33 protein-coding genes and 4 pseudogenes are annotated in these 43964 nt (G+C 63.0%); 17 read left to right on the top strand and 20 right to left on the bottom strand.

Features of this window, described 5'->3' with window-relative positions; genetic code table 11:
* Positions 1 to 312: 312 nt before the first annotated feature.
* The 4 genes from L5014_RS32825 to L5014_RS32810 form a co-directional block, all read right to left on the bottom strand.
* A complete protein-coding gene (locus L5014_RS32825; protein WP_238467954.1) occupies positions 313 to 1713 on the bottom strand; it encodes an MFS transporter in 1401 nt (466 codons plus the stop codon).
* A gap of 124 nt (positions 1714 to 1837) precedes the next feature.
* Positions 1838 to 3016: a CaiB/BaiF CoA transferase family protein gene (locus L5014_RS32820; protein WP_238467953.1), complete on the bottom strand. Its 1179-nt coding sequence runs from the start codon at positions 3014 to 3016 to the stop codon at positions 1838 to 1840.
* Between the two features lie 29 nt (positions 3017 to 3045).
* Positions 3046 to 4206: an acyl-CoA dehydrogenase family protein gene (locus L5014_RS32815; RefSeq protein ID WP_238467952.1), complete on the bottom strand. Its 1161-nt coding sequence runs from the start codon at positions 4204 to 4206 to the stop codon at positions 3046 to 3048.
* Between the two features lie 57 nt (positions 4207 to 4263).
* Positions 4264 to 5115, bottom strand: coding sequence for an HTD2 family dehydratase (locus L5014_RS32810; RefSeq protein WP_238467951.1), 852 nt, complete (start codon positions 5113 to 5115; stop codon positions 4264 to 4266).
* Positions 5116 to 5275: 160 nt separating this feature from the next.
* On the opposite strand from L5014_RS32810, the gene L5014_RS32805 reads away from it, so the two are divergent.
* Complete coding sequence (locus tag L5014_RS32805) at positions 5276 to 6223, top strand: LysR substrate-binding domain-containing protein (RefSeq protein WP_238467950.1); 948 nt, start codon at positions 5276 to 5278, stop codon at positions 6221 to 6223.
* A 141-nt stretch (positions 6224 to 6364) separates the two neighbouring features.
* Here the strand turns inward: L5014_RS32805 and L5014_RS32800 are convergent, their stop codons facing one another.
* The 4 genes from L5014_RS32800 to L5014_RS32780 all read right to left on the bottom strand — a co-directional run bounded on the left by L5014_RS32800 (position 6365) and on the right by L5014_RS32780 (position 10291).
* Positions 6365 to 6823: a PRC-barrel domain-containing protein gene (locus L5014_RS32800; protein WP_238467949.1), complete on the bottom strand. Its 459-nt coding sequence runs from the start codon at positions 6821 to 6823 to the stop codon at positions 6365 to 6367.
* A 515-nt stretch (positions 6824 to 7338) separates the two neighbouring features.
* Positions 7339 to 7857 carry a DUF2778 domain-containing protein gene (locus tag L5014_RS32790; RefSeq protein ID WP_238467947.1) on the bottom strand — a complete coding sequence of 173 codons (519 nt, stop codon included), beginning with the start codon at positions 7855 to 7857 and terminating at the stop codon, positions 7339 to 7341.
* 19 nt (positions 7858 to 7876) lie between these two features.
* Positions 7877 to 8359, bottom strand: a complete 483-nt coding sequence (locus L5014_RS32785; protein WP_238467946.1) for an Hcp family type VI secretion system effector — start codon at positions 8357 to 8359, stop codon at positions 7877 to 7879.
* A gap of 867 nt (positions 8360 to 9226) precedes the next feature.
* Complete coding sequence (locus L5014_RS32780; RefSeq protein ID WP_238467945.1) at positions 9227 to 10291, bottom strand: glycosyltransferase family 2 protein; 1065 nt, start codon at positions 10289 to 10291, stop codon at positions 9227 to 9229.
* 346 nt (positions 10292 to 10637) lie between these two features.
* Between L5014_RS32780 and L5014_RS32775 the strand changes: the two are divergent.
* Together L5014_RS32775 and L5014_RS32770 are read left to right on the top strand one after the other, a co-directional pair.
* Positions 10638 to 11792: pseudogene (locus L5014_RS32775) on the top strand (cysteine desulfurase family protein); the annotation flags it as partial.
* A 72-nt stretch (positions 11793 to 11864) separates the two neighbouring features.
* Complete coding sequence (locus tag L5014_RS32770) at positions 11865 to 12590, top strand: copper homeostasis protein CutC (protein ID WP_238467944.1); 726 nt, start codon at positions 11865 to 11867, stop codon at positions 12588 to 12590.
* Between the two features lie 51 nt (positions 12591 to 12641).
* Here the strand turns inward: L5014_RS32770 and L5014_RS32765 are convergent, their stop codons facing one another.
* Both L5014_RS32765 and L5014_RS32760 read right to left on the bottom strand, forming a co-directional pair.
* The gene (locus L5014_RS32765) at positions 12642 to 13307 is read right to left on the bottom strand and encodes a DUF2278 family protein (RefSeq protein WP_238467943.1); all 666 of its coding nucleotides are present in this window, start codon (positions 13305 to 13307) and stop codon (positions 12642 to 12644) included.
* Positions 13308 to 13426: 119 nt separating this feature from the next.
* Positions 13427 to 13957 carry a DUF1697 domain-containing protein gene (locus tag L5014_RS32760; protein ID WP_238467942.1) on the bottom strand — a complete coding sequence of 177 codons (531 nt, stop codon included), beginning with the start codon at positions 13955 to 13957 and terminating at the stop codon, positions 13427 to 13429.
* Between the two features lie 155 nt (positions 13958 to 14112).
* Here L5014_RS32760 and L5014_RS32755 point away from each other — a divergent pair, with 155 nt between their 5' ends.
* The gene (locus L5014_RS32755; protein WP_238467941.1) at positions 14113 to 14604 is read left to right on the top strand and encodes a flavodoxin family protein; all 492 of its coding nucleotides are present in this window, start codon (positions 14113 to 14115) and stop codon (positions 14602 to 14604) included.
* Between the two features lie 117 nt (positions 14605 to 14721).
* On the top strand, positions 14722 to 15492 hold the full coding sequence (locus tag L5014_RS32750; RefSeq protein ID WP_238467940.1) for a murein hydrolase activator EnvC family protein: 771 nt from the start codon (positions 14722 to 14724) through the stop codon (positions 15490 to 15492).
* A 115-nt stretch (positions 15493 to 15607) separates the two neighbouring features.
* Here the strand turns inward: L5014_RS32750 and L5014_RS32745 are convergent, their stop codons facing one another.
* The 4 genes from L5014_RS32745 to L5014_RS32730 form a co-directional block, all read right to left on the bottom strand.
* A complete protein-coding gene (locus tag L5014_RS32745; RefSeq protein WP_238467939.1) occupies positions 15608 to 17029 on the bottom strand; it encodes a sensor domain-containing diguanylate cyclase in 1422 nt (473 codons plus the stop codon).
* Between the two features lie 226 nt (positions 17030 to 17255).
* On the bottom strand, positions 17256 to 18104 hold the full coding sequence (locus L5014_RS32740; RefSeq protein ID WP_238467938.1) for a hypothetical protein: 849 nt from the start codon (positions 18102 to 18104) through the stop codon (positions 17256 to 17258).
* A gap of 164 nt (positions 18105 to 18268) precedes the next feature.
* Positions 18269 to 20689, bottom strand: coding sequence for a DNA polymerase II (locus L5014_RS32735; RefSeq protein ID WP_238467937.1), 2421 nt, complete (start codon positions 20687 to 20689; stop codon positions 18269 to 18271).
* Positions 20690 to 20852: 163 nt separating this feature from the next.
* Positions 20853 to 22505, bottom strand: a complete 1653-nt coding sequence (locus L5014_RS32730; RefSeq protein WP_238467936.1) for an alkaline phosphatase family protein — start codon at positions 22503 to 22505, stop codon at positions 20853 to 20855.
* A gap of 311 nt (positions 22506 to 22816) precedes the next feature.
* On the opposite strand from L5014_RS32730, the pseudogene L5014_RS38895 reads away from it, so the two are divergent.
* From L5014_RS38895 to phbB, 6 genes and pseudogenes are all read left to right on the top strand, one after another.
* Positions 22817 to 23194 (top strand): annotated as a pseudogene (locus tag L5014_RS38895) (c-type cytochrome); the annotation flags it as partial.
* On the top strand, positions 23183 to 24433 hold the full coding sequence (locus L5014_RS32720) for a c-type cytochrome (protein WP_338019369.1): 1251 nt from the start codon (positions 23183 to 23185) through the stop codon (positions 24431 to 24433). The pseudogene L5014_RS38895 and the gene L5014_RS32720, both read left to right, overlap by 12 nt.
* A 241-nt stretch (positions 24434 to 24674) precedes the next feature.
* Complete coding sequence (locus L5014_RS32715; RefSeq protein ID WP_238467935.1) at positions 24675 to 25280, top strand: hypothetical protein; 606 nt, start codon at positions 24675 to 24677, stop codon at positions 25278 to 25280.
* Between the two features lie 1137 nt (positions 25281 to 26417).
* Positions 26418 to 26978: a TIGR01841 family phasin gene (gene phaP, locus L5014_RS32710; RefSeq protein ID WP_274389597.1), complete on the top strand. Its 561-nt coding sequence runs from the start codon at positions 26418 to 26420 to the stop codon at positions 26976 to 26978.
* A 256-nt stretch (positions 26979 to 27234) separates the two neighbouring features.
* Complete coding sequence (locus L5014_RS32705) at positions 27235 to 28416, top strand: acetyl-CoA C-acetyltransferase (RefSeq protein ID WP_238467933.1); 1182 nt, start codon at positions 27235 to 27237, stop codon at positions 28414 to 28416.
* 251 nt (positions 28417 to 28667) lie between these two features.
* The gene (gene phbB / locus L5014_RS32700; protein WP_238467932.1) at positions 28668 to 29411 is read left to right on the top strand and encodes an acetoacetyl-CoA reductase; all 744 of its coding nucleotides are present in this window, start codon (positions 28668 to 28670) and stop codon (positions 29409 to 29411) included.
* 141 nt (positions 29412 to 29552) lie between these two features.
* Here the strand turns inward: phbB and L5014_RS32695 are convergent, their stop codons facing one another.
* Positions 29553 to 30812, bottom strand: coding sequence for an MFS transporter (locus L5014_RS32695; RefSeq protein WP_238467931.1), 1260 nt, complete (start codon positions 30810 to 30812; stop codon positions 29553 to 29555).
* Between L5014_RS32695 and L5014_RS32690 the strand changes: the two genes are divergently transcribed.
* Both L5014_RS32690 and L5014_RS38715 read left to right on the top strand, forming a co-directional pair.
* A complete protein-coding gene (locus tag L5014_RS32690; RefSeq protein WP_238467930.1) occupies positions 30811 to 31017 on the top strand; it encodes a hypothetical protein in 207 nt (68 codons plus the stop codon). The two genes, L5014_RS32695 and L5014_RS32690, sit on opposite strands and share 2 nt — an antisense overlap.
* A gap of 348 nt (positions 31018 to 31365) precedes the next feature.
* Positions 31366 to 32106 (top strand): H-NS histone family protein, encoded by a 741-nt coding sequence (locus tag L5014_RS38715; protein ID WP_274389596.1) that lies wholly within the window; start codon positions 31366 to 31368, stop codon positions 32104 to 32106.
* Between the two features lie 401 nt (positions 32107 to 32507).
* On the opposite strand, the gene L5014_RS32680 is transcribed toward L5014_RS38715, so the two are convergent.
* Together L5014_RS32680 and ubiM are read right to left on the bottom strand one after the other, a co-directional pair.
* A complete protein-coding gene (locus L5014_RS32680; RefSeq protein WP_238467929.1) occupies positions 32508 to 33539 on the bottom strand; it encodes a ribonucleotide-diphosphate reductase subunit beta in 1032 nt (343 codons plus the stop codon).
* A gap of 3 nt (positions 33540 to 33542) precedes the next feature.
* Positions 33543 to 34769, bottom strand: coding sequence for a 5-demethoxyubiquinol-8 5-hydroxylase UbiM (ubiM, locus tag L5014_RS32675; protein WP_238467928.1), 1227 nt, complete (start codon positions 34767 to 34769; stop codon positions 33543 to 33545).
* Positions 34770 to 35067: 298 nt separating this feature from the next.
* Here ubiM and L5014_RS32670 point away from each other — a divergent pair, with 298 nt between their 5' ends.
* The 4 genes from L5014_RS32670 (at position 35068) to L5014_RS32655 (ending at position 38461) form a co-directional block, all read left to right on the top strand.
* On the top strand, positions 35068 to 36051 hold the full coding sequence (locus L5014_RS32670; RefSeq protein ID WP_238467927.1) for a MurR/RpiR family transcriptional regulator: 984 nt from the start codon (positions 35068 to 35070) through the stop codon (positions 36049 to 36051).
* Positions 36048 to 37136 carry an isoaspartyl peptidase/L-asparaginase family protein gene (locus tag L5014_RS32665; protein WP_238467926.1) on the top strand — a complete coding sequence of 363 codons (1089 nt, stop codon included), beginning with the start codon at positions 36048 to 36050 and terminating at the stop codon, positions 37134 to 37136. The genes L5014_RS32670 and L5014_RS32665 overlap by 4 nt, the downstream gene beginning before the upstream one ends.
* A 514-nt stretch (positions 37137 to 37650) precedes the next feature.
* The gene (locus tag L5014_RS32660; RefSeq protein ID WP_238467925.1) at positions 37651 to 38016 is read left to right on the top strand and encodes a hypothetical protein; all 366 of its coding nucleotides are present in this window, start codon (positions 37651 to 37653) and stop codon (positions 38014 to 38016) included.
* A gap of 322 nt (positions 38017 to 38338) precedes the next feature.
* Entirely contained in the window at positions 38339 to 38461 is a 123-nt protein-coding gene (locus tag L5014_RS32655; protein ID WP_238467955.1) for a SymE family type I addiction module toxin, read from the top strand.
* Between the two features lie 583 nt (positions 38462 to 39044).
* On the opposite strand, the gene L5014_RS32650 is transcribed toward L5014_RS32655, so the two are convergent.
* The 3 genes and pseudogenes from L5014_RS32650 to L5014_RS32640 form a co-directional block, all read right to left on the bottom strand.
* Positions 39045 to 39587: a polymorphic toxin type 22 domain-containing protein gene (locus tag L5014_RS32650; RefSeq protein ID WP_238467924.1), complete on the bottom strand. Its 543-nt coding sequence runs from the start codon at positions 39585 to 39587 to the stop codon at positions 39045 to 39047.
* Between the two features lie 1042 nt (positions 39588 to 40629).
* Positions 40630 to 41979, bottom strand: a pseudogene (locus tag L5014_RS32645) (hemagglutinin repeat-containing protein); the annotation flags it as partial.
* Between the two features lie 74 nt (positions 41980 to 42053).
* A pseudogene (locus L5014_RS32640) lies at positions 42054 to 43739 on the bottom strand (filamentous hemagglutinin N-terminal domain-containing protein); the annotation flags it as partial.
* Positions 43740 to 43964 lie beyond the last annotated feature (225 nt).

Genomic DNA, 43964 nt, shown 5'->3' with positions numbered 1-43964 from the left:
TCCTCGATGCTCAGCACGTCCTGCATGGGGTCTTCTCCGGGCAAAAGCCAGAGTAAACGCGTCATGGCGCGGGTTTACAACTTTTGTGACAGGCGTTTTTACATTTCATGCGATTGCCCTGGGTTCGTGGCGCATAGAGCGTGAGGACATTCGCTCCCCTTTGATCCTCGATAAATGCCGGTTTTCTCGCGCCCAAAACACAAAACCCCATGTTCCGAAAAACATGGGGTTCGTCAGCAACCTGAGCCGTTTCACCGAAGCGGCGCTTGACGGGCTTTCCGCGCGAACGCAAACGAAGCGCAGCGGGCGCCCTCAGCGTTCCTCAATACCACGAGCGATGGCAGCGCTATCGCCCAGTGCCTGCGCGTCGCCGGTTTCCGGTTTGATGTCTTCGAGCGCGGCGCGGCTCGTTTCCACGCGCAGCACGAGAATGGCCACGCACAGCACGGCGAGAACGACGCTCACCATGGCGATCACGCCCGACACGCCAAATCGCTCGTACAGCAGCAACGCGAGCCACGGCGTGACGATCGACGAAGCGCGTCCGACCGTTCCGGCCACGCCCGTGCCGCGCAGCCGCACCTCGGTGGGAAACAGCTCGGGAATGTAGCCAAACAGGCCCAGCGTGCAGATCGTGTAGATCGCGCTTACGAGGCAGAAGCCCACGAGCATGATGGCGACGGGGTCGCGCAGCGTTACATAAACCCATCCGAGCGCGACGCTCACGATCGACGAGATCAGGATGCCGCGTGCGCGGCCCACGCGGTCGGCGATGAAATAGCCGATCAGGCCGCCCACGGGCGAGCCCACCGACATCACGAACACGAAGCCGAGCGACTTGACGACCGAAAGCCCCTGCGCGACGAAGAACGTCGGCAGCCATGCGATGAAGCCGTACAGGCCCACATTCACGCCAACGGCGGTGAGCGACGCCACAACCGTGCGGCTGCGCATGCCCTTCGCGAACAGCGCGCCCAGCGGCACCTTGCCCTTGTTCAGATTGACGGTGCGCTGGACGGGCGGCAACTGACCCACCTGGGCGCTCACTTCGTGCTCGATTGCGGCGAGCGTCGCTTCCGCCTCGTCGAGCCGGCCGACCGATTCGAGCCAGCGCGGCGACTCCGGCATGCGGTGACGCAGGAACCAGACGACGAGCGCGCCCACGCCGGCGAGCGCGAACATATAGCGCCAGCCGAGATGCGGAATGACCCAGTAGCCCGCGGCGAGCGCCGCGAACAGGCCGCTATTGGTGATGACGGCTAGCAGCGACACCCACTTGCCGCGCGTGGCGGGCGGCACGAATTCCGCGAGCGTGCCCGCCGCGACAACGAGCTCGGCGCCGAGCCCGAGACCCATGACGAAGCGCAGCCCGATGAGCCATTCGATGTTGGGCGCGAAGCACGCGGCGATGGAGGCAAGGCCGAACACGGCAAGGTTGAGCTGATACGAGTAGCGTCGGCCGAGCCGGTCGCCGAGCCAGCCCGCGATAAACGCGCCGAGCATCATGCCGACGAACGTGGAGGAAACGAACATCGCGCCGTGATGAAGGTCGGTGAAGCCGTCCTTGACCATGGCCGCGACGGAGCCGTTGGCGAGATAGATGTCGAAGGCGTCGAGGAACGCTCCGCCGGCGATGAGGCCGAGAATCTTCCAGTGGAAGCGGGAAATGGGTAGCCTGTCCAGCCGACCGGCCGCGTTGACCGCGTGTTGCATGGTTTCGTCTCCTGTGTGATGCCACCCGCGCGCACGGGAACGTGCGCGCAGGCCTCTGTTGCTGCTTCTTTTGCTGGTTTCGCTGCGTGTACCGCTACGTTGTTATGTTTTTTTTCGCGTGGCGTCAGACCGCGCCGCTTTCCCGCAGCAGGCGAACATGCGCTTCGTCGTAGCCGAGTTCATGCAGGATGGCATCGGTATGCTCGCCGAGCGCGGGCACGGGGTCCATGCGCGGGTTATCGGCGAGCGTCGCGCCAGGCGGCAGCAGCGCGGGAATCTCACCCGCCGGCGTGCCCACGCGGGTCCAGCGCTCGCGTGCGGCGAGCTGCTCGTGCGCCCAAACCGCCTGCATGTCGTTGATATGCGCGTTCGCGATCTTCGCTTCTTCGAGCCGCTCGATCACATCGCCCGCCGTGAGCGTTCCAAACGCCTCTTCGATAAGCCGGCGCAGCTCCGCGCGATGCGTCACGCGGCGGCTGTTCGAGCAGAAGCGCTCGTCCTCGGCCAGCGCGGGCTCGCGCATGACGATTTCGCAAAAGCGCTTCCATTCGCGCTCGTTTTGCAGGCCCAGCATGACGGACTTGCCATCGCCGGCCTTGAACGGCCCATACGGATAGATCGTTGCGTGCGCCGCGCCGTTGCGTTGCGGCGGTGTCTGGCCGTCAATCGCGTAGTAGAGCGGGTAGCTCATCCACTCGACCATGCTTTCGAGCATCGAAACGTCGATGCGGCGGCCGCGCCCCGTCTTGCCGCGTTCGATGAGCGCTGCGAGGATGCTCGAATACGCGTGCATGCCCGCCGAGATATCGGCGATCGAGCAGCCCCCCTTGGCCGGTTCGTCGGGCGAGCCGGTGATGCTGAGAAAGCCGGACTCGCTCTGGATCAGCAGGTCATAGGCTTTCTTGTCGCGATACGGGCCGTCGCTGCCATAGCCGGAGATGTCGCAGACGATCAGGCGCGGGTAGCGCTCGCGCAGTGTTTCGTAATCGAGCCCGAGCCGCTGCGTGGCGCCGGGCGCGAGATTCTGCACGAACACGTCGGCGTCGGCGAGCAGGGCGTGCACGATTTCCAGCGCCTCGGCGCGCTTCACGTCGAGCGTGAGGCTTTCCTTCGAGCGGTTCGTCCAGACGAAATGCGAAGCGAGACCGTGCACGCGTTCGTCGTAGCCGCGCGCGAAGTCGCCCACGCCGGGGCGCTCGATCTTGATGACGCGCGCGCCCAGATCCGCGAGCTGGCGCGTGCAGAATGGCGCCGCGATCGCGTGCTCGAACGTGACGACCTTGATGCCTTCAAGTGGGCGCATGAGAGTCTCCCTGGTGCAATCACAAGCGATTAGAACGAACGCGGAAGGCCGAGAATGTGCTCGGCGACATACGAGAGAATCAGGTTCGTCGAGATCGGCGCGACCTGGTAGAGGCGTGTCTCGCGGAACTTGCGCTCCACGTCGTATTCGCAGGCGAAGCCGAAGCCGCCGTGGAATTGCAGGCAGGCGTTCGCGGCTTCCCACGAGGCGTCCGCCGCAAGCAGCTTGGCCATGTTCGCCTGCGCGCCGCACGGCTCGTGCGCGTCGAAGCGGCGTGCCGCCTCGAAACGCATCAGGTTCGCGGCTTCCACGTTGATGAACGCGCGTGCGATGGGGAACTGCACGCCCTGGTTCTGGCCGATCGGGCGGCCAAATACATGGCGGTCCTTAACATATTGCGAGACCTTGTCGACGAACCAGTAGCCATCGCCGATGCATTCCGCGGCAATCAGCGTGCGCTCGGCGTTCAACCCATCGAGGATGTACTTGAAGCCCTTGCCTTCCTCGCCGATCAGGTTTTCCGCCGGAATTTCGAGGTTGTCGAAGAAAAGCTCGTTGGTCTCGTGGTTGACCATGTTCAGGATCGGCTGCACGCTCAGGCCTTTGCCGATCGCTTCATGCAGATCGACCATGAAGATCGACATGCCTTCGCTTTTCTTCTTCACGTCCGAGAGCGGCGTGGTGCGCGCGAGCAGGATCATGAGGTCGGAGTGCTGCACGCGCGAGATCCACACCTTCTGGCCGTTGATCACGTAACGGTCGCCCTTGCGAACGGCCGTGGTCTTGATCTTGGTGGTGTCGGTGCCGGTCGTGGGCTCGGTCACGCCCATCGATTGCAGGCGCAGCTCGCCGCTCGCGATCTTGGGCAGATACTTGTGCTTCTGCTCGGCCGAGCCGTGGCGCAGCAGCGTGCCCATGTTGTACATCTGGCCGTGGCACGCGCCCGAGTTGCCGCCGCTGCGGTTGATCTCTTCCATGATGACCGAGGCTTCGGTCAGGCCGAGGCCCGAGCCGCCGTATTCCTGCGGAATCAGCGCGGCGAGCCAGCCCGCTTTCGTGAGTGCGTCGACGAAGGCTTCGGGGTAGCCGCGTTCTTCGTCGATCTTGCGGAAATACTCGGCCGGAAACTGGCTGCACAGATCGCGCACGGCTTCGCGGATGTCCTGGTATTGATCGGTAACGTCGTTCATTGGAGGGTTCCCTGCGTATGTTCCGGGTGGATTCGTCGAGACGGTCTGGTGGTGCATTCAGGCGAGCACGGCGCGGGCCGACATGGTGAGCCAGCCTTCGTGATCTTTCGCCCAGAGTTCGATGGTTTGACCGTCGGCGGCGCGGCGTCCGCATACGGTGAAGGCGTGGCCGAGAAAGGTCGGGCGCACCGCCTTGAAGCTGTACTCGCGCACGACGGCATCGGGCGCGAAACGCGCAACCGTGTCGAGCAGCAGCGTGGCGATCAGCGGCCCGTGCACGACGAGGTCCGGATAGCCTTCTGCGTTGCGCGCGTAGTCGCGGTCGTAATGAATGCGATGGCCGTTGAAGGTGAGCGCCGAATAGCGGAACAGCAGCGCTTCGGTGGGCGCGATCTCGCGTTGCCAGTGAGCATGGTCATCGGCGGGCGCAGGCGTGGGCTTGGGCTGCGGCTGGCCCGGCTGCGCGGCCTCGCGATAGACGATGTCCTGTTCTTCGCGGATCACGGTGATGCCGCCGGACTGGATTGCGTGCTCGACGGTGACGAACGCGAGACGCCCGCTGCGGCCTTCCTTGTGCTCGACGGAGAGCACGCGCGAGACGCGCTGGGCATTCGCGCCGACCGCGAGCGGCGCATTGAACGTGATGCGCCCGCCCGCTGCCATGCGCCTCGGCAGCCCCAGGTCGGGAAGGAAGCCGCCCTTTTGCGGATGCCCGTCGGCGCCCAGTTCCGCTTGCGGCGCGGCGGACCAGAAATAGAGCCAGTGCCAGATCGGGGGCAGCGCGTCGCCCGGACCGGGCGTGGGTTCGCTATCGAGCGTGGCGGCCAGCGCGGCGGCGGGGGCGGGGGATATGAGGTCGGTGACCGTCTGGGCCGGCCGTATGAGCGGCTCAGGCAGGGGCATGTTCATTGCCGTCTCCAGCGCTGGTTTGGCCAACGCGTTGCTTATATGAGGAAGGAATGAGACGACTGTATGCGAATGCTCCGGGACGCGGAAATACCGATTGAATGTACCGGTCATAAGGGTATCCTATGACCCTCGCGTTGACAGGACAGGGAGGGCCAGGCCCGTGGATGTTCGGCAGCTTCGTTATTTCGTGAACATCGTCGATTACGGCAGTCTCGGCAAGGCCGCGGAAAAGCTCTACGTGGCGCAGCCGTCGCTCAGCCAGCAGATCGCGAAGCTGGAGGACGATCTGGGCGTGCCGCTGCTCGTGCGCAGCCCGCAGGGCGTGAAGCCAACGGCCGCGGGCCAGGCGCTGTACCGTCACGCGCGCCTCGTGCTGCATCAGATGGAGCAATTGCGCCAGGAAGTGCGCGAGGGCGTGGGCGCGGAATCGGGCACGGTCGCCATCGGCTTTCCCACGACCATGGCCTCGGTGCTGGCGATGCCGGTGTTCGAGCGTGTGCGCGAGCGCTACCCGGGTATCCGCCTGCAATTCTTCGAGAGCATGAGCGGCTATCTGAACGAGTTGCTCGCCAACGGCCGTCTCGATCTGGCAATCCTGTTTCGCGACACGGCCACGCCGGGTATCTCCGCGTTGCCGGTGCTCGACGAAGAGCTATACGTGCTTGGCGAACCAGGGTTGCCCGGGCGCACGCGCACATGCCCGCTCGCGGCGCTCGCCGATGTGCCGCTGGTGGCGCCTGGCGTGGCCAACGGTTTGCGCCTGCTGCTCGAAAGAACCTTCGCGCGCGAGCAGGTGCCGTTGAATATCGTCGCGGATGTGGACTCGCTGCCCATGCTGCTCTCGGTCGCGCAGTCGGGCGCGGCGTGCACGATTCTGCCCGCTTCGGCGCTGGCGCTGCGCGCGCCGGCCGAGCGGCCGAAGATGCGGCGCATCGTCGACCCGGTGATCAGGCGTCCGGCGAGCATCTGCTGGCCGAATGCACTGCCGGTGAGTTCTGCTTCGCTTGCTGTGAGGCGCACGCTTTGCGAGTTGATCGAGGAGCTTTGCGCGAGCGGGGTATGGACGGGGATCGAACTGCGCGAGGCGGGGATAGCGGCGGCGGGCTGACGCGTGGCATCAAGGGCGACGCGGAGGACTGCGCGAAGGACGACTTGGGGGACTTTGGGGGACTTGGGGGGACTTGGGGGGACGGCAGGGCGCGTCGGTGTTGCGAGGCCAGTTCTCAACGAAACCGGCCTCGCGCAATGCTTAGTGCTTGATGTCGGTGCGCTTGGGCTTGGGCGGCGATGCGATCTTCGCGTACTGGAATGCCGGCGTGGCCTTGAGCGCTTCCTTGGTCGCGCCCGGCAGATACAGATTGCCGTTGCGCGTGTCGAGCGAGGCGATAGGCACGGCCACGTCGTGCGCGGCCACGCCGAGGAAGCCGCCCGCTTCGACGATGGCCGCCGACACGGTGCCGTCCGGCGCGATGATGAGGTCGCGCACCGTGCCCACCTTGGCGTTGTCGTCGTTATAGACAGCCTTGCCGAGCACGCTCTTCTTCACGCTCCAGCCTTCGAGCAGCGCCTGCGATTGCTCGACTGTCACGGAGAGCGTCTGCGCGCCGGCGACCTGGGCTTGCGCGCCGGCGACCTGGGCTTGCGCGCCGGCGCTGGCCACGCTTGCGGCCAGAACGGCGGCCGTCAACAACGTCATGCGGAAAGACATTTCCTGTGCTCCTGATTCAAGGTTTTGCTTCAAGTTAATGGGCGGTAATGACCGCGCGAAACCAGCGAATCGCAATACTAGCGGGATTGAAGAATGGGTGTGTGCAAATTGCGAGGGGCGCAGCAAGGCGCTTGCGCGGTGTCAAGTCTGGCTATCCCGAGCGGGCGCATTCGTTGCTGGAATGCCGGGCTGGCTATTGGCTATGGCGGCTCCCAAGCCAGCTTCCCGTGCCCAAGATTCTGTGTCATTCCTCCCGGCCAGGGACTATAGTGCCTCGCCGTTTCGTCCAGAAGTGCCGCCAGAGTTTAACGATCGCTGCGTACAGAAAAATCGTGACGATCACCTCAATCAGGATCATTACCGGAATATAGAGGTCATCTGGGTCACGGATACCCATTCGATTAGAGACAGATAACCATACGGATAACTGACTTTCTGGCATCGGAAGGGGGTACGTGTGAACATAGCGAACAGAAAGTACAAACAATCCGACAAACAACACCACCTTAATGAACCTACGGGCAAGTGTCGCCATCTGTTATCACCTCAATGATTCCGTATGCGCGAAGTTCTGAATTACGAGGCAGGATAGTCGTCGTATGCAAGAGTGCCTGCCTGATTTTTGCAAAATCGGTATGGCTCGGCAGGGTGATGCAGCCCAGCGAAATACCGCGACCTCCAACCGGATGCAATCTGAAGTGCCCGCGTTCCACACCCTTGACCCAGGTAGAATCGTCGATTCTCCCATCGTCCCGATAGAGTGCGAACCACTCCGCATGATCTGAAGGGAGGCCAGTAATGGTATTCCACGTATCTTTTGTCCAGGTCCGAGCCTGAGACCCGATGCCGCCTATAGGCCGGTCCACTATCCAATATCGACCGGCCGGGATCGGGCCATTGTCAGGAATGGCGGTACACCCTCCTCTGTTACGGTATATGCCGTTGCCGGAAAATGCACTAAACGTGCCGATACCAAAAATAGTCAACGGAGAAAAAGGTGCGTTATTGACAATAAATTTACCTTGCAAGGCCATCTGGCGCTTCTCCCGTTAGTCAACGCTCGGTCCACGCGTCGGTATATTTGATGTTTCCGTCCGTATAATGCCATGTAATGCGGTCATACATCATGGATACAGATTCGATGTGGTTGAGTGCTGATGCTTGCGCTAGTTTTGTATTGATCATGCCGGGGTTGATGCCGGCGATTTTTACGCCTTCTAACAGCATGATGAAATATACCTCTTCTTTTCCAGCGTGGTTTATGCGATACCACTTTATCTCGGCCGATTTTAATGTTTGTCCTTTTGAGGCAGCCTTGTAAAGATAGGGGCTCGATGCATCGAATTCTTTTTCTATGGATATCGGTGAATGCATGCGCGTGCCGGTTATTTTTCCGGCAACGCTATCTACAGGCAGGTTAACGCCATGACTGAAGCTGATAACTTCGATGCTTCCTTCGCGGCCCATTACTGTTGATGAACCCTTGACGCTTGCCCCGCCGTCGTCGTTAAGCCACATGTGAGCAGGAATTGGCATATTGATAATGTCCCTTGGTTAAATAGTGGGGAAATTAATTGCGGCGCCCATCGGTCGGTGCGCTAGCGTAAAATTGTGAGCCCTATATTTACCCGAGCTTATTTCAATATTTGGTGAGGGGGCAATGAGATTTTGATAATTAATTTGATATTTGACAGAGTTTGGCGAATTTAGTCAACCGGTGACGCTTAATGGTGTGACTCGATAATTCAGGCTAATCGCGGTTTTTTCTCACGCCCTGGTTCCTGGCGAAATACCGCGCATCTGGTGCCGCTACTTCATGGCGACCATCCGGCTTTTCGGTGTGGTTGACGGGCTAAGTCGGATTTCTTGCTCTTGGGCGGCTTCGCGGGCTGGCAATGGACCTATCTGATCGAAGCGGCGCGACAGCGCCCGCACCTGCGCTGGCGTTCGTCGCGCTGTTCTAGTTCTTCGAAGATTCCGCGCTGGCGATATGGCAGCGACGATCGCGGATGGCTCATTGCGCGCCGGGCGCAGGCATCGTGGGGCAGTGCGCACATCAGCGTGATGGCAGCGCTCGTTCGTCACCCGCATGTGCTCACCGGCCGCGATGCTGATCGATTTCGATGCTGGCGCAACCAATTTCACCTTGGGCTCGCTTCTTTTGCAGATCGTCGAGTGTTCGGACTCGCGAATCTGCGTGGGGCTTCGTGACTTCGCTGCGACGGCTGGCGGCATTGTGGCCGCCAAGGCTGGGCTTGCGATATTTCGCGGGAGCGCGCGATTGGGCGGTGACTTCCGCCGCTGCCACGCTGCCGCAGCGTCACGACTTGGCGCTCGACGCGCGGAGCGCGCCCCAGCGCCAGTTGCCGCACGAGGGCGGCAAGGTCAGTCGTTGAGTCGTTCTCAGGGCACGCGCGTGCGCGTGACGTCGACCATCGGCGCGACCTGAGCAACCTGAGCGACCTGAGCAACCGGCGTCACATCCACGCCAGCCTCGCCAGTCTCGAACGACATGACCGCCGGCTGAATTTTCGAGCGTCGTGCGCTCTTGCAGATCATCAGCAGGTGATAGTAGAGCCGCGCACTTAATCCATATCGGTACGCGTGCAGATTCGCGAGCGCGAGGTTCAATCCGGCGCGCGCCTTGTTGTTGCGCGCATAGAGCGAAACCACGATCGGCACGAATCTGCGCATGGCGAGCTTGCGCGCGGGTTCGAGCGCGGGCGGCAGCGTCAGCCCCTGAAGGAAGCTCCAGGCGGCCAGCGACGAAGCGCTGGTCGTATTGCGCGTCGATTGGGAAACCGAGACATCGGTTTTCCGGTAGTACGAGACATGCTCGTCGATGTAGCATACGCCGCGCGCAGCCAGGCACAGGCGCACGCCGAAGACGTAATCGCAGCACACGGCATGCTGCTCGTCGTAACTGATCTGCTTGACGAGCGCGGCGTCGGCGAGCCAGCCGTTATTCGGGAACATCTGCACGATGCCGGTGCGGCCGGGCAACGCCTGCAGGCCGGCCGCCGCGGGCGTGCGGTGATACGCGTGATTCATGTGCCGGCTCGACGCGTAATCGATGCTCCCGTCGTGATCGACTTCATATTGATTGCCGAACGCCGCCTGAATCTCGGGATGGCGTTGCCATTGCGCGAGCAGGCGCTCGATGCAGTGCTCGGCGAGGTAGTCGTCGTCGTGGATCAGCAGGATCTTGTCGCCGGTTGCGCGCGCAAACAGGCTCGCGACGTTGCGTGACTGACCGAGCGCCGGTGTATTGCGCCGGTACGCGATGCGCTTGTCGTTGCCATACCGCTCGGCAATCATTCGCTCGGTGCTGTCGTCCGGCGAATCGTCGCCGATTACGATTTCGATGTTCGTGTGCGTCTGGGCGAAACACGATTCGATGCAGCCGATCAATAGATCCGGGCGCTTGTACGTGGGCAGACAAATCGAGACTTTGGTTTTTATCGTCATGGGCCTACCCCTTGTTCCTTAGGGACTATGAAGAGGTTCGCATTGCGAACGCTACTTAGCTGGCATGACGGTAAGGCATCAAAACTCGAAAGAAATTGAAAATAAATCGCAAGCTGGAGTAATGCGGGAAAACGCGGATCTGGCGGGAATTACGCGCGAATCGCGATCGCCCGCAAAGCCCGAGAGCGGCCATCCCTTGGGCGTTGCCCGCGTTCGCGTCAGCGGACGGGTGCGCAGAGAAAATAATTCTGCGACCGGCGCGTAGACGCCGGAATTATGGAAGCACTTTCTACGTTCTGCCGCGTAGCATTACTGGCTAACTCAATCAGCGACAGAACAACGGACAATGGGCGACAAACTGCATTACTTCGATTACGCGGCCACGACGCCGGCCGACCCGCGCGTGATTGCCGCGATGTGCGAATGCCTCGGCATCGAGGGCGCATTCGGCAATCCCGCCTCCAGCTCGCACGCGGCGGGCACGAAGGCGCGCGGCCTCGTGGAAGCGGCGCGCGCGCAAGTGGCCGGGCTGATCGGGGCCGCGCCCGACGAAATCGTCTGGACCTCGGGCGCCACCGAATCGAACAATCTCGCGTTGAAGGGCTACGCCGACGCCGCCACGGGCGCGCGCCATCTGGTCACGAGCTGCCTCGAGCACAAGGCGATTCTCGACACCATGGCGAGCCTCGAAGCGCGCGGCATGACGGTCACCTATGTGCGTCCGTCCGCTGACGGCAGCATTGGCGTGGACGCCGTAAAAGCGGCCCTGCGCAGCGACACCGGCCTCGTCTCGCTGATGCTCGTGAACAATGAGATCGGCACGCTCACGGACATCGCCGCGATTGCGCCGCTCGTGCACGCCGCGGGCGCGCTGCTGCACGTGGACGCCGCGCAAGCGCTCGGCAAGACGCCCATCGACGTGAAGGCGATGGGTATCGATCTGCTGTCGATGTCGGCGCACAAGGTCTATGGGCCAAAGGGCATCGGTGCGCTCTACGTGCGCCGCGAGGTTGCCGCGCGCATCGCGCCGCAGATGCATGGCGGCGGTCACGAACGCGGGCTGCGCTCGGGCACCTTGGCCACGCACCAGATCGTGGGCATGGGCACGGCCTGCGCGCTGGCGGCGGCGGAGATGGACACGGACACGCAGCGCATCGCGCGCCTGGCCGAGCGTCTGCTCGATGGCGTGCGCGGCCTCGAAGGCGTGACGCAGAATGCGCGCGCGGCGCGCCGGATCGCGCACACGCTGAGCCTCACCATCGGCCTTCCGGGCTTCTTTCCGTTCATGCTGTCGGCGGATCTCGCGGTGTCGTCCACCTCGGCGTGCAACTCGGCCTCGGGCGCGCCTTCGCACGTGCTGAGCGCGCTGGGGCTCGACGCCGAGGCAGCCAGCCGCACGCTGCGCTTCAGCATCGGCCGCTATACGACAGCGGAAGACGTCGATCATGCGATCGCGTGCATCCGCGCCGTGGTGGCGCAATGCGCACCCGTTGCGGCTTCGTGAGTGTTTTCATGAGCGGTTTCGTGACCCATGCCCGTGAGCGGTGCGGGTGAGCAACAAGAAGGGGCGCGTATGTCAATCCTGCTCGAAGTGTGCGTCGACAGCATGGACGGACTCGAAGCCGCCATCGCCGGTGGTGCGGATCGCATCGAACTATGCTCCGCACTCGATCTCGGCGGCCTCACGTCCACGCCGGGGCTGATCGCGGCGGCGGCGCGCGCGCCCATTCCGGTCTACGCGATGATCCGGCCGCATGCGCGTTCGTTCGAATGGTCGCCTGCCGATACGGCGGCAATGCTTGCCGAAATCGACGCGGTGCGCGCAGCGGGCCTTGCGGGCGTGGTGCTCGGCGCGGCCCTGCCTGGCGGCAGTCTCGATGTGGCGTTGCTGCGCACGTTATGCGAGCATGCGCGCGGACTCGGCACCACGCTGCATCGCGTATTCGATCTCGTGCCGGACCCGGCGCACGCGCTCGAAGAAGCCGTCGCGCTGAACTTCGAGCGCATTCTCACCTCGGGCGGCGCCGCGCGCGCGACGGATGGCCTCGCCGTGCTCGCCGACCTCGCGCGACGCGCAGCCGGGCGCATCGTCATCATGCCGGGTAGCGGCGTGGCCGCAGACAACGTCGCGCGCATCGTCGAGGCGACTGGCGCTACGGAAGTGCACGCATCGTGCCGCGAAGCACTTGCGCCGGGCGAGAGCAAGGGCGTCGAACTCGGCTTTTTCCCGGCACGCCCGGCGTGTACCTCGCAGCACTTCGTGCAGGCGTTCAAACAGACGCTGGCTTTAATCGGCTGAACTCCAATCGGCCGAACTTCAGTCGGCTGAACTTCAGTCGGCTGACCGCCGTTACGAAATCGGCGTGGAATCTTTCGTGGGATTGCCCAGATCGTCGGTCGGCAGATATTGCTGATCGAACGCGGCCACATAGAGCGCCCATTGCGGCGCGCCCAGATCCACCAGCACGGCGCCGTCCTGCCAGATGTCGTTGTGGTCGTTGCTGTCGTCGCCGGGACGATGAATGAACTCGCCCTTCGACCCCTGGTTCATGTGCACGTCGTGGATGCCGTTGCCTTCACTATAGAAGCGGCCAAACACGTAGACGTCGAAGTTCGATTGCTGCGCGCGCACCAGCAGGCGCTGGAGCGTGGCTACGGGCTCGACGGCGTCCGAGCCGTCCATCACGTCGCTGTCGCGCCAGTTGCCGGTGTTGGCGAGGAAATCGCTGCGCTCGAAGTCGAGCGCAGGCAGCGCGTCCTGCCCGGTGAGATCGTTCGAGCCGGGCGCGGCGCTCTGGAGCGTCGCGAGCACGGGGTGGCGAAAGTCGAATGGCAGCTTGTACTTCAGCAAATCGTCGGCGTCAGTGGTGCCGACGTTTACCGCGATGTCCCATTGCGCATCCGCGACCGAGAGGCCGAAGTGCAGGTGATACTGCACTTCGTTGTGTCGCTGGGTGGGCTTGAGTTGCGGCGTCGTCACGATCTTGCCTTTTGCATAGCCGTAGGGAAGCGCCATCTCGTGCATCTCCTCGAATCGTTTGCTGCGAGCGGGGCCACCCATCATAGGACCGCTGCGTGACAGTTGTGCTGCGCGGTCCCGTGTGTGGTCCCTGGTGCGGTCCTTGGTGTGGCCGCTTATTTGGCCTCTTGCGCGGTCCCCTGTTTGGCCCATTCCGCGAGCGTGGCCACCGTGTTCATGTTGCGCGCCGTGCCGTCTTTCGCCGCCGCAATCTTGAGCTTCGAGCGCGCGATGCCGTCCTTGTAATACACATAGATTTCGCGCTTGCCGAGCGCGATCGCTTCCGTGCCCTGGCCGCTTACCGTCGCCAGCGTATCGGGGCTCGGCGCGGCGTCCAGAAAGAGCGCGAGCGTGCGCTCGGGCGGCGCGCTCGCGAAGGGATTCGCCGCGAGTACGGCGGCCATCTCGTCGGCGGTGCGCAGCAGCACGCCAACCGGTTTGCCCGCGTAGTCCTCAAGGCTGCGTTCGAGCTGCTTCTTCACGCTCGCCGCCGCGAGCCGGCTCTGGAAGACGACGTTGCCACTCGCGATATACGTGCGCACGCCAGCAAAGTCCAGCGCCTCGCACATCGCGCGCAGTTCGGTCATGGGGAGCTTGCCGGTGCCGCCGACATTCACTGCGCGCAACAGCGCGATATAGGTAGACATGCAGGTAGACATGCGCGAGGTAGACATGCGCGCATGATACTGCGGTTCGCGCGCGCCGTGAGATGCGCGGGGCGCCGTTGCGGCGTGCGGGCGGTATCATCGAAACGATGGGGCGCGCCATTCCGGCGTGCCGGCGAAGCGAAGAGCGAATACGCATGAAGACGCTGCTAATCGTCTATCACACGATGACGGGTGGAACGCGGCAAATGGCCGAGGCAGCGGCCGCCGCCGCGCGCGAGCAAGCTGGCGTCGAGGTGAAGCTGCAGCGCGCGCACGCCACGCAACCCGAAGACGTGCTTGCCGCCGACGGCTATCTGTTCGCGACGCCGGAGAATCTCGCGGCCATGTCCGGGATCATGAAGGACTTCTTCGACCGCAGCTACTACGCGGCGCTCGACCGCGTGAACGGCCGCCCCTACGCGGTCATGATCTGCGCGGGCAGCGACGGGCAGAACGCGCTGCGCCAGATCGATCGCATCGCCACGGGCTGGCGGCTGAAAGCAGTGGCGCCGGGCGTGATCGTCTGCACGCATGCGCAGACGCCCGAGCGCATTTTCGCCCCCAAGACCATCGGCGCCGACGATCTCGAACGTTGCGCGGAACTGGGCGCGGGGCTGGCTGCGGGGCTCGCGCTCGGCGTTTTTTGAGGAGCGTGCATTGCCCGTTTTCCGTCAGCATGATTGTGTGCCCGTAAAACTGAGATGAGGTGCTGCGCACGCCTTTCATAATGCTCGGCTCACCATTAAATGCAGGACGACGAATTAATGAGATCGAGCTTGAGATTGCGGCGGCATGGCGCGGCTTGGGGCGCCCTGTTCGTTTGGAGCGTTCTGATCGGTGCCGGCGGCGTGCTCTCGGGTTGCGCACTCGACACGGGCCAAGGCAGGCCGGCCTTGGCGGCGCAGTGTCGGCCGGTGAGCGCAGGGTACTACTGCGTAAGGCCGGGCGATACGCTCGATGGCGTCGCGCTGGGGTTCGGGCGCAAGGCGCAGGATGTCGCGCGCTGGAACGATGTTTTGCCCGACGCCCCGTTGCGCGTGGGGCAGATGCTGCGCGTGGCGGCGCCGGATGCTCAGCCACCGCAGGTAAATGCGGCGCAGCCAGTTATCGGCCATGCTGCCGATATGGCGGGCGCCATGGAGGCGACCGCGTCGGCGCAATTCGTCTGGCCGGTCCACGGCATGATCATCCGCGAGTTCGGCGAAGACGGCTCGCGCGGCATCGAGATCGCCGGGCGCGCCGGCGCACCGATCAAGGCCGCCGCCGCGGGGCGCGTCGTTTATGCGGGCGACGGCATCAAGACCTATGGCCTCATGGTTATCCTCAAGCACGACGATGGCTTTGTGACGGCTTATGGCAACAATCGCCGGCTTCTCGTTAAGGATGGCGAGGCGGTCCAGCGGGGAGCGGCCATCGCCGAAATGGGTGCGCAAGGCGAGGGCGGGGCGCTGCTTCAGTTCGAGATGCGCGAAGGCAGCCAGGCGGTGGATCCGCTGGCGCATCTGCCGGCGGACTCCGGCCCGATTGCGGAGTGACTCGCGGTAGTGCGCGCAACGCGTATGTCACGCATGTCGCGCATGTCGCGCCGAAGCGCGGATTCGGCGTGAACGAATGATTTGGAATCCGATTTAATTGCGCGCAGGCCTGACCTTACACCAGGCTTTCTCCGGCGCGCGCGACACGGTTGCGGCCGGCGCGCTTGGCTGCATAGAGCGCTGCGTCGGCGGCGGCGATCAGCGCATGGGGCGCGGCGCTCGTGGCCGGGTCGCCCGAGGCGCCCGGGGCGCTCGTGGCGCAGCCGGCGCTCACGGTGACCCGGCCGGCCGCCGCGGGCGTGGGAATGGCGAGCCGCGCGACCGCCGCGCGTGCGCGTTCGGCGACGGCGCAGGCTTCGTTGGCGTCGGCGCCGGGCAGCACCAGCGCGAACTCTTCGCCGCCATAGCGCGCGACGAAGTCGCCGGGCCGCAGCGTGAGCCCGAGCGCTTCGGCCACGGCGCAGAGGCACGCATCGCCGTGCAGGTGGCCGTAGGCGTCGTTGTAGTGCTTGAAATGATCGACGTCGATCATCACGAGCGAAAGGGGCTGCGCACCGAGCGCCGCGCGCTCGAACGCCCGCCGGAACTGCTCGTCGAAATAGCTGCGGTTGTACACACGCGTGAGCGCATCGTGCGTCGATGTCTGGATCAGCGAGGCATGCTCTTCCGACAACTGCCGGTAGAGCGCCGTGACCTCCCAGACCAGCACGCATACCAGCACGCCAGGCGCGAACATGCTGAAGAGGCGGGCCACGTACCAGCCTAGCGTGAAGCGCTCGATGCTCAGCGTATTGAGCGCGGCGTCGACGAGCGAGGCGAGCAGCGCCACCGCGATCCACCAGTCGAGTACGAGTTGGAGCCGCCCCTTGAGCAGGACGACGGCGATCGCCACGATGTCGAGCGCGCAAATGACGAGCCCAGTGGCGTTGGCGACCATGCCTGCTGGCGGTGTTTGCGCGGTTGCCGCCGCTGCCGTGGATGTTGCCGTGGACGCATGCCACGGCGCGACCAGATTGAAATGCACGACGAATACGCCCAGCGCCGCGGCGAGCACGGCGGGGCCGGCGATCAGGAGCCAGGCGCGCGCGTCCAGGCCCGGGCGCAGGGGCGGGTCGGCCGACGCACCGCTGCGGACCAGTTCGGCCACGATCACGAGCGCGGGGAAGCCTGCGTGCCAGACGACCCACATCCACGCCGCGCTGTGTGGGCCCGCGCCCAGCAGCCCGGTGCGCGTGAACACGCCAGGAAACATCAGTAACTGCAACGCGACGGTAATGGCGGTGAACGCGTAGGCGCCCCCGAGCGCGGCGAGCATGGGCAGGCGCGTGGCCGCGAAGCGCGCGCCGAGCAGGAACGCCGCAATGCACGAGGTGGTGAACACGGTCAGCGCGCACATCGGCATGAATGGCCCGATGGCGGGCAAGGCGTCGCGTGCGCGCGGCGCGGCGAGCGCGAGTGTCAGCAGGATGGCGAGCGCGCAGAGGCCGGCGAAGATCGCCTGCCTGCGCGTTGCCGGTCCTATCAGCAAGCCGTACATGGGGCCTCGTTGCGACGAGCGCTGTTCGCTATCTGGCTATGGGAGTCGGCCGCGCGTGGATTGCTCACGGTCTCGGGTTGGGGCGCGGAGGTCGTGAATTCGCTGCCGCAGGGAGGAAACGCTCGCGCCTCCGGTTGCGAGCTATTTTGCGCCGATTCGTCTGACAATGGGACGCGAATGAGCGGGAATGAGTACGAAATCGCTGGGGGCTTCCCTTGCCTCGTGCTCACTCCGCCGGCAGGGCGGCTGGCATGCGCATCCTGTACAACGACACCGCCTGGATGGCGAGCGCGCAAAAGATCGCGCTGCCGTAAGCGGCCACGAGGTTCGTGCGCGTCAGCGTCAGGCTCAGCACGTAGAAAAACGCCGCGAAGCCCAGCAGTCCCGCCACCAGACCGCGCATCAACTGCTGCGGGGCGGCATGGCCGGCCGAGCGGTGCGCGAACACAGCAAGAATGATCACCATGAACGGGACCGAGGCGAGCACGCCGCTCGCCTCGGGGCCGACGTAAGGCGCGATCAGCGTCACGCCGAGCACGAGCCCCGCGATGAGCGCCATGCGCGAGGGCAAGTCCCACCACGGCGGATCGAGCCGTTCGCTTCTGGTCGATTGGTTGGGGATGACGTTGAGCGCGAACGCGATGGCCAGCATGGCGAGGAGAAAGAGGCCCGTTTGCGCGAGCCCGCTCCATTGCAGGACGGCGGCCACGATGGCAAACGTTGCGCACGCGAGCGTGAGCGCCATGCGCCAGCCAAGGCTCGCCAGCCTCCAGTAGACCAGGCAAAAGGCCACTTGCGCCACCGTCGCGACGAGCGAGCCCGCCGTAGCCTGCGCTGCAAACGCTGGCCCGTGCTCGAGCGAAAGAAACACCGAGATCGGCCCCGAAGTGAGCGGCAGCCCGACAATGAATCCGCCGATCGCCTCGCCCCAGCGGCGCACGGCAAGACTTGCGGCCAACAACAACAACGGCGTGACGACGAGCTTGAATACGAGAAGATCCATGATGAGCGATACGAAGTGGCGAAGTGGCGCTTGCCAGCCTTGAGCGATGCTGTAGATAGTGAAGGCCGCCATTACGCCTGACAAACTATTTGTCGTCATATTATGCGTGAGTAAAACTCACGCATGCCTCCCTACCTTATGTTCGACCGGCTTCCTCCTTTGCAGACCCTGCGCGCCTTTGAAGCCACTGGGCGCTTGTTGAGCATGACGCTGGCGGCCGAGCGGCTTTTTCTCGGCTAGAACAGACTCGCCTGCCCCGAGATCAGCGTTTCGAATTCGTCGCGCAGGAACGGCAAAATCGCGTCCGCCACGGGTTGCAACTGGCGGCTTAAATAGAACCCGTAATCGAGCGGCGAGCAGAGCGTTTCCAGCGGCTCGGGGCCTGCCGTCGTCATCACGTAGCTGATCCAGCCGCCGTTTTGATACTGCAACGGGCGGCCCTTTGCGCGATTGAATTCGTCGGCGACACGCGCGGCACGCACATGCGGCGGCACATTGCGCTGGTAATCGCCGAGCGGGCGGCGCAGCCGCTTTCTGAAAACGAGCTGCTCGTCGAACTCGCCGCGCAAGGTGCGCTGCACATAATCGCGCACGTAGTCGGCGTAGGGTTCGCGCTTGAAGACGCGCCTGTATAGCTCGCGCTGAAATTGCTGGGCGAGCGGTGTCCAGTCGGTGCGCACGGTTTCGAGCCCCTTGAATACGACTTCCTCGCCGCCGTCCTTCGTGCGTGCGAGACCCGCGTAGCGCTTCTTGCTGCCTTCTTCCGCGCCGCGCACCGTGGGCATGAGAAAGCGCGAATAATGGCGCTCGAATTGCAGTTCGAGCGCGCTCGCGAGGCCGAAGCGTTCGCGCAATTCGGCCTTCCACCACTGGTTGACGTGCTCGACCAGCGCGCGGCCGGTGCGCGTGGCGTCTTCTTCCGAATGCGCATGCTTGAGCCATACGAAAGTGGAATCGGTGTCGCCGTAGATGACGTCGTAGCCTTGCGACTCGATCAGCTCGCGCGTCTTGCGCATGATCTCGTGGCCGCGCATGGTGATCGACGACGCGAGACGCGGATCGAAGAACCGGCAGCCCGTCGAGCCAAGCACGCCGTAGAACGCGTTCATGATGATCTTCAGCGCCTGCGAAAGCGGCGCGTTCTTTTGGCGCTTGGCGTTCTCGCGGTTTTCCCACACCTGGCGCACGATTTCCGGCAGGCAGTGCATCGTGCGCGAGAAACGCGCGCCCAGAAAGCCGGGCACGGATTCTTCTTCCTGGCGCTCATCGCGTGGTTGGCGCACGCCTTCGATCAGCCCCACGGGATCGATCAGAAACGTGCGGATGATCGAAGGGTAGAGGCTCTTGTAGTCGAGCACGAGCACCGAATCGTAGAGGCCCGGGCGCGAATCCATGACGAAGCCGCCCGGACTGTTCTCGCCCACCACGTCGCCGAGATTCGGCGCCACGTAGCCTAGCCGGTGCATGCGCGGCAGATAGAGATGCGTGAACGCCGCGACCGAGCCGCCGCTGCGATCGGCGGGCAGCCCCGTGACCGAGGCGCGTTCGAGCAGGAACGCAATCAGCTCGGTTTTCTCGAAGATGCGCGTGACGAGTTCGCAGTCCTTGAGGTTATAGCGCGCGAGCGCGGGCTTGTCTTCGTCGAAGCGGCGCTGGATTTCGTCCATGCGCTGATACGGATTGTCGATGGACTTGCCCTCGCCCAGCAGCGTTTGGGCAACGGATTCGAGGCTGAACGACGCAAAGGTCCAGGTGGCCGAGCGCAGCGCCTCGATGCCGTCGATGATGAGCCGGCCCGCCGCGCCCGCGAAGAAGTGGTTCTGGTTGACGCTGTGCTCGCGCCATTCCATCACGGCGCCGCCGCGTCCGAGGCGCAGCGGCACGCCATATTGCTGCGAATGCCCGTGCAGCACGCGCAAATCGAACTGCACGAGATTCCAGCCGATGATGGCGTCGGGATCGTGCTGCGCCATCCATTCGTTCAGGCGCACAAGCATTTGCGCGCGACTCTCGCAGTACTCGAAGTCGAAATCGAGTTCGCTTGCGTCGCTGCTTTCGTTGCCGGTGCTATTCGCGGGCCCGAGCATGAAGACGTGGCGCTGGCCGCATCCTTCGAGCGCAATCGAATAGAGCTCGCCCTGCGCACTCGTTTCGATGTCGAGCGAGACGAGCCTGAGCGCCGGGCGATAGTCGGTGGCGGGCTTCAGTTCGGCATCGAGCAGCACACCCGAAGCATCGGGCCTGCCGCGAAACAGCACGGGCGCCGTGATGAAGCGCTCCATCATATAGCGCTCGGGCGGCTGGATATCGGCTTCGTAGACGTCGACGCCCGCTTTCGCGAGGCGCTTCGCCGTGCCGGAGAGCTGGCGGTATTGCGGCGCATAGAGGCCGAGCACGGGCCGCTGCCGGAAGTCCTTGAGATCGAGGGGCCGCAGTTCGGCGCCGTTGTTGCCGCCCTTGTGGCTTTCAAGCGTGCCGAGCGCCGCCTCGCGCTGCGCGGCCGGCACGAAAGCAACCGACGTTTGGGGACGCAGGCGCAGTTGCCGTGGGCCATCGGGCGTCGCCAGCCAGAATTCGACTTCGGTATGGTGAGGCGTGTCGCGCCAATGTCGCGTCAGAATGAAGCCCGGCTCGAAGCCGGGTTGAAGCTCGGTCACTGTGCGTACCCGCAGGCCTGTGGTGTCTGCCGAAATTGTAACGCCACTCGTTGGCGCAATCTGGCTCGACCTGGCGGGGCCAGGCCGGCGCTTCGCATCGAGCGCCGGCCTGGGGTGCTGCGTTTGCTACGCGTGCTACACGTGCTACCCGTGTTGCCGGTCTTTACTGAGCCGACTTCAGGCCGAGGCCGGGCAGCGAGTGCGTGTCTTCGGTGGCAACGGCGTGCAGCAGGTGCGGATCGAGATCGAGCGCGCGCAGGATGGTGGGCGCAACCTGCTTCGTCTGCACACGGGCATCGATCACACGGCCGCCGCCATGCAGCCCCGCATACGAAACGACGAGGCCGAGGTGGCTATCGTCCGGGGCATTGCCGCCGTGCTCCTCGTCCTTCTTCGTGCTCGACGTGTAGATCACGCCCGGGTTCGGCTGCACGATGATATCGGGCGTGCGGCCGAGCGCCGGATCGCCAAAGCGCGCGGCGAGTTCAGTGCCGCTGAGAATATACGCTTGCGGGCCGTCCGCGCAGATGCCGGGCGCGTTGCACGAGAGATTGTGCTTGAGCGTGGCGACCACGGCGTCGCGCTGCGATTGATCGCGCAGCCAGATGAGGCCCACGTCGTCGGTCTGCACGAAGCCCGTGCCGACCAGACCCGTACCGTCGTTCAGGTTGCCGCTCGTCGTGTTGTTCTGGCCGAAGTTGCCGTTGGCGTCGAGATAGTTGTTCGTTTCGAGCAGCTTGCTGAGCGTGTCGCCGTTCTTCACGAGCTTCGTGTGATCGCTGGGCGACTGGCCGTGCTTGGCCGTGACGATGATGAGCGTCGACGCGTAAAGGTTCTGCTGCTTGAGCGCCGCGACGATACGGCCGAGCGAATTGTCGAGGTACGTGATGGCGCCAGCCACTTGCGGACCCGGCGTGAAGTCGGCGTCGAGATAGCCACCGCCCTTGGCCACCGTGGCCTTCTGGGCCACGCTCAGCGTCTGGAAGTTGGTGCCGAAGAGCGTGGGCACGGGTTCGTCGCGCGTGCCCGTGGAGTCCTTGCCGCCGATCTGGTTGACGAGCGCCTGCACGTGATAGTCGTCGAACTTCTCGGTGTGCGTGTACACGTCGGAGTAGTCCGTCTGCGTGGCCGGATCGATCGAATTGATCTCGGTGCGCGCGAGGTCGTCCACGCCGCGACCCGACGGGCCGTTCAGCCAGTCGTAGCCCCATGCGTGCTTGTCGGCCCAGGCGGTGTGCGAGCCAGGCAGGTTCTGCTTCACGACTTCGAAGATCGTGTTCGTCTTCACATAGTCGTGCGGATAGACGGGCACGCATTTGCCGCCCTTGAGCGCGCGCGGAATGGCTTGCGGATTGAATGCGCCGCCGCCGTCGAGGTGCACGAGCGCGCCGCCGTTCTGCGCGTCGATGCCCGTGGTCTCGTCGAACACGACGTTCCAGCCCTGCTTGCCCACGCAGCCCGTGTCGCTGGGTGCGTAAAGCGTGCGGTCGTACGAAACGTCATAGAAGAGGCCGGCGGTTTTGGGCGAGCCGCCCGTCACGAGCGCGGCGAGACCCGGAAACGAATCGGAAAGTCCGGGCGTATAGGCGTTCGTATACGTGACGCCCGACTTGGCGAGCAGTGCGAGATTCGGGCAGGTATTGCCGCCGATGCAGCGCGCGACATCCTGTTCGTGCAAACCGTCGAAGCTGATGAGCAGGACGCGTTTGATGCCGCTCGTCTCGCTCGCCTGCGCGGGTGCGAGTGCGCTACCCACTGCGAGTGCGATTGCGCTGAGCGCCACCAGACCCGCCGACCATCTCCTTGCCGTTTTCATCGTTTACCTCATTGTTCGTGTTTGTGGGGGAATCACGTGAAACAGAATTGGAAATGTGCCGGTCGATTGCGTCTGGGCGATGAACAAGAACTTTCAATTACATTCTCTTACACGCAACTCGTGGTACGAGCACGGCGTCTTGATGGATGCGCGCGCAACTATCCATGGGGTGTGTGCTGCACGGCCGTTAGCAAACGAATCGATCGGCAATCGCAGCGCGGGCCTGTTCGGCCGCCTCGGACACGTCGCTAAACGATTCAAGTCGATTGAGAGAAAATGGCGCCGGAACTAAAACATCATTCGGAGCGGGAATGAATCTCAAGAGACTCATGCGATCGATGCGGGTTGCCACGGCGCTTGCGATGACGATTGCGCTGCCGGCGCTGGGCGCATCGGCGGCCTATGCCCAGCCAACGCAGCAGGCAAAGCAAACGCAAAAAGAGCCGGCGTCCTCGGGGCAGACGATCGCCATGCAAGGCACCGCCAACGGCGTTCCGGCGTGCATCAGTTGCCATGGCGCGAACGGCGAAGGCAATGCGGCGGCGGGATTCCCGCGGCTTGCCGGCCTAGGCGCGGACTATTTCGCAGCACAACTTGCGGCGTTTGCGGATGGCAGTCGCGACAACGCCGTGATGCAACCGTTCGCGAAGAACATGTCGGCCGATGAGCGCAAGGCCGTGGCGCAGTATTTCAGCAGCCTGCCCGCGCCGAAGGGCATTCGCACGCAAGATCCCGCCGACGTCGCGCCGTCCGATAGCGGCGCCTGGCTGGCGACGCGCGGCCGCTGGCAGCAGGACCTGCCCGCCTGCGTGCAATGCCATGGGCCGGGCGGCGCGGGCGTTGGCGCGATATTTCCGCCGCTGGCCGGACAACCTTCGGCTTATATCGAGGCGCAGCTCAACGCCTGGAAGAACGGCAAGCGGCCGCCCGGCACGCTGGCGCTGATGCCGGCTGTCGCGAGCAAGTTGAGCGACGCCGACATGCACGCCGTCGCGCAGTACTACGCGCAACAGGCTGCGGCTGAAGCGAGCACGGCGGTTGCCGCTTCGCAACCCGCTTCGCAACCCGCTTCGCAACCCGCTTCACAAACCGCGTCACAAACCGCGTCACAACCCCAGGCGGGTACCGGCGCACAAGCCGGGCAATTCCAGCCGCCCACAGAAAGCGCCATGCCTGGCAGCGACTTCGGCAAATCGGTGAAGCTCGGCGAGCAGATTTTCCGGCACACGGGCCAGTACGCGGGGAAGTTCGTGGGCAATTCGCTTAGCTGCGCGAACTGCCATCTGGATGCGGGCCGCAAAGCCAATTCGAGCCCGCTATGGGCGGCCTTTGTTTCGTACCCGGCTTATCGCAGCAAGAACGGGCACGTGAATACGTTCGCGGAACGGTTGCAAGGCTGCTTCAACTACAGCATGAACGGCAAGGCGCCGCCGCTGGGCGATCCGGTGCTGGTCGCGCTGGAAAGCTATTCGTACTGGCTGGCCACGGGGGCGCCCGTGGGCGGCAAGGTGGCCGGCCGGGGCTATCCAAAGCTGCCCGCGCCCGCACAGAAAGCCGATTACGCACGCGGCGCCGCGGTCTACACACAGCATTGCGTGGCGTGTCACGGCGCGGACGGCCAGGGCAAGAGCAGCAGCGGCCAGACGGTCTTCCCGCCGCTATGGGGTGCGCGTTCTTTCAACTGGGGCGCAGGCATGCACGAGATCCAGAATGCCGCCGGTTTCATCAAGGCGAATATGCCGCTGGGTCTCGGCGGCACATTGACGGATCAGGAAGCCTGGGACGTCGCAACGTTCATGGATAGCCACGAACGGCCACAGGACCCGCGTTTCAAGGGCTCGGTCGCGCAAACGCGCGCGAAGTATCACGACACGCCGCACTCGCTGTATGGCACGGAAGTGAATGGTCATGTGCTTGGGAGCCCCTGAAGGGAGTCCTCGAGTCGTTGTAGCAATCATGCGGCGGGCCGGTTTCGGCCCGCCGCTGTTGTTGCAGGGGTTACGAAATAGTTAGACTCCGGTTCCTTATTAATCAACGGCCATTCTTGCGACGCTTGATCCGAATTACTTGGACTGCCCAGACTTGTGTCGCGAATTCGTTAGACTGACTTGCACGTCTCCGTCACACCGGTTCTGGTCGACGTCCAAGAACGTTTTCTTCGCGGGTTGAATGCCTGGCCGCTCAAAAATCTCCCTTCTGAAAGCGCACCTCGTCGCTTCGGGCATAATCGGGCGGAACAATAACATTTTTCCTGGGGAAGAAACGATGAGAAGTACGGGCGCTATTCTGCTGCTGTCCGCAATGCTGACGGCATGCGCAATTGAAGGCGTCGGCTTTGATGGCCGCGTCAACGCGTACCGAAACGCAGCGACGGACGGGCGCGAGTTTGCAGCACTAAATCGTGGCGCACGCGACGCTGCATGGTATGCCGGATGGTGCGCTGCTATCGAGCCGCATTTTCAGCGCATGAGTGATGTTAATGCGCGGGTCAAACGTTATTGTGCCGCTATGCAGACGCAACAGGAAGCCGCCGAAGCAATCCGTCAAGACCTGATTTCTACGTTGCTTGAGGGGGGCAAGGCGGCAGACGCGAACCGCAGCGCAGCACTCGGAGCACTCGCTATTTCCGCACAGATGCAGCAGGCCCAGGCAGCTCAGGCTCAGCAAGCACAAGCTGCGGCACTGATGTCACGGCCGCTCGTGACCGCTCCGGCCACGGCGATTCACTGCACATCGCAGCGCTTGGGTTATCAAGTTCAGACTGACTGCCAATAGTCAGGTCGTGCACCGAGACAGACCTAATGGCAGACGCACAACAAGAACCTATGAGGGCTCGCTGTGAGTACTGAAGCCGTTTCGGTAATTTCGATTGCCATATCTGGCGGCGCAGTTGTGGTGTCGTAACTGGCGCTCGGGGAAACGGAAATAGTTGGACTAGCGACGGGTTAGCTGGACTCGAAAGCACGGAATTAGCTGGATTGCCGCTCCGGCCGGTGTCAGATCTGCCTCGGGGCGTCCTGCGGCTGTATCGCGCCCGGAGATGCTGGCCGAGCCGTACTCGCTGCCGCCGGAGCGTTCGAGTCCATCTTGGCGTTAGGAGATGCGTCTTCTGACGTTGGAAGAAATAGACGTCTGAAAGGCGAGAGGCGCTCGGTGGCAGCGCTTGGGGGGCAACTGCAATCGCTGCCCTGCGATCGCTGGCGAGCGCGTATCAGGTCGCTAGACTTCTCCCCTCGACCCAACGCAACGGAATTGGCTGGAGTCCAATGCGCGGAATTGACCGGACTGCCGCGCTCGGCCGCGCTAGACGGCGCCTATGCAGCTGTTTTATTGACTGGAAAGAGCGCGGGAGATATCGGGTGTTTTCGTACGATCGTACTGGTTAGTAATCATTCGTCATCCTGATTGGTGGCGCCATTGCTGTTTTCAAGGAAAGCAATTGCGCCTCGCGCGCCGTTCCACATTCGGTTCATTGATTTTTTGCATGGACACATTAAATTTCATATTTGCGAAATCCTCGAAATCAATGTGCCGTGCAGCTTTGTGCTCAGGCTCTATTTAGAATGGGCATATCGATGTTGGGTATTTCGCGTGTTCCACCTATGGACCGCAATTCAACCAAGCTGGATACTCCGGTTTCGCACGAGCGTGCTTCTGGAGCGAATCAGCAGTTATTTCCGCGTATTCGTCTTACAAAGGCAAGTATTGAACCGGAACGCATAGATATAAGGGTTTATACCTAAGCCTTCTTCCACAAAATTGTTAAATTCTCCGCTTAGAATGAAACCTCTAATTTCACTGCCGCACTGATGCACGTGTTTCGGGCATTTCCCGGTTGCAGTGATTTGGGGTCGCGTTGGATCGTGGCCCGCAATTCATCCATTTAGCATCTCTAATCGTGAGGCATTGCCGATGACCGAGTCCGTGACTGTTTCCGCACCCGATCGTCTCCGCGCCCATTATGAAACTGGCGTCGCGGTGTTTTTTGCTCTGGCCAAGCCAGCATTCGAGAGCTTCGAAGCCACGATAGCGCTCAATATGCAGACGGCTCGCTCGGCCATTGCCGATAACGAGGCCGCGCTGAAGAGCGCGCTTCAAAGCGGTAATCCAGTGGAGCTTTTCACGCAGCAGTTGAATGCTTCGCAGCAGGCTGCTTCGAAGGCAATGTCGTATGGGCGCAAGCTTTTCGATATCGCGGCCCATACCCATTCCGAATGGACCCAGGTCGCGCAGGCGCAAACCGAGCGACAGGAGCAGTGCGTCAAAGCATTGGCCGAGCGTTTCTCGCAAGGCGCGCCCGCCGGCGCGGAGCCGTTCGTTGCCGCAATGAACTCGACGTTTAGCGCCTTCGGCACCGCTGCCGATTCCGTGCGCACGATGACCCGCCAAGCCATCCAGGCCGCGCAGGGCAGGTTCGATATGGCTGCTGCCGCAACGAAGCGGCCCACGCAAACGGGGCCGTCCGCGAACTGATCGCAACGGTGCTGACCCTTTCGGGAAGCGGCGCGGTTGCAAATCACATTTCGATTGCACTGCGCCGTCCGCTCATTTCCGCGTTTTCAATTCATACCAATACGTCGCGCATGACAATTGCGCGCATTCTTTGATTTGTCATCTTTGTGTGACATGACGCAGCTACGCTCCTTGGGAAGTAGCGGTGGCGCCGCCTTGGTTGCTATCGCTTCGCACAGCGTACCCACCATGAGTATTTTTAACGCAGGAGTGGAAATTGACTGACATTGTGATCGTTTCGGCCGCACGCACCGCGGTCGGCAAATTCGGCGGCACGCTGGCAAAGATTGCGGCGCCCGATCTGGGCGCGCTGGTCATCAAGGCGGCGCTGGAGCGCGCGGGTGTGAAGCCCGAGCAGGTGAGCGACGTGATCATGGGTCAGGTGCTGACCGCCGGTTCGGGCCAGAACGTCGCGCGCCAGGCGTCGATCAAGGCGGGGCTGCCTACGGGCGTGCCCGCGATGACGATCAACAAGGTCTGCGGCTCCGGCCTGAAGGCCGTGATGCTCGCGGCCAACGCGATTCTCGCGGGCGATTCGGAGATCGTCGTGGCCGGCGGCCAGGAAAACATGAGCGCGGCGCCGCACGTGCTGCCGGGCTCGCGCGACGGCTTTCGCATGGGCGACGCGAAGCTCGTCGACACCATGATCGTCGACGGCCTGTGGGACGTTTATAACCAGTACCACATGGGCGTGACGGCGGAAAACGTCGCGAAGGAATACGGCATCACGCGCGAAGAGCAGGATGCGTTCGCGGCGCTGTCGCAGAACAAGGCGGAAGCCGCGCAGAAGGCCGGCCGCTTCGACGCGGAAATCGTGCCGGTGCAGATTCCGCAGCGCAAGGGCGACCCGCTGCTATTCAACACCGACGAATTCGTGCGCCACGGCGTGACGGCCGATGCGCTCGCGGGCCTGAAGCCGGCGTTCTCGAAGGAAGGCACGGTGACGGCGGCGAACGCATCGGGCCTGAATGACGGCGCAGCGGCAGTGGTGGTGATGTCGGCGAAGAAGGCCGAGGCGCTGGGCCTGAAGCCGCTCGCGCGCATCAAGGCCTACGCGGCCGGCGGCGTGGACCCGAAGGTGATGGGCATGGGCCCGGTGCCGGCGTCGAAGCGCTGCCTCGAACGCGCGGGCTGGTCGGTGAACGATCTCGATCTCATGGAGATCAACGAGGCGTTCGCGGCACAGGCGCTGGCCGTGAACAAGCAGATGGGCTGGGACACGTCGAAGATCAACGTGAACGGCGGAGCGATTGCGATCGGTCACCCGATCGGCGCGTCGGGCTGCCGGATTCTGGTGACGCTGCTGCACGAAATGCAGCGCCGTGACGCGAAGCGGGGTCTCGCCTCGCTGTGCATCGGCGGCGGCATGGGCGTGGCGCTCGCGCTCGAGCGTGATTGAGTAGTGACTGAGTAGTGACTGGGCGACCGGTCAGGTCGCTCTGAAGTTAAGCGGTTTGCCCACGAGGCACGAAATATGCACTCGCGGGCAAACCGGACACGTTGCGCGCACGACTAGACCCACACAATAAAGCGCGCGATTTTGCCCGCTCCATCTTCGCCAGTGCGCGCGGAGGGCGGGCCAGGCCAGAAGTGGCGACCTTGGCCAGTCGTCACCTGAATTTTGTGATTTTTCTCTCGCGGATAGATAGCATGACTAAGCGTATTGCATTGGTAACAGGTGGGATGGGTGGTCTCGGCGAGGCAATCAGCGTCCGGTTGTACGACGCAGGTTATCAGGTCGTCGTCACGCACTCGCCGGACAACGCTGGCGCAAAGGACTGGCTGGCCAGAATGAAGGAGACGGGCCGCGATTTCCACGCCTGTTCCATCGACGTTGCCGACTACGATTCGTGCCAGCGCGGCGCGCAGAAGATCAAGAACGAAGTCGGCCCCGTCGACATTCTGATCAACAACGCCGGCATTACGCGCGACGTGACCTTCAAGAAGATGGACAAGGTCAATTGGGACATGGTCCTGCGCACGAACCTGGATTCGATCTTCAACATTTCGAAGCCGGTGTGCGATGGCATGGTCGAGCGCGGCTGGGGCCGCATCATCAATATTTCGTCGGTGAACGGCTCCAAGGGCGCCGTGGGCCAGACGAACTATGCGGCGGCGAAGGCCGGCATGCACGGCTTCACGAAATCGCTCGCGCTGGAAGTCGCCCGTAAGGGTGTGACGGTGAACACGATTTCGCCGGGCTATCTCGCCACGAAAATGGTCACCGCCATCCCGCAGGAAATCCTCGATACGAAGATCGTGCCGCAGATTCCGATGGGCCGTCTCGGCAACCCGGGTGAAGTTGCTGCGCTCGTGCTGTTCCTTTGCTCGGACGACGCCAGCTTCGTGACTGGCGCGAACATCCCGATCAACGGCGGCCAACACATGCAGTAACGTGCAGCGCTAGTCTTGCCGCGCCGCAAGCGGCGCCGGTCGTTCTGGCCGGCGTCGTTTCCGGCGTGCGCCGCCGCGCGGTGGGCGACTGCCGCGCTGGCTGATGTAGCTCTACGCAAACCCGCGCAGCCCTACGTAGCCCTACGCAGCCCTGCGTTCGAGGCCGAATGAAATCAGCAGCACACCGATCCCCAATGCGGCCAGAATCGCGCCGACCCAGCCTGTAGCGACCCATCCGAATCCGGCGGCAATCACGAGCCCGCCCAGCCATGCACCCACCGCGTTGGCGATATTGAACGCGCTGTGATTGAGCGCTGCCGCCAGCGACTGTGCATCGCCCGCCACGTCCATCAAGCGCGACTGGAACGCCGGTGTACAGGCCGACCCCGCGCCCACGCAAAACAGAATCGCCAGCATCGCCCAGAGGTGAGGCGCGGCTACCACGAACACGAGCAATACGACCGCCGCGAACGCATACATGCCGAGCATCGTGCGCTTGAGCCAGCGGTCCGCGAGCCATCCGCACGCCACGTTGCCGACGATCATGCCAAGCCCGATCAGCGCCAACGCCAAGGGCACGTGATAACGGGCGATTTGCGTCACCTGGGTAAGCGTCGACGCGACATAGCTATAGACGGAAAAGATGCCGCCAAAGCCGACTGCCGAGGCAAGCAGCGTCAACAGCACCTGTGGGCGGCCGAGCGCGCCCAGCTCGGTGAGCGGGCTCGCCTTGCCCGAAGTCGGCAGGCGCGGCACGGACCAGGCGATCATGCCCGCCGTTGCCAGCGCAATGAGGGCGACGGCCGCGAAGCAGGCTTGCCAGCCCAACGCCTGGCCGAGCCAGGTGGCCGCCGGCACGCCGATGACATTCGCCACGCTCAAGCCCAGCATCACCTTGCCGATCGCGGCGCCGCGTTTGTGCGGCGGCACGAGCGCCGCCGCGGCCAGCGCCGCGAGTCCGAAGTAAGCGCCGTGCGGCAACCCGGCGACGAAGCGGCTCGCGAGCGTGAGCGTATAACTGTGGAAGATTGCCGTCGCGCCATTGCCCATGGCGTATAGCAGCATCAGGACGATCAACAGCGCACGCCTGGGCATTTTCGCAAGCGCAACCGTGATGAGCGGCGCACCGACGACAACACCGGCTGCATAGGCGCTGATCATGTGCCCCGCTTGCGGAATCGACACGTGCAGGTCGCCGGCCATTTCAGGCAGGATGCCCATGGCCGCAAACTCCGCCGTGCCGATGGCAAAACCGCCGAGCGCGAGTGAAAGTTCGGCTAGCGCGAGCCCGTGTGGCGGCTCGACGAGGGGCGCCGTAATGGCGGCGTCGCGCGAAGCGGTGTCCAACCCGGAGGTCTCGGGGCGAATGGTAGACAGCGGAGATTCGACAGGTGCACTCATGAATGTCATTCAAAAAAACTGGGCTGCAAACCTGGCGGCAGGCTGGATGTTATCGGTAACAGATCGTGCGTATCCGCAGGGCGCTTTGCCTGGGCGCGCGCGCATTTTGAAGCCGGTGGGTATCGCAATGGTGCATGCCGGTCGTGAAGGTACCGCTTCGACCAGACACATGGCGCACGAGATTCGAAAAGGACTCGCATTCTAGATGATCTGATGTATTCGCGCCGTGCGGAGCGCAAATGACGACCCGTCATTGCGCTTTCCAGTCCAGCGCTTTGCGCTCCGAATCCAAATGAGGAACGATGCGATCGAGACGATGGCGGCTTTGCAATCGATCGGTATGTCCGCCGTTCCTGAAATTCCATGTAAACGTTCGCACACGTGAACCCCGAATTTTTCAAAACCTGTATCCTGAATCTCAAACGGACTGTGTGCGGTCCGGGTTACGGCAAGTCGCGCTAGTTGTCATCGAATGAAAGGATTCGGAAGAATTCGATGTCGAAATTGCCATGATTGGATCTGCAAATGGTCACGCTAATAGCAGCCAATTTGCATGTATTGCCGTTTTGCCGTCATAATTGTGTATGCCATGATGGCATTGCCTAAATGGGCCAAGCCAAACTTCGCCATGCAAACGAAGTTCAAACAGTTGCTTGGGGGTGAATTCCTGACCGGGAGAGTGAGTATGGTTACGTTGGACGCGATCAAGCAGAAGATCGCCAAGCTTGAGAAACAGGCGGAAGTGATCGCCGAAAAGCAATCGTCTATCGGGCTCGCGAAAATTCGCGATCTGATGCACAAGCATGGTTTGGAAGTTGCCGATATCGAACGTTTCGTCGGTAAAAGACGTGGCCGCAAGCCGGGCGTGAAGGCCGCAAATGGCGCGGCGAAAGCGCTGCATCCCAATGCGCATCCCGTCGCGCCGAAATACGCCGATCCGAAAACCGGCGCAACCTGGACCGGGCGCGGACGTGCGCCGGCCTGGATTCGCGACGTCAAGGACCGCTCGAAATTCCTGATCGCGGCAGGCTCGGCGCCCAAGGCCGCATCGGCCAAAACCACTGGCGCGAAGAAAACCGCAGTGAAACGTGCGGCGGTGAAAAAGGCCGGTGCAAAAACGGCCGCCGTGAAAAAGACGACGGCTGGCCGTGGCGCCACTTCCGCCGTCGGCACGCGCGGGCGCAAGAAAGCCGCACCCGCGAAAAAGGCTGCGGCACCGCGCAAGATGGGTGCAAGAAAAGCACGCGCAGTTGCAGCACCGGCCGCCGCGGCGCCTGCCGCAGCAGCAGTCTGACCTTGCCTGATCGACTTGCCTGATCGACGGTCCATTAAAAGCCGTCCGATAAGCCATCTGGCTAGAACTGGCGTTGCGTTGTTTCCGCGAGGAGCAGCGCAACGCCAGCTACGCCTTGCGCCGCAGATTGATTGCCGGCCGTCTTTTTCCATCGCCGTCGTTTAAACGTTTTGCAATGGTGGGCCTGATTATTTCGGCCCGCCTGCATGTCATTGAGACGAGCCCTTCCATTGCATTAGACAATATCGTCTCGAGCCATCGCATCAATGTGCTGGTGGGCGATTTTTATCGACAGTGCCTGAAAGGCATGCGTAATCGGCGCCCCCCGCCGGCGCGCCTTGCGCGCGTCCCAACCCGTGATGGACGGGGCGTCGTGAAAACGCCCGTCCATTACGGCCCGCCTAATTCCAGTCCAGCGCGCCGCCCGTCTGGTACTCCGTCACGCGCGTTTCGAAGAAGTTTTTCTCCTTGCGCAGGTTCGCCTGTTCGTCGAGCCAGGGAAGCACGTTCTCCGCGCCTGGAAACGGCGCGGGCATGCCCAGTTGTCCCGCGCGACGGTTGGCGATGTGACGGAACTGCGCGCAGTGCAGATCGGCGGAGTAGCCCAGTATCGGCTCGCGCAGGATGTAGCCCGCGTAAGCGGCTTCGGCCGCATCGGCCTCGTCCCAGATTTGCTGCACGGCGCGCGGATCGAGCTGCAGGTTTTCCTCTTCGAGCAATTGCCGGATCACGCGGATGCCGAAGCCGCAATGCAGCACCTCATCGCGCATGATGTACTGGAATTGCTGCGCGGTCGCTTTCATCAAGCCTCGCCGCTGGAGCGCGAATACCGGCGTAAAGCCGTTATAGAACCAGCAGCCCTCGAATACCGCGGCAAAGAACAGGTAGGCGAGCGCGAACTCGTGCAGCGTATCGCGGTTCGTGAGGTCGAGGCCGGGCGCGAGGATGCGCTCCAGTCGCCGGTTCGCCAGCGCGATCTTGGCATGGATCTCCGGCACGACACGATAGCGGTTGTAGATCTCCTGCTGATCCAGCCCGAGCGTCTCGATGCAATGCTGATAGGTCCAGGTGTGCAGCGCTTCTTCGTAGACCTGGCGCGCCTGATAGATCTGCAATTCGGGCGCTGTCATTTTTTCCATCACCGCGAGCCCGATATTGCGCATGGCGAGAATATCGGACGTGGTGAGGTATGCGAGCACATTCTCGAATACGTGCCGCTCGTTGGCGGTGAGGTGCTGCTGGTAATCGTGCACGTCGTCGCTCATGGAAATTTCGAGCGGCGTCCAGTGATTGCGGTTTGCGTTGAGAAAACACTCCCACGCCCACGGATAACGAAATGGCGCGAGCTGGTTGATGTCTCCGCGACCATTCACGACGCGCTTGTCCTCGGCGCGCGTGGCTGCTTTCTGCGAATCCGTTTTGCAAGCGGTCATGGCTTAGAGCCCTCCCGCAAGGTAAGCGGCAACGCCTCGTTTGAAGGGGTGAAGACGCTCGCCCGCGCGCAGCAGAACGTCTCTGGCCAGGCGCGCCGGCAGATGATCGCGTGTGTAGATCGACGCGATCATGCCGGTGATCAGATACAGCGGACGTGTCTTCAGACGGTGCTTGTGCTCGTAGCGCCGCAGGATCGCATCGGTGGCGAAGTCGCGCCCGGCGAGGCAAGCTTCGCGGATGGCGCCCGCGAGGCTCTCGACGCCCGACAAGCCAAAGTTGAAGCCGTGCGCGGTGACCGGATGCATGCCCACCGCTGCGTCGCCTACCGCCGCGAAGCGCGTGGCGACGAAGCGCTCCGGATAGACCCCGACCAGCGGATAGGCGTGACGCGTCGTGACCAGCGCCATGTTGCCGAGCCGATGGTCGAAGCGCCGCTCGATTTCGCTGGCGAACGTGTGCGCGTCCGTTTGCTTGAGCCGCTCGATTTCCCGGCCCGTGAGCGTGAGCACCACGGAAGACTGAAATGCGCCGGACTCCGGGTGCGGATTCATCGGCAGCAACGCGAGCGTCTGGCCATAGCCAAACCATTCCCACGCGGCGTGATGATGCGGCTTTTCGTGCGTCATGCCGCAAACCAGCATGGTCTTGCCGAAGTCGCGCATGTGCGCGGAGATTCCCATCATGCGGCGGGTCGCGAAGAACCGGCTGTCCGCAGCAACGATCAGGCGCGTGGCGATAGACTCGCCGTTTTCGAGCTGCACGGTGGCGCAGTCGTCGTCGGACTTGACGCCGATAACGCGCTCGGATGTCCGGATTTCGATGTTTGCGGCATCTTTCCTGGCGCATTGCACTGCTTCAAACGCGGCCTTGCGAATCTGATGATTGGCGACCAGCCAGCCGAGTTCTTCGTGCGGGCTCAGCTCACGCCCGATTTCGAGTGCATACGACGATTTCCCGTTGTACACCCGCGCGTCGAGCAGACGCGACTTCGCCTGGCTCTCGATACGCTCCCATAAACCGAGCCGGTTCAGTACGCCAACGGATTTATGCGTGAGTGCGATTTCGCGCCCGTCAAATTCAGGATTGCGAATTTCCTCATCGCGCTGCTGGTCGACGACAACGATTTTCAGGCCTGTTTCAGCGAGCGAACGGGCGAAGCACAGACCCGCCGGCCCCGCACCCACAACGACGATATCGGCTTTCACCGGGTTCCCCTCATCGATAGTCATTTCACCAACGTTGCGCGCGCCACGAACGTCATGCGGCGCGCAGCGAACGTCACCATGCCCTTATGCGAATGCGGTCACGGCGCTCAAAGCGGTCGACGCGTCGATACCGGCACGGGCGACCGGCAATCTATCGCGGAAAGCAGCGCAGCCACCAGCGACCGATTGCCCTGCATCGGGCAGCGCGCTGTTCAGCGATTGCTTACCTGGGAAAAACCCTCGACGTAATGAAAACAAATTTTCAGATGCGGCTATGCGTGTAATTATATTTACATCATGACACTGACAATCCAGGTTCCGCATGACCGCACGGTCGCCTAAGCCCACGCTCCCCGATGCAGAGATCGTCGCCCGCCTGAGCGCGGCGATGCCGGATCTCACTCCCGGTCATCGGCGCATGGCCGAGTATGTGCTGGCGAATCTGTTCCAGTCGGCGACCATGCGCATCGACGAACTGGCGAGTGCGGTGGGCGCGTCCGTGGCAACGGCGAACCGCTTCGCGCGCGCGCTGGGCTTCGACGGCTATCCCGCGTTTCGCGAAGCGCTCGTGCGCGGCTTCGAGGCCACGCTAGCGCCGGTCGAGCGGCTGCGCACGGCGCAGGAATCGCCCACCCGCGGTGCCGAGTTGTTCGGCGCTTCGCTCGAACAGGCCGAGGTCAATCTCCGCGCTTCGCGTCAGTCGATCGACAGCGCGGCGGCAACCGCCGCCGTCGACGCCATCATGAACGCGCGGCGCGTCTTTATCGTGGGCTCCGGGACGAGCGCGTTTCTCGCAGGGCTCATGGAGCTCGCGCTCCTGCCGTATCTCGACAATGTCCAGTCGCTTTCGACCATCGGCGGCCCGACGCATGCCGCGCGCCGCCTGTTCGGCGCCGGCAGCGAAGACCTCTTGATCGGCATTGCCTTTCCGCGCTACGTCGACGACACCATCAAGCTCTCGCGTCGCGCCGCGCATCTCGGCGTGCGCGTGCTCGCGCTCACCGACAGCAGCGAGTCGCCGCTCGCGCGCTTTGCCGATCTCATGCTGCTGGTGCGCGCGGAACGCCGGCTCGCCGCGAACTCGGAGGCCGCGGTGCTGGCCGTGATCGAGGCGCTCTGCGATGCCGTGGCGTTGCGCGCGAAGCATTCGGTCGAGGCCGCGGCCACCATCACGGAGTCGGTGCTGCCATGGCTCACGCCGGAGTCCGCCGTTTCGGCCGCCGCGCGGCTTCCCGCGACGGCGCCTGCGAACGCTGCTTCCCGCAAGTCATCCCGCGCGCCTTCCCGTCTCAGGAGCAAGTCATGAATCCCAGCGCAGTCATTGCCATTCACGGCGGAGCCGGCACGATCCTGCGCACCGCGATGGCGCCCGACGTCGAAGCCGAATACCTCGCTGCCGAATACCTCGCTGCGCTGAAACGCATTCTGGAAGCGGGGCAGCAGATTCTCGCCGAAGGCGGCAGTGCGCTCGATGCGGTTACCGAGGCGGTGCGCCTGCTCGAAGAGTGTCCGTTCTTCAACGCGGGCCACGGCTCGGTATTCACGGCCGCCGGCACTCACGAACTGGACGCCTCGATCATGGATGGCCGCACGCTCGAAGCCGGCGCGGTATGCAGCGTGAAGCGCGTGCGCAATCCGGTGCTCGCCGCGCGCCGCGTGCTCGAATGCAGCGAGCACGTACTGTTTGCGGGCGAGGGCGCGGAAGCGTTCGCTGCGGCGCAGGGGCTCGAATTCGTCGAACCGGGCTACTTTCATACCGACGCGCGCTACCGCCAGTGGCAACTCGCGTGTGGGCAGCAGCGCGCGATGCTCGACCATGACGGCGCGACGCTCGCGGCGGGTGGGGTGGCTGTGGCGGGTGGGGTGGCTGTGGCGGGTGGGGTGGGTGTGGCAAACGCGGCGGCGGCGGACCCGGTAGCGGACAAAGCCGCGACGGGCGCGGACGACCTGCCGCACGAGCCGATCGATCCGAACCGCAAGCACGGCACGGTGGGCGCGGTCGCGCTCGACGCTCACGGGCACGTGGCCGCCGCCACCTCGACGGGCGGCATCACCAACAAGCAGCCGGGCCGTGTGGGCGACACGCCGCTGATCGGCGCGGGCTGTTACGCCGACGACGCCACTTGCGCCGTTTCCACGACCGGCTCGGGCGAAATGTTCATGCGCATGGTCGCGGCCTACGACGTGGCCGCGCAGATGCAATATCGCGGCGCGACGCTCGCCGACGCCGCAGCGAACGTCGTGATGGAGCGGCTGCCGCGCATCGACGGCCGGGGCGGCTTGATCGCCGTGGACGCGCTCGGCAACGTCACGCTGCCCTTCAATACCGAGGGCATGTATCGCGGCTATGCCCGCGTGGGAGACGCGCCCGTCGTGGCGATTTATCGATAAAGCAGCGGCGGCGAGCGCCGGAATGGCGCGGCATTTGAGCGCATCCGCGCACGCGGTTCACACCGATGCGCGCACGGATACGCACTCGATACGCACCCGGATATGTACTCGATACGTACCCGATACGCGCACAGCGGAGCCGCCGCGTGTCCGTATCTGCGAACGCATACCCAGAAGCGCGCTGGCCGATCTGTTCGCGCAGTGGCCGCAGATAGAGCGCGTGTGCGCTTCCATGCCGCGTTTTACGACGCCTTCGGCCGAGCGTCTCGCGCGCATGCTCAACTGCCTGTCCCCCATGTCGGCCGTGCTGCGTTGAACCGAGGCTCGCGGTAGTTGGCTCAGCTAGCCGGCCCAGCTAGCCGGTTCACGTAGACGATCCATTTTGAGACGACCGGACCGCTACTCGGGTTAGCGTTGCCCACGCGCGCGCGAACGAAAATACGTGTTGCGCGCGCCGGCCGGGGGCCCCATCGAAAATGCCTGCCATCCCTGGCTGCAAGGCAGGCTTTCCACAATGGAGACCGGCATGCGTGAGAGAGGGGAAGTAGCAGCACGGCTGATCGATGTGATGCAAGAGGGGATCTGTGGAACCGCAACGGAGCTCGCGGCGCGCGTGAGGATCGATGCGCGCAGTGTGCGAGCCGTCTTGCGCATGTGGCTCGACGCGGGGATCGTGCATGTGGTCGACGACGTCGTCCCCGGCCGTGCGCGCGTATTTCGCTATGGCGGGACTGCGCCGCCATCCAGTCGCTTGCCCGGCGCCATGCCGGAAAGATCTCGCCGGGGACCCACGGTTCCCATCGACCGCTGGCCCCAGCTGGATTCGGACGTGGCCGCCGCAGTCGACGCGATGGTGCGCGTGCGTGGGTCTGCGCGATGAAGTCAGCAGCGATACCGTTATAGGCGGCCGGGACAACATCATGCACGTCGCCAGCCGTCAGCATTGCGCCGTAGTAGATCGCGCCGTTGTATTCGATTTATGCGACGCTGTTTGCTGACGGCCACACATAGCGGTAGCCACCGAGCGACTGAATTGTCCCGCCCGCAACCGCCTGCACGCTTTCCAGCGAAGCCTGGAAACGTCCTGCGTGTTGACTGTCACCTGATAGAGCGGTGTCGACATGCCCTGCATTCCCAACTCATATCCTTGGGACAACTTCGCGACGTGAACGGATCCAACGTACCGGAAGCCCTGGCCGGCAATCGCGAACGGCACCGACAGGTTCAAGCTCTCCGGGCGATGGCTTGAACTTGCAGGCTTCGAGGCCGGGCAGCGTGTGAGGATCGAGGTGCACGACGGCAGGCTCGTCACCACGCCGGACTGAACAGCACTGCAAACAACAACCCCAGCTCAAGGCTGGGTTTGTTGTTTCAATGTGCCAGAACGAGTTTATAAATCCAGATGCAGGCAATCAGCGTAAATCCAATAACGATGGCAACCCAGTAGATTGTCTTTTGACCTTTACTCAGCTTCTCGTATTGGCCCGGTTTGAACGATGGTCCAGCCATATCGGCCCCTCTACTTTCTCATGTCAAACCCATAACTAATGGGATTCACTGCGGTACCCGGCGGGAAGCTAAGACCATACTCAATGGAGGTTTGTCCACCATACGCATGACTGATCCCACCACCTGCACCAATGGCAGGGAAGCCAGGAACAGGTCCGAACGTTGACACATTAGCACCGCCGCCGGCCAAGTACGAGCTAGTACCGTGGGTCGAGCCGCTGACGAAACTCCCGACGCACGATTGAGAAGCACTTTAGCTAAAGAGTTTTTCGATCACTGCACTTCCTATAACTAACGCGACTACGCAAATAAAGATCCAGTAAAAGATCTTTTGCCGTTTGCTCATTCGCGCCCACTGCTCTGGCGTGGGCCCTCCACCGCTCGCCATTCAAGCCTCCGTCACTTGTTGACACCCAGCGGAGCAGAATGCCCCCAAGGCATTACGCCGTAAGTCTTGCCACCGGGCGACCCCAAACCAAGCTCAAGAGCTGTTCCGCCTCCATACGCATGCGTTATCGCACCAAACACGTTGACACCGACAGGAGTGGGAATCGAAACGAAGTACTGGATTCCATCTCCATTCATGAAGGAATTTGTTGCGCTCGCATCATGTGCTCCAAATATCCACCCCAATGTCACGGTTCCACTCGGCATCCAAGATACGGCCAATGGATTTGTCATAGCAACTCCACCACCAATATAACGCTGACCATCGTACCGATTTGCGGAGAACGTTCCATTCGCTGATAGTACGCTCCCATTTACAGTCGCGTAATTTGGCTGGAGAGTCCCTGCAGCCGCCTCCGCATTCGCTCCCTGCGCATTGATCGCTGCCATCACCAGCGATTCACTGCACGGGCTCGTGCCACTACACACCTGTGTAAGCAGATCATTCTTCTTGCGGTGCAGACTCTGGTTATAGAGTTCGACGTTCGACGCCATCGCTGCGCCTGCGCTGCCGCCCACGAGCAGGCCACCCACGCCCACAGCCACGTTCGCGGCAAGGTTGCCGATCTCACGCCGTTCGAGATCAGGTCGAGTTGATCGGCCATTTTCGCGGCTAGCCCAGCGCCCGCTGCACCGCCAATCGCACCGAAAGCATTGCCTCCGCCAAGACCGCCAATCAGTGCGCCCCGGCGATATGGAGTGCCGCGCGTTTATCACCCCCCTCGGCCCAGCCGGGGTTATTGTCAGTGGTCACCGTCGCCCACAGAACCTTGGTTACACACTCGCTTTCCCGACGCCACAATCTCCTTTACTAGCTTATACGTGATCGCCACAAATAGAATCACATAGAGCGGCATGCCCGCCAACGCGGGCCTCCAGCCAGCACCTTGCGCCATCGACACGCCCGCAAAGGCGGCAACGATTCCTAATAGCGATAGATAAGCCTTTATGTACCGTCGCGTCATTGATGCTGATTCTTTTCTTTTCATTATTTAGAGGTACTGTTCTGGACAGCGTTTTGAACTGGACCACTTGCTCCCTGAATCATTTGGTTTAGGAGATTGCCCAATGCTCCAGGGAAGATAATCTGTGCTCCAGCACCGATAGCTGTCGCAATCGTAGCGGCAGCCGCAGCGCCATTCGGATTACTTCCCGTCATCCCCGCCGTACCAAATGCACTCACGCCCGCCACCGCTGCGTTATACCCGGTGGCTGCAATCTTTCCAGCCGTTCCCATTCCGGCTATTGCAGCGTTTCCGATCGCAAGAGGGTAGCTCAAACCGCCAACCACCCCAGCAATATACGAGTTCGTCACGCTGGGCTCGTCCCTGGTCAGTCCCGTCGCATAACTGTAAAGACTTCCAGCGTAGTCAAGGCCACCTGCAAGTGCCGCAGCCATCACCGCTTCGGGCCCGAGAGCAATCACAGCGGTAGCCGGAGCACCGTAAATGGCCGCCGTCTTCATGTTTTCCGAGGCCGCTGCCGCATTATCCCCCTGCGCCTGAATCGCCGCATTCAGCGTCGCCTCGTTACATTGCCCCGTCGCCGGACACACCTGCGCTACCAGGTCATTCTTCTTCCGATGCAGACTCTGGTTATAGAGTTCGACGTTCGACGCCATCGCCGCGCCTGCGCCTCCGCCCACGAGCACACCACCCACGCCCGCCGCAACGTTCGCGGCAAGATTGCCCAGCAGCTCCGAACCTGTCGCAGATCCCACGCCCTTCGAGATCTGGTCCAGTTGATCGGCCATTTTCGCGGCCAGTCCCGCGCCCGCTGCACCGCCAACCGCGCCGAAAGCACCGCCGCCGAGTCCGCCAATCAGTGCGCCGCCGGCGATATGGAGTGCCGCGCGCTTGTCGCCACCCTCGGCCCACGACTTCGATTCCGCAACGGCCGCCTTATACGCCTCAACATCGCCAGACTCCAGCGCTGCCTCAGCGGCCTTGTCGGCGGCATCCTTCTTCCCCTCCGCATACGCGCCAATCCCCTGAGCGACAGCCTGTCCTGCCGCCTGTGCGGCCTGCATCGTGTCGGCCTGCTGGTTGAGCATGTCATTCACGTCCGGCGCGTTCGCGACCTTGCCGTTCGCGTTCGCCGCGTCGCGGCTCAGTGTCTCGACGTCCTGCTTCTGGTTCGCTTCGTCCGTGACGTTGATCGTTCCAGCGCTGACCGCACTGCGCGTCGTCGCGCTCTGGTCGCCGCTCTCGTTCTGCGGAATCATCGGCACGACGCCACCCGTGCCCGGAACGGAGCCGGGGCCGACTGCCTTACCGCCCGAGCCCGTCGATGCCGCGATGCCGTAAGAGCCACCGATACTGTTCGCGGAGTAGTGCGACTTGTTCTCCACGTCGTTGAAAGTAAGCGTGCCTGTCGTCAGGCTGTTCTTCTGCGCGTCTGCCGTGCTGGAAATCACCGCGCCCGTCAGCCCCGTATTGCCTTTGACGTTCACGTTGAAACCGCCGTCGCCCGCGTACAGACCCGCCTGTTCGTTCACGCCCGCGTAGGTGCCGTCCGCGTGGCCTCGCTGCGCTGTCACGCTTGCGCTCGCGCCACCGTACTGCGTGATAGTGACGCCGCCGCCAGAACTGCTCTGGTGCGCCGCGCTCGCGGTCGTGTCCTGGATGCTCGTCACGTTCAGGTTGCCGCCCACGTCCGCCGAAATATGTCTGCCGGCGATCTGCGAGCCAGTCACATGGGTATCGCCGCCCGATATCACCGATACGCTATTCGCGCCCGTGACGTGTGAAGCGTTTTGAATGCTCGCATCGCTGTTCGCATCGCCGTGCGCGTTCGACATCGCTGCCGAGATTCCAAAGCCGCCGCCTGTCGTCCATTGCACACCAACGCTTGCGCTGTTCGATGAATTCGAAGATCGCGTTGAATCTTCGCACCGATATATCCGCCCGCGCTGTTGTCGAGCGACGCGACCGTTAGCGCCGCGCCGGTCTGGGCAGCAAACGTGCCGCCTCGATTCGAGGTCGCACCCGCGCTCACATCGAGTGCGCCGTTCGTGGCAATCGTGCCGTTGTCGTTCGAAAGTGTGTCCGTGCGGGCCGTGAGCGTGCCTGTGCCGGCATTCGCGATGGTGCCGTCGTCGTTCACGAGCGATGCCGCGCCGAGCGAAAAATTCGTGGCGTTGCTCAGCAGGGAACCGTTGGCGTTGTCGAGCGTGCCCGATACGTCGACCGTGGTGTCGCCCGTGCCGGTCTGCGTGATGCTGCCACCGCGATTCATGAGGTTCGCGGCGTGCAGTGCGAGCTGGCCCGCGCTGACCATGCCGTAGCTGTTGTCGAACGTTTCCGCCGAAAGAACAAGCAGACGGCCGGCCGAAAGCTGGCCGTTGTTTGCGAGCGTGGTGCCGGCCGAAAGCGTCATGTTGCCGTTGGCGGCGAGCGTGCCGCTGCTGAAAAGCGCCTGCACGGCCGTAGCAATCAGGCTCTGGACGGCCGTGATGGAACCCGTATTCGCGATCTGTCCGGCCTGCAAGGCGACGTTGCCATTGCCGCCGATGGTGCCGCCCGCGCCGTTGTTCAGCGCGCCGCCCGTGGTCGCGCTGACGTTCTGCTGCGCGTAGGTCGTGCCGCTGTTGTCGATGCCGTCGCGTGCACTCGCGCTGATGTTGCCGCTTGCGTTCGTCTGGCCGGCGAGTACGAGCTTGCCGGCCGATGTGAGTACAAGATCACCGGCATTCGCTGCGACGATGCCCTTGAGGGACACCCCAACGCCTAACTCCGAGCCAGCCAGAACGATACGGTTTGCGTACATGCCGCCGAGACTGCTCACGTCGATGGAGACACCCGGCGCGGGGCCGTCGCCTGCAATCGGCGTGGCTGCGAGCGTGTCGTGATTGATGTTGTTCGCGCCCGCGATGACGTTCAGGTTCTTCGCGTAGATGGCGGAATTCGCCTGTACGGCGCGCGCCAGCAAATCGACCTGGTCCACGTTCGAGACGTTCATTCCCGCGCCACTGACCGTGATGGTGCCGCCCGTCACGTTGAAGCCCGAGACCGAACCATCGGCTGCATAGTTCGGCGTACCGGTCGTGAGAATTGCTCGACTGGTATTGATGAAGGCGCCGCCGTTGACAGCAATGCCTGACGGATTCGCGAGAATCATTTCCGCGCGCTGGCCAGCAATTTCGAGCGCCCCGTTCAGTTGCGAAGCGGTCGGACTGTTGACCTGGTTGACGATGACCTTCGCGGCCTGCCCCGGACCGAAGTTTGGATTGCCGTTGATCATCCCGGCCTGCTGCGTCTGGACGATGGCCGGCGAGTTGTTCACGATTGCGCCGCGCGCCTGGACATCAAAGCGGTTGTACGTGTTGACCGAAACGCCCGCGCCAGAAGGCCGGTTAATGTTGACCTGATCGAGCCCGTTCTGAGTCTGGATGACGTTCGGCGCGCGTGCGCCGCCGCCGACGATCTGCGCAAAAATCGGCATCGCGCCGAGTAATGCAAATGCGGCAAACGCGGCAAACGCGATTTGTTGCAGCGTGAATAGCGCGCGGCGAACCACGGTGTGCTGCGATCCAGCGTGCGTCTGTCCAGCCTGCTTCCCCGCCGCCGTCGCCGTCGCCGTTTCCCCGACCGCGACAAGCATTCCCCGCTTCTTGCTGAACACGAGGCGGTGCCGATTCCTGTTCATGCCTGCCTTTCATGATTGTATTTTTAACAACCGGGAAGTTAGCGTCCCGAAAGGCGGCGGGTACTGCGGTGCATCGTGGAAACCACAGGACCGCGAGGTCCGACAGGGCAATCGCATGAAGCTCAAAGGCCGAGGATCTTCTCGCGGTACGGATCACTGGCGCTGGCTTTGAGCCTTCGGTTTTTCAGCCCAGCTTTCGTGGTCGTATCTCGTTTGAGCAGATTC

Source organism: Paraburkholderia tagetis (assembly GCF_022213065.1).
Classification (GTDB): Bacteria; Pseudomonadota; Gammaproteobacteria; order Burkholderiales; family Burkholderiaceae; genus Paraburkholderia; species Paraburkholderia tagetis.
The sequence above is the reverse complement of the archived record's forward strand: the minus strand, read 5'-3'. Positions and strand labels throughout refer to the sequence as shown.

What these genes read in the sequence shown, in the direction of transcription:
- L5014_RS32825 (WP_238467954.1), bottom strand. Translation starts at nt 1,713, where the DNA reads ATGCAACACGCGGTCAACGCGGCCGGTCGGCTGGACAGGCTACCCATT.
- L5014_RS32820 (WP_238467953.1), bottom strand. Translation starts at nt 3,016, where the DNA reads ATGCGCCCACTTGAAGGCATCAAGGTCGTCACGTTCGAGCACGCGATC.
- L5014_RS32815 (WP_238467952.1), bottom strand. Translation starts at nt 4,206, where the DNA reads ATGAACGACGTTACCGATCAATACCAGGACATCCGCGAAGCCGTGCGC.
- L5014_RS32810 (WP_238467951.1), bottom strand. Translation starts at nt 5,115, where the DNA reads ATGAACATGCCCCTGCCTGAGCCGCTCATACGGCCGGCCCAGACGGTC.
- L5014_RS32800 (WP_238467949.1), bottom strand. Translation starts at nt 6,823, where the DNA reads ATGTCTTTCCGCATGACGTTGTTGACGGCCGCCGTTCTGGCCGCAAGC.
- L5014_RS32790 (WP_238467947.1), bottom strand. Translation starts at nt 7,857, where the DNA reads ATGGCCTTGCAAGGTAAATTTATTGTCAATAACGCACCTTTTTCTCCG.
- L5014_RS32785 (WP_238467946.1), bottom strand. Translation starts at nt 8,359, where the DNA reads ATGCCAATTCCTGCTCACATGTGGCTTAACGACGACGGCGGGGCAAGC.
- L5014_RS32780 (WP_238467945.1), bottom strand. Translation starts at nt 10,291, where the DNA reads ATGACGATAAAAACCAAAGTCTCGATTTGTCTGCCCACGTACAAGCGC.
- L5014_RS32770 (WP_238467944.1), top strand. Translation starts at nt 11,865, where the DNA reads ATGTCAATCCTGCTCGAAGTGTGCGTCGACAGCATGGACGGACTCGAA.
- L5014_RS32765 (WP_238467943.1), bottom strand. Translation starts at nt 13,307, where the DNA reads ATGGCGCTTCCCTACGGCTATGCAAAAGGCAAGATCGTGACGACGCCG.
- L5014_RS32760 (WP_238467942.1), bottom strand. Translation starts at nt 13,957, where the DNA reads ATGTCTACCTATATCGCGCTGTTGCGCGCAGTGAATGTCGGCGGCACC.
- L5014_RS32755 (WP_238467941.1), top strand. Translation starts at nt 14,113, where the DNA reads ATGAAGACGCTGCTAATCGTCTATCACACGATGACGGGTGGAACGCGG.
- L5014_RS32750 (WP_238467940.1), top strand. Translation starts at nt 14,722, where the DNA reads ATGAGATCGAGCTTGAGATTGCGGCGGCATGGCGCGGCTTGGGGCGCC.
- L5014_RS32745 (WP_238467939.1), bottom strand. Translation starts at nt 17,029, where the DNA reads ATGTACGGCTTGCTGATAGGACCGGCAACGCGCAGGCAGGCGATCTTC.
- L5014_RS32740 (WP_238467938.1), bottom strand. Translation starts at nt 18,104, where the DNA reads ATGGCGGCCTTCACTATCTACAGCATCGCTCAAGGCTGGCAAGCGCCA.
- L5014_RS32730 (WP_238467936.1), bottom strand. Translation starts at nt 22,505, where the DNA reads ATGAAAACGGCAAGGAGATGGTCGGCGGGTCTGGTGGCGCTCAGCGCA.
- L5014_RS32715 (WP_238467935.1), top strand. Translation starts at nt 24,675, where the DNA reads ATGCCTGGCCGCTCAAAAATCTCCCTTCTGAAAGCGCACCTCGTCGCT.
- phaP (WP_274389597.1), top strand. Translation starts at nt 26,418, where the DNA reads ATGACCGAGTCCGTGACTGTTTCCGCACCCGATCGTCTCCGCGCCCAT.
- phbB (WP_238467932.1), top strand. Translation starts at nt 28,668, where the DNA reads ATGACTAAGCGTATTGCATTGGTAACAGGTGGGATGGGTGGTCTCGGC.
- L5014_RS32690 (WP_238467930.1), top strand. Translation starts at nt 30,811, where the DNA reads ATGAATGTCATTCAAAAAAACTGGGCTGCAAACCTGGCGGCAGGCTGG.
- L5014_RS32695 (WP_238467931.1), bottom strand. Translation starts at nt 30,812, where the DNA reads ATGAGTGCACCTGTCGAATCTCCGCTGTCTACCATTCGCCCCGAGACC.
- L5014_RS38715 (WP_274389596.1), top strand. Translation starts at nt 31,366, where the DNA reads ATGTATTGCCGTTTTGCCGTCATAATTGTGTATGCCATGATGGCATTG.
- L5014_RS32680 (WP_238467929.1), bottom strand. Translation starts at nt 33,539, where the DNA reads ATGACCGCTTGCAAAACGGATTCGCAGAAAGCAGCCACGCGCGCCGAG.
- ubiM (WP_238467928.1), bottom strand. Translation starts at nt 34,769, where the DNA reads ATGACTATCGATGAGGGGAACCCGGTGAAAGCCGATATCGTCGTTGTG.
- L5014_RS32670 (WP_238467927.1), top strand. Translation starts at nt 35,068, where the DNA reads ATGACCGCACGGTCGCCTAAGCCCACGCTCCCCGATGCAGAGATCGTC.
- L5014_RS32665 (WP_238467926.1), top strand. Translation starts at nt 36,048, where the DNA reads ATGAATCCCAGCGCAGTCATTGCCATTCACGGCGGAGCCGGCACGATC.
- L5014_RS32660 (WP_238467925.1), top strand. Translation starts at nt 37,651, where the DNA reads ATGGAGACCGGCATGCGTGAGAGAGGGGAAGTAGCAGCACGGCTGATC.
- L5014_RS32650 (WP_238467924.1), bottom strand. Translation starts at nt 39,587, where the DNA reads ATGGCGTCGAACGTCGAACTCTATAACCAGAGTCTGCACCGCAAGAAG.